The sequence below is a fragment of the Pedobacter lithocola genome (assembly GCF_042650845.1).
Lineage (GTDB): Bacteria > Bacteroidota > Bacteroidia > Sphingobacteriales > Sphingobacteriaceae > Pedobacter > Pedobacter lithocola.
On record NZ_JBHSBW010000007.1, the window covers coordinates 461,372 to 519,042 of the forward strand.

A 57,671-nucleotide genomic window follows, 5' to 3' on the forward strand; every position below is an offset into this window, starting at 1 on the left:
AATTTTGGAAAGGGATTAAAATTATTCATATTGATGATCCTGAATTTAAATTGGGTTCTTTTGGACGTTTTTTATATGATTATAGATGTTTAACTGATTTAAAAAATCATAAATGTGATATCATTTTGCAATTGGGATATCGAAGCAGTCCGGTTTGGAAATTTAAAATGCCGAAAGAAGCAATTCTCGTAACCATTATGGGAGGACTAGAGTGGAAGCGAACAAAATATAATTTGTTTTTGAGGAAATTTATCGTGTTCGCCGAAAAATTAGCGGTTTCTTATTGCGATAATCTAATAGCAGATTCTTTAGGTATTCAAAGTTACCTGTTAAAAAAATTCCATAAACACTCACAATATATTCCTTACGGTGCCGATATCTTTAATAATACGGATGAAAAAATTTTAGCAAAATTCCAGGTTTTAGAATTTAAATACGATTTATTTATTGGAAGCCTTGAACCTGAGAACAGTTTAGAAATGATATTGGATGGAGTAATTAAAGCACAATTGGATCGCGATTTTTTGGTTGTAGGTAACCACCTTACTAAAAATGGTAACCATCTTAAAAATAAGTATCAAAAGTATGCAAAAATTAAATTTTTAGGTGGAATTTATGATGATACAAGTCTAAATAACTTAAGATACTATTCTAACTTATATTATATCGTACAAACTAGTGGTGGAACGAACTCACTTCTGTTGAATGCTATGGCATGTAGATGCTTAATTTCAGCTCAAGATAATGAGTTTAATAGATTAATTTTAGGTATGGATGCATTGTATTTTAATACAGTGGACGATATAACTCTACAAATGATTGCTAGTAAGAAGGAAAGTCACATTTTTAAAGATCGTCTTGATAATAATGTTTTTAAGATTGAAAATTATCATTCCTGGAAAAATATTGGAGAACGGTATGAATACTATTTCTGTGATTTAATAAAAAATGAGTTTGTGACTAAAAATGATTACCTCTAGAAAATTGAGACAAGAAAATAACAGAGTTTATATAAAGATTTGAAACGCATTAAATTTAAATGTTTCGATTCTTCTGTGATTAACTAAGATATGGTACAAATTGCTTTTGACCATTTATATTCTAAACATTTTACTTTCTTTAAATTTCAATTACTTGAGCTCCAATTAGTTTTTAATTCGCAACTAGATGCGATGATTTCTAATCAATTTCTATATATTAAATTAGATAAAATTCAATTGTATCATTAAAGTATGTTTTAACAAATTGTTGTTTATGTTTTCATAAATCTTGATTGGCTAAAATGTTAGTTTAAAAAAAAATAGCTTCTAGAAGTCTTCCAAAAATATTGAATCAATTTTCTAAATATAATGTACCCCTATGTCTTCATCTAGTTGTAACAATTTATTAAATATTTTCATATGCCTACTACACGCTTAAATATTTAGAGATTCCCGTTATAAGATTTCTTGTAATCGTAATTTATCTAATTGAGGAATTTTTTTTAAAATTAAAATTGTTTATATTGAATTTAATCATTTGCCTATCAATTATATAGCTATTATATAATCATACATTGTTATCATAAAATAAAGAATTCGTATTATTAGTAATACATAAAATTACTATGTTGGCAAGCTTTTTGTTTAAGGGTTATTACTCCCTATTGTTTAAAAATTTTAACAAAGAAAATTATAGATTTTCAAATAGCTTATTCTAGCGGTATTTAGCTGTAAGATTTGCTGTTAATTTTAAATAATATAGTAATAATGATTTCAATTTCTATTGTAGAGAAAAATAAGTTCCATCGTGATTTCTTGGTAAGGATGATCGAAGAAAATGTCCTTTTTCAAATTCGTGGTATTTACACATCCGCAGAAGAAGCTATAAGGGAGCTTCCTTCAACCGCTTCTGATGTAGTGATAACTGATATTTATCTTAATATAAAATCTGGTATAGAATTGATTGAAACTGTTAAACCATATATGGTTAATACACAATTCTTGATATGGTCTTGTTATCTAAACGATGAAGATATTTTTAATTCACTAAAAGCGGGAGCATCCGCATACATTATGAAGGGTTCTAGTGATCAGGAAATACAGAAGGCAATTATTGAATTGCACAATGGAGGTTCTCCTATGACTCCATATATTGCCCGTAAAGTGATTAATTTCTTATATACGAAGAAAGCCGATAGTAATAGTTATGGTTTAAGTTTAAGAGAATTAGAAGTTCTTTCTTTATTGAGTAAAGGTTTACTGTACAAAGAAATATCCGATCAATTAAATATTAGTTCTAATACAGTAAAAAATCATTGTAAAAATATTTATAAACGCCTGCATGTTCAAAATAAAATAGAGGCTATAAATAAAGTTAGCAATTATAATTTACAATCCTACGCATCATAATCACCCCCTTTTTGATTACATCCTATCAAAAAATAGCCGAAATAGCTGTTATTTGAGCCTATCACACAAGAGCTGACTTACCTATTATAAATAAGCAATCTGATTTAAAAATCAGAAGGATTTTAATCTACTATCTCAATTTATGGAAAGCCGTCACATTTTTATTTTAATCATTGTATTGATCGTTTTGGATGCTTTAGCATTAAACAGTTCATTTGTATTTCTTTACAGCTCGGGGATTTTGGATGGTCACTATTCAAAGGGAGAAACTACACTAGTATTTATATTTTTTAATCTAACTTGGTTACTTGCATCTTTGATTATCCGAACTTACAAACAAGCTAATGTCCAGTCAATTGACAGCCTCTTTATAAAAATGCTCTATACATTTGTAACTCAGGTTTTACTTCTGCTAATAGCATTATTTTTTATCAAACGTATTCAGCTTTTAAATAGTCAAACCTTCTACATTATAGTTGCAGGGTTCATTGCTACCTCTACAGTGAGGGTAATGATTTATTTCTCTGAACGGTTATATCCTAAAATTAACCTTCATAAAAAGAGAATAGTAATAATTGGTAACCATGACCTAGCAAGTCGATTAGAGCAATATTTTTTGAAAAATAAATTATCTTTTAATTTAGCGGGCTCTTTTAAAGATATTAATACAGAGGTAATAGATGAAAGAAATAGTAAAAAAATTAATAAACTGAAAGACACAGTTAAGTTTGCAATAGAAAATAATCTTGATGAGGTTTACACTACTCAGTTTCCAGAGCAATGCCAAGATCTTATGGGTGTATTAAATCTTGCTGAAAAAAATTGTGTGAGGGTTAAATATGTAACTTCATTTATACAATTTAAAAGAGAGGAAGAGGCTTTTGCAGATTCCAGTTATATTTTTAATAACTATTATGATGGGATTCCGATTTTAGTAAACAGGCGAGAACCATTAAGCTCTATAGGAAACCGTGTTGCGAAACGTTTATTTGATATCGTATTTAGTCTTTTTGTAATTATCTTCCTGCTTTCGTGGTTTTTACCTTTAATGTCACTGCTTATCAATCTTGAATCGAAAGGCGATGCTTTATTTTTACAGCTTAGATCTGGAAAGAAAAACAAGCCATTTTACTGTTATAAGTTTAGAAGCATGAAGATGAATAAGGATAGTAATAGCCTTCAGGCTTCTAGAAATGATGCTAGGGTTACAAAGATCGGAGCCTTTATGCGAAAAACCAGTATAGATGAGTTACCCCAATTTTTTAATGTGCTATATGGAGATATGAGTGTAGTAGGACCACGTCCTCACATGCTTAAGCATACAGAAGAGTACAGCCAGTTAATAGATCAATACATGGTACGTCATTTTCTAAAACCGGGCATTACTGGATGGGCACAAATTAACGGATTTCGTGGTGAAACTAAAAAACATGAGCAAATGCTTGGACGTGTAAAATATGATATTTGGTATATGGAAAACTGGTCGCTGTTTTTAGACATTAAAATCATATATAAAACCGTTTTTAACGCGATTAAGGGTGAGGAAAATGCGTTTTAATAGAAATTTAAAGTATTAAGAAAAAAAGAAAGATGTAATAAATTAAGGTATTGGTGTAAAAAAGGTGTTAAATCACTTTTAAGATTATAATTTCAAAGTGATTTGATTTTTAACCTGCCTTAAGCTATTTTATGTTGCGAATTAAGATGCCGATTCAATTAAGTTTAGTTTATCTTTTTTTTATTATACTATTTTCTATTACGGGCTGTGAAAAATCTGTAAATGAAACCTATTTAGAGTCTGCTAAAATTGATGGTATTTCATTTCAACCTCAAGATGCTTTTTTTAGTGATTGGTCAGTAAAGAAATTATCCTTGCCAATCTATCAAGATGAAAACCCTATATCAAATTTAGCTACTACAATAATAAGCGTAAATACAAGTAAAGTTTTAAATAAAGTTACCCCTTATATTAATGGGAATAATGCAAATCCCTTTTCGGGTCAAATGGTTACTGAGGGTAAATTAATTTCTCATATCAAAAACCTTGAACCTGGACTAATTCGTTTTCCCGGAGGTGATATCAGTAGTTTATATTTTTGGGATAGAAATAAAAAAGAAAAACCTTCTGACATTCCTTCGGCTATATTTACTTCGAATGGAGATAGTACTACGACTGATATTTGGTATGGTAAAAACGATGAGCCATGGACTTTATCATTAGAGAATTATTATAAATTATTAGAACTTACCTCTTCTAAGGGAATAATTACAGTTAATTATGGATATGCAAGATATGGGTTAAGCGAAAACCCAGTTCAGCAAGCAGCTCATTTAGCAGCCGATTGGGTTCGTTATGATAATGGAAGAACTAAGTTTTGGGAAGTGGGAAATGAAAGTTATGGATATTGGGAGCCAGGTTGGAAAATTGATATTGCCTTAAACAAAGACAAACAACCTCAATTAATGAATGGGAAACTTTATGGTAAACACTTTAAAGTTTTTGCAGATTCAATGAGAAGGGCTGCTTCAGAGAAAGGCTTCAAAATAAGCATAGGTGCACAATTGATTAGCCGGCCTACGGATAAAAACATTAATCCGGCTGAGCCTTCATGGAATAAAGATTATTTTGAACAAGCAGAAGATTATGCTGATTATTATATCATTCACGATTATTATACTAATCATGGCGAAAACAGTTCTGTAAAAACTATATTAAATTCTGCTACAACGCAAACAGAAATTATAAAGAATTATTTAAGAAGCTCTTTTTTAGAAAGTGGCAGACAAGAAAAACCAATTGCCATGACGGAGTGGAATATTTTTGCAACCGGTAACAAACAAAAAATTTCTTCGATTGCTGGTGTACATGCAACTATTTGTATGGGTGAGATGCTCAAAGCAAACTTCGCTATGGCAGCTAGGTGGGATTTGCTAGGTAAATATGATAATGGTAATGATTTTGGAACAATAAGTATAGGCGACGAGCCAGATAATTCAGACAAATGGAACCCAAGACCAGTTTTCTTCTACATGTACTACTTTAAAAAATTATTTGGCGATCATATGGTAGAATCATTAGTTGATGGAAATGCTGATATTTTAGCCTATGCCTCAAAATTTTCATCAGGCGAAACGAGTATTGTTGTAGTAAATAAAGCAAAATCTGATGAAGTTGTATCTTTAAATATTAATAATACTACCGCATTCAAATATTGTTATACTTATACATTAGAGGGTAGTGAAAACAATGATTTTTCTCGAAAAATACTTGTTAATTCGATAGGCCCTACTGGAGTTTCAGGTGGGCCATCGAATTATACAAATTTACCAGCAAAAAGATTTATTATTTCCAATGGAAAAATTAATGTAAAAATTCCGAAATACGGAGTTGTTTTTATCATTGCTGCAGATAAATGATTTAAATCATTTATCTTTTAGGAAGTTCATAATATCATTTAAAGATTGAAGACGAACAATATTTTCTTCAGTAATTTCTATATTGTATTTTTGTTCCAAGGCAACCATAATACTCAAATGTCCAAAACTATCCCAATTATAATGTTGTCCAAGTGCTGAGGTTAGATTTAATGATTCTGGTTCGCATTCCAATGCAATAGCTACGGTTTGCAATACTTCTGATTGATTAATGTTCATTTTATTATTTTATGCTAATTCTGATAATAATTTTTTGATATCAATTTTTCCACTGGTGTTAAATGGAAAGCTTTTTTTATTAATAATTTTATTAGGTATATAGTATGGGGGAAGTTTTTTCTTTAAATAATCCTGAAGTTTAGCTTCGCTATAATCCTCCAAAACAATAAATGCTATAACTTTATCTTCAATACAGGTTGTTATGTTGGTAATGCATCCAAATTCGCGTAGTGCATAGTCAATTTCACTAAGATCAATACGATTGCCCCTAATTTTTATTTGAGAATCTTTTCTGCACACATAGTAAAGATTGTGATTTACAAATTCAACATAATCTCCGGTAGCATAAGACCAATGTTTAACGTCATCAACAGTAATCTCTTTAAAAGCTGTATTTGATGAATCGCTTTTTAAACCTAAATAGCCACTGCCAATAAAATCACCCGTAATAACCAATTCAGCGAGGTTTTCCTCTTTATTCTGTAAAACTAATCCGTAGTTTGGCAGTGGTTTCCCCATAGAAACGGTATGGGTACAGTAATCCAAATAATTATGTACAGCTAATTTTTGATAGGTTGCATATATGGTTGTTTCTGTTGGCCCATAACAGTTATAAATAATTAATTCAGGATTTGCATCAAAAAGTAATTGTACCTGAGAAGGAAATAACCGCTCTCCTCCAAAAATCATTGTTTTAACATGACCAAAAATATCCTTATTGATATGATTGGTTTTGAGCATTAAATCAATGGCACTTGGAACAGAATGCCAAATCGTGATTTTTTTTTCCTTAATAATTTTTGCAGGAAGTAGTTTTTCTGCGGTACCAGGAAAAGGTACTAGAATGGCGCCACTTATTATTGCTGTAAAAATATCTAAAATGCTTATGTCAAACCCTAGATTAGAATACTGCCCCCAAACATCATTTGGTGAGGAGCTAAACTCTTCAACGCTAAATGATATGAAATTATTTAAGGATTTTCTTGAAATCATTACCCCTTTAGGTAAACCTGTTGACCCGGATGTAAAAATAATATAGGCAGTGGAGTCGATTTGGGGAATCTCGAATTCAAACCCGGTTAATGCCTGATCTATATTTTTATAAAAAGAGTCTGGTGTTGTTAATCGGTTACTTATAGCATTATTTTGTATTTCGGTATCAATCATTAAATCAGGTTCAAACTCCTTAATAAAGTAATCTTTTCTGTCTTTAGGCAGACCTACATTTACAGGGCAAAAAGTTGTGCCTGCTAAATATGCACCCCAAATTAGGGTGTAGGCGTAAAATCCTTGTGGTGCAGTAATTAAAACTTTCTTAATGTTGTGTTCTACATAATACGCTCTAGCATATAAGCAATATCTACAAAAATCGTAATATGAATAATCTTTAGATTTTTCTGAAACAGCGGTCGTGTTGTTTTCAAAATGTAATTTTAAGATTTTGACTAAGTCCATAATAGTTTAGTTTAAGTATTAAGTTATTTTAGAGTTTACTTATCTTTTTTTAATTAGTTTAGCTGGAACACCGCCCATAATACTATATGGCTCAACACTTTTAGTTACCACACTCCCCGCCGCTATTATAGACCCTTTGCCAACAGTTACTCCAGATAAAATCACGCTATTTGTTCCAATCCAGCAATCATCCTCTATCTTAATGAATTCTCTCTCAACTCCTTGTTCATGCATTGGAATATCAGTTCTTTCAAACTTATGATTTTCAGCAAAAAGACCAACTCGGGGCCTATCATTACGTTATTACCTATGTCAATAAATCCTGAACAACCGATGTAATTATATGTGCCAATGCTCGAATTATTCCCTATCCTTAAGCCTTCACCTACTTCACCTCCATAAGCATTTGATGGTCTGATAACAGCGAACCGACCAATAGTTACCCGGTTGCCTATTGTGATACTTTTTGATGCCATGCAGTTAACTTCTGCATAATCTTCAATAATTAAATCATGACCAGCAAATAGATGGTTAGAGTACCGAATTGTTGTTCCCTTACCAATCATCACCAAACCCTTGGTTTTACCCATAAATAATCTAACATAACAGCCTCTTAAAATATATGTTATGATGGTTAATACGGTGGTAAATACATCTTGATTGGACCAACCCGAAAATCTTTTCTTTAGTTGAGCGAAATATTTATTCAACGACATATGATATTTGTTTAGATACTTCTGCAACCTCATGTCTTTTAACAACACGTGCAGGATTGCCTAATGCCGTAGTATTTGCAGGGATATCTCTAACAACAAGCGATGCGGCTCCTATTAAAACATTGTCTCCAATATTAACACCTCCAATGATTGTTACACTTGCACCCACATCTACATTGTTGCCCAACTGCGGTGTATGGCTGTAACTTCCATCATCATGTTTTATTATTCCTATAGTTGTTAAATGTCTAATTGTGCAATAATTTCCTAATGTAGCATCGCCATGGATAACAGTACCGTGTCCATGTTCTAATCTTAAACCTTTGCCTATTTTCGAATTCCAATGGATCTCAATATTTAAGAACCACTCCACAAAAATCCGGTAAAAGAGGAGGTACCAAAAAAAGAATATAACCAGTATTTTTTTGCTTCTAATAAGCGATGCCAATCGATACAAAACCAATACTATCCTTCCTTTAATATTCCCTTCATTTATCTTCCAGTCTTGAAAGATATTGTATGTTTTTTTTTGTAAGCTATTGTATGATTTATTGTTAAAATCTTCCATGCAGATATTGAATTTGTTATGTTGTTTATATTATTATTGAGAAAGTTTTTTTTTCCTGTTGATGTGTTCAGAATTTGTTAAAGTGCTGTAAATTTTCAAAATGCTGGCGTAAAGCAAAGGTGAAAATCTAAAGAGCGTATATCCATATTTGTATCTTTTGCTTACATATTGGTTTTCTTTATAAAAATTATGATAACTCAATAGGTTTTCTTTAATTATACTATATTCATGATAGTGTGTTTTAGTAGATTCTACCAAAATCATATTTAGATATATCATGTTTATATTAAAATCAAAAGCCTTTGCTTCATCTATATGATTTTGAAGTTCATTCTGACAGGTGTTAACGATTTCTTTAGTGATATATAGCGCTTTCATATATTTTTGACTAAATGCAGCTTGACTTAGAGAATTATCTCTAATCATATAATCATATAATATTCTGTCGTCATAAACCGTTTTGTTTGCAGTTTTTAGTGCTTGAAAATTATAGTAAGCATCTTCAAATATTGATGCTGTAGGTTTAAAAAAGATTTCCTCAACGGTTTCCTTTTTATAAATTTTATCGTAGTTGCTTAACAAAATTTCTCCACTAAATAATCCCGTTATACCTTCATCACGATTGTAAATTCTTATAGTATTATTACCACCGAAAAGTTGAATTTTACCAGGAGAAACTCTTCTTACTCCACATATCGAAATATCAGCATTGTATTTTTTGATATTACTAATTAAGACTTCATACATTTTGATGTACAAAATATCGTCTGCATCAACAAAACCAATATATTTACCTTTTGCTACTTTTGAGCCAGCATTTCGTGCCGATGATACGCCCTCATTAACTTGGTGTATAACAGTTATTCTATTATCCCTTTTTGCAAATTCATCACACCTTGCACCACTACTATCGGTAGAACCATCATTTACTAAAATCAATTCAAAATCAGAAATGGATTGCTTTAATATTGACTCAATACAAACATCAATATATTGAGCTTTATTATATACTGGAACAATAATGGATAGTTCTATCATTTACTTTACTTTTAATCAGTTGAATTTTAGAGCATCCAAAATTGATATTTCATAGCGCTCCTTGGAAAAAAGTTCGTGCACTCTTTTGCTTGCATTATTTCCCATTTTTATTCGAGTAGGCGCATCCGTTATTAAGTAAGAAAAGCATTTAGCTGCATCTTCAGCATTATTCCATGGAATTAGAAAGCCGGTATTCATATTATCAACCATTTCTAGTGCGCCACCATGTGCTGTTGCAATTACAGGTTTATGGCTAGCCATTGCTTCTAATACTACCGTTGGTAAAGGATCTGGTAAGATTGAGGGTAATACAAAAATATCCAGACCGTTCAATATATTCGGTATATCGTTTCTAAAGCCTAGGTTTAGAACCTTATGCTTGAGACCACTATTAGCTATTATATTGTTCAGTTCTGCTTGAAGAAATTCATATCCCGGGTATGCATCACCAGCCATTAAAAATTTGACATTATTGAATTGTTTGGTAAGTATAGTAGCAAGTTCTACAAAGTATTTTTGTCCTTTCCATGCATTTACTCTTCCAACCATACCAATTAAAATTTCATGAGGTTGAATATTTAATTCTTTCCTTATAGAAGACTGAACTATTGAATATTCTGAATAATCCAAGCCGTTGTGAATCGTCAAAATTTTATTTGCATCAATGTGTTTCGACCAATGCTTTTTTACTTCTTCTGATACGACAAGTACTTTATCGCTGTAATTATTGATTACCTTACCAATTATTAAGCTAAATAAGGCGGGTTTTTCAATAATTTCATGAATGTGCCATATGTGTTTTATGTTACATTTTTTAGCTGCAAAGGCACCAACCAGAACTCCAGCAGTATTAGAATATACTGTACCAATTTTTTTTTGATTTATAATATCTACCAACTTTTGCTTGGCTGCAGTAAATGCTGAATAGCGGTTGATTAAACCGCTTAAATTAAAGTATTTGCGTCTTAAAATGCCTAATTTTAATACAATTACTTCAATCTGCTGATCTCTTAATTCGGATATCAATGGCCCTTCATCAGAAATTACCGCTGTTACGTTATAATTATTTTTTTTAAGCAGAGCTGCTGTAATTAGGAAAATTTTACTAGCTCCATAAACATCTGAAGAACTGTGAAGCATTAATATATTTAAATTCTGATTTTTCATTAAAATAAGTCTCAAATAGGTGTTTTATTTGTTTAAAAATTGCGTTTAAAAATTCCTTTTGCTGATAAACTAAAAATTATAATCACCAACCAAAATACTGAGAACAGTAAATAAGGGTTTATCGTATTTGATAGAAATATGTATAATAATACAATGCTGCTTATAGAGGAATAAACAATTAAGGAGTATTTTAAATCAATAATGCGGCTTTTGAGCAGTATGATGTCTTGAATAATGTGTAAAACAACGAAAGAAATAAAGATGGAATAGTTTATTACACTCAATGATTTTGTATAAGAAAAGCCTATAAATGTTAGTATTAAATACATAAAAATCCCTATGATGTTTAAAATCATATCTAATTTTTCCAGTTTCATAGCTATTAGTACATTAGCTTGTAGCAAAAAGGTAGGAAAGACAATCATGGTCAAAAACATTTCAACGGTATACTTCGATGTTTCTGTGTAAGTAGAACCAAATGCGAAAGGTATTAGTAAACCCGAAAAAGAGAAAATGAAAGTGAACGATGCTAATCCAAATATTAAATAGATCATGTAAAATTTCTTGTAATGCGCTTGGAAATCAGCTTTATCTGGCATTTCGAAAAGTTTAACAAGTGATGGAAATACGGAGGATGACAATATGAGTGGAACTAATTGAGCTAGTAAAAATATTTTGAATGATATCTCATAGTTGGCAACATCTGTATTCGTTAATAATTTAGAAATAATGATGCTTGCTATTCTCCAGTATATGATAGAGATACTTCCTATTACAATGAAAGACCAATTATTAGTAATGAGAATTTTTAAGTCTAAATAGCTTACTTTGGTTTTGAGTATAGTTTTAAAGTTTACCAGGTGTTTTACTCCAATATTTATAAATAGATAGAGTGTTGCAAAACGTACAATAACAATCATTAAGCATAAAACCATCATTGGCATTGGATAGAATATTAATACAACCCCAATCAGAAATCTCAAAATAGCATCTATTAATAAAATTCTAAATGTTTTTTGTTGTTCAAAATCAGCAATGTTTAAACTTTTTATAGCAAAAATTATATTATCAAAAACAACATTTATCCCCAATACAATAGAAAGTTCTCTAACCAAATTGCCATCATAGATAGAATAAGCTAATGCCAAATTGACTAGATAAAAAAAATTGCCGGAGTAGAACTGAATCTTTAAAAATTTGCTGATTAAAGTTTTTTTATTCTCACTAATTAGGTATTCTCGAACAAACCATTGCCCTAAACCTAGTGTGGAAAAAGCAGCTTTGATTTGATATAGTGTATTAGCAATTAAAAATTGAGCAAAATCAAATGTTGAATAGTTTCTGGCAACAATTACAAAAAACAAACTAAGCAAAACGTTTTGGGTAAGGCTAGATGCCAATCCCCAAATACTATTTTTGAGAACAGGAGATTCATTTATCTTAAATATCGTAGCACTAAATTTCATCGGTAGTATAAAATGGAGCGATATACGATGGAGATATTAAGATTGAAACGAGCGTTACAATAAATATTCCTATTCTCAAATCACTAAATGAATAAACGGTTACAAATGCTACTAACCAACAAATAAGACTAGCTGAAATAAACAATAATATGTTTTTTTCAGTTACGAAGATGGGATTTATAATTGCCCTAAAGGCATTAATTACAGGTAAAAATATTAATGATAGAAGCAATATAAACCCAAAAATTCCAAATTCTACTAATAGTTTAAGGTAACCACTCTCTGGATGATCCATGTATTCGTAAGTTCCAAAGAATAGCCAGTACTGATCTTGTGAATGTAAGGAGACATAGTTTTGATAATTGCCAATGCCTATACCAAGAAAAGGGTTTTGAAGAAATATTTTAAATGCACCAGCCCAATAAGCATACCTAACACTGGCCGTATCGTTAACATCTGCACCTCTATTAAATATGGCGAAATGATTGGAGAAAAATACTGCTGTTATTACTACAACTACTACGCAGGCAATACCCAACAATTTATATTTTTTACCTCCGAAAATAAATATTATGAACATACCTACACATAGCCCCGAAAAAGCTGCTCGAACTCCAGTTAAAAAAAGGGCAATTATCACCAGAACAAATAAGGCGGGGTTGATTAAGCTATTTATTTTTTTTGCCGGGTTTTCAATTAAAAATATAAAACTGCTCATTGCTAAAAACTGTCCGTATTTTTGAGGGTCCTCAAAGTAACTAGGGTATCTTATAATAGAATCGTATGCTGATGCATTAAGATTAAGTTTATAAAGAGCCATAGATAGACCGAAAATTAATTGCATTGCTAAAAATGCTAAGGAAAATAAACACGAAAATTTAAGTCCTTTTAAAATTTCATAAATGAAGTTTGGTTCTTCTTTTAATTGCTTTATTAATATACTAGCATAGATAAATACAGTTATAAATTGAGATAGGAAAACAAAAGATTTGGTAATAAATTCTGAATGTAAACATCCAACAATTAAAACCACCATTAAAAAAAGGCTAATAGAAATGTAAAGGGTTGCTAAATTGGATGTATTTTTAGGTTTGCCAATTAATAGAATAACCGTGAAATAGCTAATAATATCAAATACTTTATATCCACCCCAATTTTGTGTGCTTATAAAAAGATCCATAAATGGAAGAAGAAATACTGTATATAATAGATAATTCTTTTTTATATCGGTTCCCATTAAAACGAAAATGAAAAAACTCAATACAGAAAGAAGGCTTATTATATTTTTAATGTCCATTGTTTTTTTATACAGCTATACTAAATTTAACTATTAAGTGTAAGACTTAATTTTGGCAAGCGGTCTTCAATAAATAGTTTATTAATAAAACTTAAATCAGATTTTTTTGTAACATTTTTTCTAATAACAAATAATGTTACTTCGGCCTTCTTAGCAAAAGCATAAACATCTGTGTATGCTTTAATAGCTGGTGTATCTATGATAATATCATCATATTTTGTTGCTAAATGGTCTAATAAGTCTATAATTAGCTTACTTTAAATAAGTTCTGAAGGTTTTTTTGATGCCTCACCAGAAGTAATTACATCTAAATTTTCGAGTTTCGAATTCTGAATAATTTCATTTATAGAATCTTTTTTATTTAAGTAATTTACAATACCTGGGTGTACGACAGATAATTTAAATAATTCTACTAGGCAAGGAGATTGCAGATTTAATTCTACTAAAATCGTTTTTCTGCCTGATGAAGCAAGGGAAGCAGATAGATTATAAGCGATAAAACTCTTACCTTCCCCAGGTTTGCTTGAAGTAATTATAGTTATGCGCCCTTTTCTTTTATTTCCATGTAGGTAATCTATTTCACTTCTAAGTACCCGAAATTGTTGTGAAAGGGTAGGGTCATTACCCAATAACGCTAATGATTTGTTGTATTTTTGAACTGAACCAATTTCACATAAAATGGGTTTTTCTATCATATCTTCAACCTCAGCCGGATAACATATTGTATTATTAAACGTTTCCCTTGCAAAAACAATTGATGCAGTAATTATCAAAGCTATAACTAATGCGATTGCATATGTAAAAGATTTTTTTGGCCATATTACAGTATTTATGTAGGCCATTTCAATAATATTTGCACTGGCTAATGTTGTAGCATAACTTAGTGCAACTTCCTCTCGCTTCTGTAAAAGATAGGTGTATAAATTTTCTTTTATGCCTTGTTGTCTTTTAATACTAATATAGCCACGTTCTTGACCAGGTAAACTTTTAATAGATGATTCTACATTTGAATTAACATTTTGCAAGCTATTTTTCATGCCAAGAAGTGATAGCTTAATATTTCTCACATTTTCTTTAATGGCAGATTTTGTAGTTTCTATTTGCTCCTTAATCGGGGCAAATAGATAATTTGTTTCGGGTGTAGTAGCCAGTAATTTATTACGCTCCAACTGTAGTTTCGATAATTGATCGATTAAATTAACTAAACCTTTATCTTCAATACCAATGGTAGCAGGTACACTATTTTTATTTATAGCATCTTCTATGCCTTCAATTACTCTTATTTGAATATTAACATCATTTAATTTACCATCATTTGACTGCATATTTTGTAAATAAATGTTCGATTCTGCAGAAATATCAGTTAACCCCCTGCTACTTTTATAGCCCTCAATATCCTTTTCAACAGTTGTTAATTCTCCACTTAATAAACCTAAACGCTCATCAATAAATGACAAAGTATTTTTTATAAGTTTGTTTTTTTCGTCAGTGCTGTTGTTCTTGTATTCTGCAATTAAATAATTTAAAAAATCCTTCCCTCTTTCAGTATTTTCATCTTTGTAACTCAATTCAATTATAGGCGCTAATTTATCAACGAGTCTTGTTTCAAGATTTGATTGATATTTTGTTACCACATCTTCTGCGTTTTCAAAATTCATCTCAATTGTAGAACCGATGTAGCTTTTAACGAATTTTGTATTTTTAATCAGTCCTAACCCTATAGCACTTTTAAATGCCTTATCGAAACGAGTTCTGATAGTGTTTTTGCCAAAAGTCAATTCAATATTGCTTGCATCTAATATTTTAACATACACCATTCCTTCGTAGCTTGGTTGATTATCAATCAGCTTGTAAACTATTGGAGACGTGTTGTATAATTCTTTTTTATTTGAATCATAGTAAGATGACCATGCATTTAAATCTGTTATTACCTTATTAATCAATGGTCTAGATTTAAGTACTTCCATCTCAATCTCAACCTTTTTGGATGTATTTGCTAGATCTATCTCATCCAGGGCGGCTTTTTGCTTTTCAACCTTATCCTTATCTTCTATAACTAGCGATGCCTTGATTTCATACACCGGACTTACCACTTTCAAGTATAAAAATGCCATTACTAGAGCAGTGAGTATGCTCAATAAGAAAAAAGGCCATTTTGGTAAATACCTTGATAGGATTATTGTCAATACACTCTGACTTTTAACCTGCGAATTCATTCCATTTGATATCTTATTGGTCATCAGTTACTTATGTAAAGTGGAGAATACAATGGCAATTACTGATAATGCAGAAACTATTAAGGTTCCTGTTTGGAAGCCACGACTAACTTGTGCATATTTAGTTTTACCAGGCTGAACATATATGACATCATTATTTTTTAAGTAATAATGTGTGGATGTAATAGCATTGTTTGAGGTTAAGTCTATTGGGAATATTGTTCGTTGTCCATCCATTTCTCTTATTAGAATAACATTAGATCGTTTTGCTGTGATATTTAAATCTCCTGCAAGTGCTAAGGCTTCTGTAACCGTAACTCGCTCATTAGTAATAGGAAAAACGCCGGGATGCTCAACATCACCTAAAACAGAAACTTTAAAATTTAATAGGCGTACCGTTACACTTGCTCCTTTTAATAGAGAGGAAACTTTAGCCATAATTTTTTGCTGTACTTCAGATGTAGTTATTCCAAGAACTTTAGTTTCGCCAAGTATAGGTAGGTTAATGTTTCCTTCCTGATCTACTAAATAGCCCATAACTGGATTAACTGGACTTACATCAAAATTGCTTCCATTTGTCCTTGTTAGATTGTTGTTAAAAATTGCAGATGCTTCAGGATTTAAACTAGTTATATTTATTCCAAGGATGTCATTTTTTTGAACAGTCAAAGGAGAATAATTTTCTATAGGAAGTGTAGAATTTGCCTTCGCATCTTGAAAATAGGGTACTTGCTTGTATGCGCTACATGAGAATAGCATACATAATAATAAAAGCAGTAAATAATAGTTATGTTTCATTACGAATGTTTAGGCTTATTTTTTAAAGTATTTATTTTGAAAAAGTGCTGTTCATACTGGTCTATTATTTTTTGCCAGCTAAACTGTTCCTTTATTTTTAAGTTGTTATTAATAACGAAGTCTAAATATTTTTTCGAAAATTTATCTGTTTCATTAATTTGCTTTGCCACTTCATCCGGAGTGGTAAAATACAAAGCATTATCACCAAGGATGTATTTGTTGAAATCATTGTAGTTTGCTGAAATTAAACTAGATGAAGCCATAGCTTCCAGTAGCGAGGGGTTGGTTCCACCTACGGTATGTCCATGAAAATATAAATTGGAAAAATATCTTAAGTTATTTAGATTTTCTATTTTATAGATTCCCCCTATAAACCTAATGTTGCTATAACCTTTATATTTATTCTTTAAATATTCTCCATATTTTGTTTCATGTCTGCCAATTACCAAAAATGATGTGTTGGTATTTGATTTGGCCACTCCATCTAAAATAATTTCTATACTATTTTCAGGTTCCAATCGTGCTAAAAGCATATTGTATTTATACTTTGATACGTTGTAATCCTTTAATATATTTTCATTTGGATTTTCAAAAAAAATTGTACCATAAGGGATGTAGGTAGAATCAATATTATATTTTTTATTAATGTACTTTTGTATTCCAATTGAATCACTTATTAAATGGTCACTTGATTTAACAGCTAATTTTTCTGCAAACAATAGAAAATGACGTACAAGTTTTCCAAACTTTGTTCTTTTCCATTCTAAACCATCCATGTTTGTTGTGAGTATAGGTTTGTTTGGAAGAAATTTGTACCATACTGAACTGCTGGTATATCCTAACTGCAAGATAATGTCGAGATTATGTTTTTTTAAATCTCTAATGCAGTTTAAATCATAAATGAACTGACCAACAGTTCCCAATTTGAATTCTGGATCATATCTATGGATAAGTTTCACTCCCCTCCAATTTGTATCTTGACAAGGATGATTGTGAGAGTTATATACAATAACGTTATGACCTCTTTCTACTAAACCTACAGCTAAATATTCCGCAAATTGTTCAAAGCCTCCGTAGTGATTTGGAATTCCTCTTGTACCTAAAATTGCTATTCGCATTAAAATTAATATGATTAAATTTCTGCATCAACTTATAATGAGAAGAACATCATAGTTTGAACATTGCGAAAGTATTTATAATTGCATGCGGGTACAATAGCCCTTTAATACTAATACTAATGCCATTTTTTAAACCAAAAGGTGAATACTGTTATGGTTATAACCTAAGCTTGACAAAGGATGTGGCTTTAAAAGAAAAGATGATATGTGAGAGAGAAAAATTTACGCTAGGATATACTGAAATTATACATATATCTGATCAAGAGGCAATTAATTGTGAATTCTGAATTGCTTTCAAAACACCAAAAAATACTTTGTGAATCTGTTTATTATAGATTTATTCAACCCTATATTTTTTATGAACCATAGGCCAAAGGCCATGGAATTTTTAATAAACCTCTTCATATTTTACAGTATTCTAATTCATTAGAAAACTAAAATTATTAAAATGTATATATAAATGTTGCTTGTTATTTTGCAGCTACTGTGCGTATTTTACCTTAATTTTAAACAAAACACTATTTATTTGCGATTTTTATACCATATGGATAGCTTATATTTTGCCGATATGAACCATATTTTATCCATTAATTTTAAAAATAACGCTAAAGTGAATGCTTTTGGGATATTTGCTTAACATCAAAAAATATGTTTGATAGAGAAATTTACATTAAAAGAAGAGCCGCTTTAAAGGTGAAATTTTCGGACGGGTTATTACTTTTTTTAGGTAATGAGGATAGTCCGATGAATTATGCTTCCAATAGTTATCATTTTAGGCAAGACAGTACTTTTTTATATTATTTTGGCATCAGCGAGCCATCATTATCTGCGATAATTGATATAGATCAGGATGAGATAATTCTCTTTGGCAATGAAATGAGCATTGATGATATTGTGTGGATGGGCAGGCAGAAAACTTTGAAAGAGAAAGCTTTTGATGCCGGTTTAAACCATATTCAAATAGCTGACAACCTGGATAGTTATCTGCTTCGATGTAAACAACAAAACAGAGAAATTCGTTTCTTACCACCGTATCGGCCCGAGAATAAAATTAAATTATCACAATGGTTTGATATATCGGTTCAGGAACTTGAAAGCTCAGCTTCAGTATTATTTATTCAATCGGTTATTGCGCAACGATCAATAAAAGCTGCAGAAGAAATTGCGGAGTTGGATAAGGCGGCAGTGTTATCAGCAGATATACATTTAATGGTGATGCAAACTGCAAAACCTGGTATGTACGAGCGTGAGCTGGCGGCTAAAATTCAAGAAGCTGCACTAGCATCAGGAGGAAATCTTGCTTATCCTGCAATTTTAACGGTTCGTGGCGAAATTCTGCACAATCATTTCCATGGCAATGTTTTAAAGGAAGGGCAAATGGTGCTGAATGACTCGGGCGTAGAAACAGCTTTGTTTTATGCAGGCGACCTTACCCGAACTTTCCCCGTGAGTAAGCAATTTAGTTCAGTACAAAAGGATGTTTATAATGTAGTGCTGGAAGCTTATACAAACGCGAAAGATGCTTTAGCTCCTGGTGTCCGTTATCTTGATGTTCATTTAACATCATGTAAAACTTTAGCACAAGGATTAAAAGACATCGGTTTAATGAAAGGCAATGTAGATGATGCGGTTGAAGCCGGTGCACACGCCATGTTTTTTCAATGCGGTACCGGCCACATGATGGGTTTGGATGTACATGATATGGAAGATTTGGGTGAGCAATATGTTGGTTACACCGAAACGCTAAAAAAGAACACTACACAGTTTGGTTTAAAATCTTTACGCTTGGGTAAAGCACTTGAAGCTGGTTATGTGCTAACGGTTGAACCCGGTGTTTATATTATACCAGAATTGATTGACAGATGGAAGGTGGAACAAAAATTTTCTGAATTTATTGACTACGAAAAACTGGAGCAGTTTAGAGATTTTACAGGAATTCGCATTGAGGATGATTTTCTTATTACAGAGGGAGGAAACAGAATGCTAGGAAAGTATCTTGCGCAAAGTGTAGAAGAAATTGAAACCATCAGAACTAATGCCTTTTAATACGCACCTAATGAAAACAATAACACGTTTATTTGTTGTACTAATCCTTTTAGCAGGTTTTAATAAGGCTTTTGCTCAAAGCCAAAAGGTTTATACAAAAGCTGATACTTTAAGAGGAACGCTAACACCAGAACGTACCTGGTGGGATGTGCAGCGTTATGAGCTTGCTATTAAACCCGATTATAATGATAAAAGCATCAGCGGTTCTAATCAAATTGTATATAAAGTTGTTGGTGCCAACAATGGTAAAACCCGCATGCAAATAGACTTGCAAGAGCCATTAATAATTGATAGCATTTTGTACAATGGTAAACAGAAATTAAAATTTGAACATACAGGGAGCGTTTGGTATGCGCATGTGCCTGCTCAAAAAATATCGGCAACAAACAACGTAAATATATTCTATCATGGTAAGGTTCATCAGGCAAAGCGAGCACCATGGGATGGCGGATTTATTTTTACTGCCGATTCGCTAGGGCGCCCATGGATGACTGTTGCATGCCAGGGTTTGGGTGCTTCTATTTGGTATCCGAATAAAGATCATCAAAGTGATGAGCCAAATTTGGGCGCATCTTTAACCATGACAATTCCTGACACTTTGGTAGCTGTTGGAAATGGTAGGTTGGTTTTTAAAAAAAATAATAACAATGGTACTGCAACATATAAATACAATGTTGTTATCCCAATTAGCAATTACTGCATTATACCATACATTGGTAAGTACGTAAATTTTAAAGAAAAATATGCTGGAGAAAAGGGAGCTTTAGATTTGAATTATTGGGTGCTTGATTATAATTATCCGAAGGCGAAAACCTATATGCCTGATCAGGTTCATAAAATGCTTAAAAGCTTTGAATACTGGTTTGGCCCTTATCCTTTTTATGAAGATGGTTACCAGCTTATTGATGCCTCGCATACCGGAATGGAACATCAATCGGCCGTTTCTTATGGCAACTGGTACAAATTTGGTTATCGTGGTAGGGATATGTCTGGCGATGGCTGGGGTTTGAAATGGGATTTTATCATCATCCATGAAAGCGGACACGAATGGTTTGGCAACAACATTACAACCAATGATTTAGCTGATATGTGGGTACATGAAGGTTTTACCAATTACAGCGAAACGCTTTTTGTTGATTACATTTTTGGCAACCAAGCCGGTAATGAATACAATTTCGGTATAAGGAAAGGTATCAAAAACGATAGTCCAATCATTCCGCCTTATGGTGTAAACGCTCAGGGCAGTGGAGATATGTATCCAAAAGGTGGAAACATGTTGCATTCTATTCGTCACGGATTAGACAATGATGAACTTTTCCGATCGATTTTACGAGGCTTGAATAAAACATTTTATCATCAAACGGTTAGTACTAAGCAAATAGAAAATTATGTTTCTAAACAGGCAGGGTTTAATTACGATAAAGTATTTGACCAATATTTAAGAACTATACAAATACCAACGTTAGAATATTATTTAAAAAACGGGAAGGCTTTTTATCGTTATACGAATTGTGTAAAAGGATTTAATTTGCCACTCACTTTAACTAAAAAAGGAACTAAATCGATAAAAGTTATTCCTACAGAAAACTGGCAAGAAATCGCTTTGGGAAATGGTCAGGATGCATTATTTACAAAACAAGCTATAGAATTTATGTATTATCTAAGCGTCATACAAGTAAATTAATTAGGATAATATTTTGTATAAAAAATTGGTGTATTTATAACTCATATCGGTTAATATTAAACAATAGTTGGATGGGTGTATTCGCTAACTTTGAAAAGATAAATCAAAATAATAATCATTTAAAGATAAAATAATGAGTATAAAATGGACTGGCGTATTTCCCGCTGTTACCACAAAATTTACCGCAAACGATGAGTTGGATTTCGAATCATTCGACATAAATATTGAGGCACAATTAGAAGCTGGCGCCGAAGGCATCATTTTAGGTGGTTCGCTTGGAGAGGCAAGTGTGCTTACTGATGAGGAGAAATTCAGCTTATTATCGCATACGCTAACTGTAGTAAATGGAAGGGTGCCAGTTTTATTAAACATTGCAGAATCTACAACCAAAAAAGCAATTGAAGTTGCCGCAAAAGCCAAATCACTTGGTGCAAATGGTTTAATGTTATTGCCACCAATGCGTTACAATGCAGCAGCTGATGAAACATTAGCATTTTTTGGCGCAATTGCAGAAAGCACGGATTTGCCGATAATGATTTACAACAACCCGGTTGATTATAAAATCGAGGTAACGCTCGATATGTTTGAGGTGCTTACCAAATATGATAACATACAGGCCATTAAAGAATCTACCAGAGATGTATCTAACGTAACCAGATTGATTAATCGTTTTGGCGAGCGATTTAAAATATTTACTGGTGTAGATCCTTTAGCAATGGAAAGCATTGTGATGGGCGCACACGGTTGGGTTGCGGGTTTGGTGGATGCTTTTCCGAAAGAAACCGTAGCGATTTTTAGGCTGATAAAAGAAAATAGAATTAGTGAGGCATTAACCATTTATCGTTGGTTTTTACCTGTGCTGGAATTGGATATTCATCCAAAACTGGTACAATACATCAAGCTTGCCGAAGTGGCAACTGGTTTAGGTACCGAAGCAGTTCGTGCGCCTCGTTTAACGCTTCATGGTGAAGAACGTGAGCGTGTTTTAAAAATTATTAATGATGCGTTGGCTACTCGCCCCGAATTGCCTGCCGGCAGTTGGGGAAAATAGTTTGAAAACAATATGAACGGAAAAAATATCGTAGCAGCAACCTTTGTAGATACAAACGAGCTGAAATTAAATGCTGTAAATCCTTCGTCGGGACAGGTAATAGATGGTGATTTTGACAAGGCTAATGAGCAACTGGTTGATGAAGCTTTAGTAGCTGCTACAGACGCTTTTGCGATTTATAGATCCATTAATAAAGATGTTAAGGTTAAATTTTTAAATACAATTGCTGATGAAATTTCGGCAATAACTGAGGATTTGGTAAAAAGAGCATCTGCAGAAAGTGGTTTGCCTACAGCACGTATACAAGGAGAAGTTGGGCGTACAACCGGGCAATTGCGTTTATTTGCAAATTTAGTGGCTGAAGGTTCGTGGGTTAATGCAATAATTGATACTGCACAGCCAGATAGACAACCACTACCTAAACCGGATATAAGAAGAATGCTTATCCCGCTAGGGCCTGTTGTCGTTTTCGGTGCGAGTAATTTTCCTTTGGCATTTTCTGTTGCAGGTGGCGATACAGCTTCTGCATTGGCTTCGGGTTGCCCGGTAATTGTAAAGGCACACCCTGCACATTATGGTACAAGCGCATTGGTTGCAGAAGCAATTATGGCTGCCGTAGAAAAAACAGGTATGCCGAAAGGTGTGTTTTCTTTACTTTATGATAATGGATTTGAAATTGGTTCGGCTCTGGTTAAGCATCCGCTTACAAAGGCTGTAACTTTTACAGGTTCTTTTAAAGGTGGCATGGCATTGGTTAAACTTGCAGAACAAAGATCAATTCCTATTCCGGTGTTTGCAGAAATGGGTAGTATTAATCCTGTGATTTTCCTTCCCAAAGCTTTAGAAACGCAAGCTGAAACTTTAGCAAAAAAATATGCTGCATCCATTACACAAGGTGCAGGTCAGTTTTGTACAAACCCAGGCTTAATGCTGGCGATAGCATCTCCTGCACTTGAAACATTTAAAAAAGCATTATCTGAAGCCATTTCGTTAATTCCATCTGCAACAATGCTTACAGAAGGCATTGCGCATAATTATAACGAACTTGCTGCTGAAATTATCATTGATGATACCACTTCGATTTTAGGTATCTCTAACTTAAAAGATAAAGATTTGCAAAACCAATCTCAGGCTTTGGTTGCACAAATTAAGGCAGAAGATTTTATCGCTAATCCAAAATATAGAGAGGAAATTTTCGGACCCTATTCATTGTTGGTTATTGCAAAAAACTTAGGTGAGTTAGAAGCCGCAATAGCTGTGTTGGATGGTCAGCTTACGGCAACACTTATGGCTGAAAGTGAAGAATTAAAAAGCTATTCATCGCTTATAAATACACTCACAGATAAAACCGGACGAATAATTTTGAATGGTGTGCCAACAGGCGTAGAGGTTTGTGCTGCAATGCAACATGGTGGTCCTTTTCCGGCAACAAATGATAGCCGTTTTACCTCTGTAGGTTCCACAGCTGTTTATCGTTTTGTTCGTCCGCTTGCTTATCAAGATTGGCATCAGGATTTATTACCCGATGAATTAAAAAATGGTAATCCATTACATATTTTTAGAACAGTTGACCAAAAATTAACTAAAGATGAGTAAGACTTTTTTCTGCGTTGATGCGCATACTTGTGGCAATCCGGTTAGGTTGGTAGCTGGGGGCGGACCGCAATTAATCGGCGCCAACATGAGTGAAAAGCGTCAACACTTTTTAAAGGAGTTTGATTGGATAAGAACAGGCTTAATGTTCGAACCTCGTGGGCATGATATGATGTCGGGAAGTATTCTTTACCCGCCGCACGACCCAGCCAACGATGTTGCAGTTTTATTTATCGAAACTAGTGGTTGCTTGCCTATGTGTGGCCATGGTACAATTGGAACCATAACCATAGCGATAGAAGAAGGATTGATTCAGCCAAAAGTACCATGCATAATTAGAATGGAAGCACCTGCAGGCTTGGTTTTAATTGAATACAAGCAGGAAGGAAAAAAGGTTAAATCAGTAAAATTGCGGAATGTAGCTTCTTATCTGGCTGCAGAAAATCTTCAGGTAGAATGCCCTGATTTGGGTTTGCTAACCTTTGATGTTGCTTATGGCGGAAATTTCTATGCCATTGTCGATCCTCAGGAGAATTTCCCAGGATTGGAAAATTATACGGCATCTCAACTTATTACCTGGAGTCAGACCATCAGGAAACGGATTAATGACCTATATAATTTTGTGCACCCGCTCGATGAAACGATTAACGGCTGCAGCCATGTATTGTGGACAGGCAAAACAATCGACCCAACCTCAACTGCTCGTAATGCCGTTTTTTATGGTGATAAAGCAATTGATAGGTCGCCTTGCGGAACAGGAACTTCTGCACGGATGGCGCAATGGCATGCTAAAGGCAAACTAAAAAAGGGCGAAGATTTTATCCACGAAAGTTTTATCGGAAGCAAATTTACAGGTCGGGTAGAAGATGAAGTTGATTTAAATGGAATCAAAGCCATTATACCAAGTGTAGAAGGATGGGCAAAGGTTTTTGGTTACAATACGATAAAAATAGATGCCGAAGATGACCCTTATGCTTACGGTTTTCAGGTTATTTAGCAATACTATTCGATTGTAATTCAAATCGTAAAAAATAAAAAATACATGGCAAAGGTTTTAATTATTGGTGGTGGGATTGTTGGTTTAAGTTCAGCTTATTATCTCCATAAAAAGGGATTTCAGGTTACTATACTGGATAAAAGCAATGTTGTAGACAATTGTTCTTTAGGAAACGCCGGAATGATTGTACCCAGTCATTTCGTTCCTTTGGCTGCTCCAGGAATGATTAGTCAGGGCATCCGTTGGATGTTTGATAGCAAAAGCCCATTTTATGTTCGCCCCAGTTTAAACTTAAACCTGGTAAACTGGGGATTAAAATTTATGAAGCATGCAACTGTAAAGCATGTTGCGGCATCAGCAGAACCACTTAGAGATTTATCGTTATTGAGCAAAAAGCTTTATCAGGATTTATCAGGTGAACCCGATTTTGATTTTGAACTTACAAATAATGGTATTCTTGCCTTTTACAAAACAGAAAAGGCGGGAGAGGAGGAAGCGCATTTAGCCAAAAGAGCCATAGAATTAGGTTTAGATATGGCAGTTTTAAATGCTGCGGAATGTAAAGCTTTGCAACCAGAACTAGAATTGGACGTACTCGGTGCGGTACATTATCGTTGCGATGCTCATCTTTACCCAGGCAAACTGATTAAAAATTTAATTCAATATCTGGAGCAAAATGGTGTTAAAATCATGAGCGACAGAACTGTTGATAAAATAGAATCAGAATCAGATCGCATTACCAAAGTTTTTACAGGCGATGAGGTTTGGGAAGCTGATGAGTATGTTCTTGCAAGTGGCTCTTGGTCGCCGGCAATTGCAAAAATGATAAACTTAAACATATCGTTAATGCCAGGCAAAGGCTATTCGTTTATGGAGCCTGAGCCAAAAAATCGCATTACAATACCAGCATTATTGTGTGAAGCAAGGGTTGCTATTACGCCAATGAATGGTAACATCAGGTATGGCGGCACAATGGAATTGGATAAAATTAATACTCGTGTAAATATGCAAAGGGTAAAAGGGATTGTAGAATCTGTTCCGAAGTACTTCCCTGATTTAAAACCCGAATTGCCGCCGCAGGATAAAATTTGGTATGGCTTCCGACCATCATCTCCAGATGGCTTACCATACATTGCCCGAAGTAAAGAAAAAAAAAACCTAATTGTTGCAACAGGGCATGGGATGATGGGTTTAAGTTTAGGACCAGCTACTGGTTTGCTGGTTAGCCAGATTATAGCAGAAGAAAAATCAGAAATTGGGCTGGAAGCTTATAAACTACGTTAATAGTTATTTGTAAGAATTTTGATATTTTGTAACAATTTCATAAGCAATCTTGCAAGATTTTATCAATTTCTAACCATTTTTTAACTTGATTTTTTAAATGCAGCATACTACGGGTTAATTTTTATATATTCCTTTCAGAATTCCTATAAATCATCCCGTCCAATGAAAGTATTACCTTTTACGATGCTTGTCCCTGATGACAAGAGCGTTATATCTGAACATGTAGAACTTCCTTTCTTTTATCAATACCTGCACAGGCACGATGAATGGCAAATTACCTATATCGAAAAAGGCGAAGGAACACTTATAGCAGGTAATGATATGCATCCTTTTATGGCTGGAGATGTTTTCCTGATAGGTGCCAAGTTGCCTCATTTATTCAAAAGTAATCCCGAATATTTTTCTAATGATAAGCAGATAACGGTAAAGGCTTGTTCGGTTTATTTTAATTCGGGTGGAATTTTAAGTGCTTTATTTGGATTACCAGAAATGAAAGCAGCTAGTTTATTCTTGTCAAAAAATAAACATGGTTTCAAAATTCCTGAACAGTTTACTAAAACGATTGTACAAAAAATGTTTGATGTGCATCATGCATCAGGCTCTGATGTGCTTTTCACTTTTTTAAAATTGGTTAACAGTCTTCATAGCCTAAATGAAAACGTTTTGCCATTGTGTTCTGATTTGTATTCATCTAATGTTTCCGAAAATGATGGCATGCGTTTAAGTAAAATCATCAATTTTATAACCGAAAATTACAATAGTCAAATTTCTTTAGAGGATGTGGCAAATGCTGCGTTTATGACGCCACAGGCATTTTGCCGTTATTTTAAAAAGCACACCGGGCATACATTTGTATCCTTTTTAAATGAAGTTAGAATTAACGATGCTTGTAAAAGTTTAATCTCTGGTGCAAAAGCCGATTGCATTTCTGGTGTAGCTTATAAATCAGGTTTTAACAGCATCACAAATTTTAACAGGGTTTTTAAGAGTATTATTGGTCAGTCGCCAAGAGCATATATAGATACTTATAAAAATGTAAGTAAGGTAAATTACAATGTTGCTGTAGGTGTTTAATAAATAATCAATTGAAATTCATGCCATTATCTTGATTTCGGTCTGTGTCCTCACAGACCAAACTTTTAAATTACAAAGATTGTCGGCTTCGTTCGAAATGACGGTTATAGATATTTCCTACTTGCCTAACAAACCGCTGTTTTTGAACCTGACAATAGCGGCAGCTCCGAGTTTTTCTACGAGGGCTACAGCACTTGGCAGGGCTGCAAACCCCGATGAAATGCTGACGATAATTTCCAAAATAAAAACTCCTGTAAAATCATCACAGAGATGATAAATATTTTTTGGAAAGCAGTGGCAGTGGTGCTTTTGAAAAAGCAGTCCCGCCCTCGTTTCTGCCGATGAAAAATCGGCATCTCACTAAGTCGGGTTTAGGGATGTTATAATTGTGCTGCTATTAAAGACCATTTAGCCCTTCCCTCATCTTTGTCTAAACAAGTTCCTCGGTTTGTGTCCCCAAAGAACGAAATATTAAGATTCAAAGATTTTTCGGCTACGCTAGAAATGACGATTATTAATATTTCCCACTTGCCTAACCAACCGATGTTTATAAACCTGACAATAGCAGCAGCCCCGAGTTTTTCTACGAGGGCTATAGCGGTTGGCAGGGCTGCAAACCCCGATGAAATGCTGACGATAATTTCCAAAATAAAAACTCCTGTAAAATCATCACAGAGTTGATAAATATTTTTTGGAAAGCAGTGGCAGTGATGCTTTTGAAAAAGCAGTCCCGCCCTCGTTTCTGCCGATGAAAAATCGGCATCTCACTAAGTCGGGTTTAGGGATGTTATAATTGTGCTGCTATTAAAGACCATTTAGCCCTTCCCTCATCTTTGTCTAAACAAGTTCCTCGGTCTGTGTCCCCAAAGAACGAAATATTAAGATTCAAAGATTTTTCGGCTACGCTAGAAATGACGATTATTAATATTTCCCACTTGCCTAACCAACCGATGTTTATAAACCTGACAATAGCAGCAGCCCCGAGTTTTTCTACGAGGGCTATAGCGGTTGGCAGGGCTGAAACCTCCAATGAAATACTGAACGTTGATTTCCAAAACAAAAAACCAGTAATAAATTATCGATGTACATTTATGGAAAGCAATTACTGCAGCGCTTTTGTAACGGTAATTCAGCGTTATTTCCTGCCGATGAAAACCAGAATCTCAATATGTAAAAAAATAAATATTGTAAAACGATTCTTATTTAGACTAATTCTTATTAATTTTGAAATTGTAAATAAACATCAGTTAAAGCAATTTCATCATTACATAAAATGAAAAAATTATTATTCGCAATTGGTCTGCTTTTTAGTATTTCTGTTCAAGCTCAAAAGAATAGTCTTTTAGAAGCTTCTTTCTGGCAAACCAAACCAGATGTGAATGCCGTTAAAGCTGAAATAGAGAAGGGTGCGAATCCTGCTCAATTTAACCCGTCTAGTTTCGATCCGGTAGTTATGGCTATTAATGCCGAAGCTCCAAATGAAACCATAAAATTTTTGTTATCGCAACCAGGCAATGATGTAAATAAACTAACCCACGATGGGCGTATTTATGTTCATTGGGCTGCTAGCAGAGGGAATAGCGAAATTGTGGATTACTTAATATCAAAAGGTTCTGATGTAAAGATGAAAGATAGTCATGGTACAAGCCCATTATTGTTTGCCGCATCTGCAGCACAGCAAAATACCAAAATCTACGATTCATTTATTGCTCGCGGGGTTAATTTAAAAACTGATTTAAGTGGTTCGGGTGCAAATGCATTATTGGTTGCCATTGGAAATGATAAGGATTTTAAGCTTACGGATTATTTTGTGTCAAAAGGATTAAGTTTAAAAAGTGTTGATGCAGAAGGACATAATGCTTTCGGTTATGCGGCAAAATCTGGAAATGTAGAAGTACTTAAAGCATTAATAGCTAAAGGTGTTCCGGTTGATAATGGTGCAATTTTAATGGCTGCAGAAGGTTCACGTAGAGGTCCGGCGCCAATTGAAGTGTTTCAATATTTAGAAAGTTTAAATGTAAAACCTACAACGCTTACTAAAGATGGAAGAAATGTTTTGCATGCTATAGTTCGTCGGCCTGGTCAGTTAGAATTAATTAAGCATTTTATTGCAGAAGGTGTCGATGTGAACCAGGCAGATGCAGATGGCAATACCGTATTGATGAACGCTGCAATTTCTAATCGCGATACATCAGTTTTTGCAATTTTGTTGCCGAAAGTTAAAAACATTAACCAAGCCAATTCGAAAGGATTAACAGCACCAGCAATGGCTGTAAACGGCAATTCGCCAGCAATTGTTAATTTACTTATTGCAAAAGGTGCAAACATAAATTCAGTTGATAAGGATGGAAATAACCTTGCTTATTATTTAATCCAATCTTATGCTCCGGAAGGAAGTCGCCAGGCACCCGGTTCGCCAAGTAAAGCACAAGAATTTGAACAGAAAATGAAAGTTTTGCAAGATAAGGGCTTTAATATTTCAACGCCACAGCAAAATGGAAATACGCTGTATCACCTAGCCGTTGCCAAAGGCGATATTGCTTTGGTTAAACGGTTTCAAGATTTATCGATAGATATTAATGCTAAAAATAAAGATGGAATTACAGCGTTACATAAAGCTGCAATGATTTCTAAAGATGATGCGATGCTAAAATATTTGCTATCAATTGGTGCTAAAAAAGAACCTAAAACTAATTTCGATGAAAGTGCTTTTGATTTAGCTAGTGAAAATGAATCACTTTCGAAAGGCAACATTTCATTAAGCTTCTTAAAATAATAAAATGAATAATATTTTTAAAATTTCTTTACTGGTTTTAACCTTAGCATTCTTAAAACCAAATCAGGCATCGGCGCAAACGGCTAAATACAAATGCATGATACAAATGACTAATTATATGGGCGAAGGCGCATATATGGTTATTTCATTAATTAATCCAAAAGGACAGTATGAGAAAACACTTTATGTTTTGGGTTCGGATAAAAAATGGTACAATAGTTTAAAAGAATGGCATAAGTTTAATGCTAAAAAACCTGCAAATATTAGTGCAATTACTGGTGCTTCTTTAACAGGTGGCGACCGTGGCGTTTCTGTAATAGAAATTGATAAGACCAAAATTAATACTGGCTATAAATTGCGTTTCGAAAGTGCTGTTGAAGACCAAAAATATAATGTTAAAGATCTTGAAATAGCATTAACCACTGAGTCATTATCGGCAAAAAGTGATGGGACAGGTTTTATTAGATACGTACGTTTTAGTCCTAATTAATTTTTTAGGCTAATGATGAATAATTTTTGGAGATACTGCCACCTTACTTTAGCAGTATCTTCTTTTCTTTTCCTATTGCTTGCCTCCATTACTGGGGCTATTCTATCGCTCGAGCCAGTTTTAGAAAGGTCGAAGCCTTTTGCTGCAGGAAATCTTGATAGAATAACGCTTGCTCAATCTATTCCTACGCTCCGAGATAAATATCCAGACCTTACCAAAATCTCTGTTGAAAACAATCAATTTGTTTTAATTGAAGGCACCGATAAAAATGGTGATGATCTTAAAGCATATGTCAACCCGCAAACCGGAAAAATACTTGGTAAACCTGACAAGAAAAACGAGTTTTTTCAATGGGTAACTACGCTTCACCGCTCTTTATTTTTACACGAAACCGGTCGGATATTTATTGGCATAACTGCATTTTTGCTTATTCTGATTGCAATTTCAGGAATTTTCCTTGTTATAAAACGGCAGCGAGGAATTAAACGGTTTTTCGCTACAATACCAAACGACAAATCGAAGCAATATTATCATACTGTAATTGGTCGGCTATCTTTGGTTTTTATTCTACTCATCGCAATCAGCGGAACATATTTATCGTTAAATACACTTGGAATTATCAAGCCATTTAAGGCAGGAGTAGAGGTTAATTTTGATAAAATTCAAACGGGTGCTCAAATCAACTTAAAAGATTTTGAAGTTTTTAAAAGTATTAAATATGCTGGTGTTCATTCCATAGAGTTTCCCTTTTCAGAAGATGTTGAAGATTATTTTATTTTAACCTTAAAAGACCGAGAAATCGCGGTAAATCAAGTAACTGGTGTAATTTTAGCTGAAACAAAATATCCTTTTTCGGTTTTGATTTCAGATTTCAGTATGAAAATTCATACTGGCAGAGCCAGCATTATTTGGTCGATTATTTTAGGTATTGCATCTCTAAGTATTCTCTTTTTTATTTATTCGGGCTTCGCAATAACATTGAAAAGAATTTCGAAAGGGTCGAAAAATAAATATGCTAAAGATGAATGCGCTTATATTTTACTTACTGGTTCTGAAAATGGTTCTACACATCGTTATGCCTCTTCAATTCATAAATTATTATTAAAACAAGGCAAGAAGGCATATTTAAGTTCCTTAAATAATTATGCTCTTTATCCGAAGGCAGAACAAATAATTGTATTTACATCAACTTATGGAGATGGTGAAGCGCCAACAAATGCAAGTAAGTTTATAGCATTGGTTAAGGCAAAACCTCAAATACAACAGGTAAATTTCTCGGTTTTGGGTTTTGGCTCTAAAGCATATCCCGATTTTTGCAAGTTTGCTTTCGATGTGCATAATTTCTTATCCGCACAAAACTGGGCTACACCATTAATTGATATTCATACTGTTGATGACAGGTCGCCATCAGATTTACTTTTATGGCAAGAATCTTGGTCGCAAAAGGCAAATATTTCCTTCGCTGAGTTTTCAAATGCTGAAGCAGATAATTTAAAATCCTTAACTGCTTTTACCGTTAAATCACACACTAATATAGGAGATACAATTTTAATTAATCTTAAACCAGGAATTAGAACAAGAGCTAAATCTGGGGATTTGCTGGCTATTTATCCCGCTAACGACCATCGGGAACGTTTATATTCTATCGGGATTGTAGATAAATCAATTCAATTGAGTGTTAAACTCCATGAAAATGGAATAGGTTCTGGCTTTTTAAATCGATTAAAGCCTGGCGAAAGATTGAAAGCCAGAATAATAAAAAATACACATTTCAATTTGCCTGCAAAAGCGCCTAACCTTATTTTAATTTCTAATGGTACTGGAATTGCACCATTTTTAGGGATGATAGATGAGAACAAAAATAAAATTAGTTGCCATCTTTACTGTGGCTTTCAAACAACTTCTTCGTTCGAGCCATTTAAAGAATTTTTAAATGTTAAGCTACGCGAATCTAAATTGAATAAACTAAATGTTGCATATTCAAGAGCAGAAGCTAAACAATATGTTAGCCACCTTATTGCCACAAATGCAGATTTAGTTGTCCAAAATTTACTTAGTGGAGGTGTTATTATGATTTGTGGTTCATTATCAATGCAAAAGGATATTCTTGTGATTTTGGATGAAATCTGTGCATCACAAACTGAACATCCTCTATCATTTTATCAGTCTAGAAATCAAATTTTAATGGATTGCTACTAAAGTTAATAAGCTTACCGATGAAAAATTTATTGTTTCTGGTTATTCTCTTTTCTGCTTTACAGTCAAATTCGCAGGTTTTACGTAAACGCACAACACTATTAATGGGTGGGCGGTTCGATATTACTCTTGTAGCAGAAAGCAAGGAGCTAGCAGAGCAAAATATAGATTCGGTAATTGCAGAAATATCGAGAATTGAAAATTTAATATCCGATTGGAAATCTGATTCTCAAATTTCAAAAGTTAATCAGAATGCTGGAATCGTGCCTGTTAAAGTTGATAAAGAAGTTTTCGAATTAACCAAGCGAGCAATAGAATTATCAAAGGTAACAGATGGCGCTTTTGATATCAGCTTTGCTGCAATGGATAAAATTTGGAAGTTTGACGGCTCTATGACTCAAATGCCATCAGCGGAAATCATAAAAAAATCTGTAGCATTGGTTGGTTTTCAAAATGTTGTTTTAAATCAGGATAGCTCTACTATTTTCCTTAAATACAAAGGAATGAAAATTGGTTTTGGGGCATTGGGCGAGGGATATGCTACCGATAGATGCCGAAAAATGATGTTAACCAAAGGAATTAAGTCTGGTATTGTAAATGCATCAGGTGATATGAGTACATGGGGCAAACAACCAAATGGAAAAAAATGGCTTGTTGGCATCACGAATCCGATTAATGAAGATAAAATCTTAGCCACTATATCATTAGAGAACGCAGCCATAGTTACTTCTGGAAATTATAGAAAGTTTGTAGAGTTTAATGGTAAAAGATATGCTCACATTATCAATCCTAAAACAGGCTACCCAGCAAGCGGATTAATTAGCGTTACTGTGGTAGGGCCAAGTGCAGAAATTGCAAATGGTTTAAGCACATCAACCATGGTTTTAGGAAAAGACGAAGGGATGAAATTTCTAGAAAAATATCCTAATTATAGTTATGTTTTGGTAACTGATGGAAATGAAGTTATTCATTCTGATGATTGGTTAGTGAATAAAATGAAATTACCTTCAAAAATCGATTAATTATAAAACTATACTCTTCTTTTATTGCTAACTTTTGACTTAGGTTTTTGTTATAATTAAATCATTATGACATGATGTATAGCATCCTCGTTGTATCTTTATAATTTAATCAACAAAATATGAATACTGAAAAAGCCATTCTTGCTGGGGGTTGTTTCTGGGGAGTTGAAGAACTTATCCGTCAATTGCCGGGTGTAATTTCTACGGTTGTAGGATATACCGGAGGCGATGTTCCAAATGCAACTTATAGAAACCATGGTACACATGCAGAAGGAATTGAAATCGTTTTCAATCCGGAAATAATCACTTATCGTTCTTTGTTAGAATATTTCTTCCAAATTCACGATCCTACTACTCGAAACAGACAAGGAAACGATGTTGGAACTTCTTACCGTTCTGCAATTTTTTATGTGGATGATAAGCAACGTAATACAGCTGAAGAACTTATTGCAGAAATGGAAGCTTCAGGTAAGTGGCCAGGTAAAATAGTAACGGAAATTGTACCTGAAACAGACTTCTGGACTGCAGAGGAAGACCATCAAGATTATCTCCAAAAAAATCCTTATGGATATACTTGCCATTTCGAAAGGCCAGATTGGAAATTGAATTAAACAAATTTAATCGTGAAAGAGGTTATTGGAAATAATTTTCAATAACCTGTTATAATCATAATTTTATGAAAATAGCTACTTACAATGTAAACGGCGTAAATGGTAGATTGCCAGTATTACTTCGTTGGTTGGAAGAAACTAAACCAGATGTAGCTTGCCTACAAGAGCTAAAAGCACCAGATGAAAAGTTTCCCTTAGCCGCAATTCAGGCCTTAGGATATAATGCGATTTGGCATGGACAAAAAAGCTGGAACGGTGTTGCCATTTTAGCAAAAGATAGAGAAATTAAAGAGCTGCGAAGAGGTTTGCCTGGCGATGAGGAAGATTTACACAGCAGGTATCTCGAAGCTATGGTTGATGATGTGGTTATTGGTTGTTTGTATTTACCAAACGGTAATCCTGCACCAGGTCCAAAACTTGATTATAAACTGAGTTGGTTCGAAAGATTAACAACCCATGCCGCAAAACTCTTAGAATATAATTTACCTGTTGTACTTTGTGGAGATTATAACGTAATGCCAACAGAACTAGATGTTTATAAACCAGAAAGATGGGTTGATGATGCGTTATTTCGCCCGGAAGTAAGAGCCGCTTTTCATAATCTAGTAGAACAGGGTTGGACTGATGCTATCCGTAAACTCTACCCAAAAGATTTAATTTATACCTTTTGGGATTATTTTAGAAATGCCTATGGAAGAGATGCCGGTTTGAGGATAGACCATTTTCTATTAAGCCCTTTATTGGAAGGAAGACTCAAAGCTGCTGGTGTTGATAAACATGTAAGAGGTTGGGAAAAAACAAGCGACCACGGTCCGGTTTGGATTGAGATTACTTAACAACTTTCATCTGTAAAATTCTTGTATTCTATCTGTTACAGGAAATTTAAAAGATAAAAAATGGTTAATTTTAATTATCAAACCTAAAGCAATGGATACCATAAAAGACGAAAAGAAAATTACGGCTTTCCTAAAGAAAATAAAAAAAGAGTGGCCTGGTAAAATAGAGCGATTTGAATTTAAAACCGCCACAGTTATCTATGTACACCTAAAGGAAGGTATTTCTAGTATAGATTTTTTAGGTTCTTTATCTCGAACGGTTGAGCGTTTTGTTGACTTTACCATACCAATAATTTTATATCACGTAGAAAGCGATGGGACTAATTTACGGTCACATCCTATTAATTGGTATTCTTCTTTAAGTAGATAGTTTTTCATTAAAGTTTCATCGGGCTTTTTATTTAACCGAGAAACTTGCAGTGCCTGAGAAAACATCTTCGCTCGATATACCCTGAACTACAATTTTGAATGTATCGGCAATACATAAAAAATGCAGGATAAACTAATATCCTGCATTAACAAACAATCAATCTAGGTATATCTACAAAAATTAACTATTGTAAGGATAAGTAAATTTATCTACACGTTAAAAGTAATCTTAATTCTATTTAAGAGTAAACAAAGAGCAATTATCTTATTGACCTTTTACTGGCAAATTTATTAAACTTTGGCGCCTTAGGAGCCTCATCTTCAGATACTTTAATCGTTAATACATTGCCTTTAAAGGATTCTCCATTTAATGCTGATATAACTCTTTGAGCATCCTCTAATTTGGAAGTTTCTACGAAAGCGTAACCTTTACATTTATGAGTAGCTCTATCTCTAACAACTTTTATTGTTTCAATATTGCAGTACAGACCAATTAGCATGGCAATGTCCATTTCACTAACGTCGGGTCGTAGCCCGCCTACAAAAAGCTTAATCATTAATAGGGTTGTGTTTCAGGTATAAAAGCCGCAAGATAATTCATTTGCGTTGATAAATCAAGATGCTATTGCCAATTCAAAATAATTTTAATAAAAAATGGTGAAAGTATGTTTTTAAAGATTATAAATTATTGCATCTATAGCAATATTAGTAAATAACAAAGGTTTAATGTGCTGATTTAAAGTTAATAAAGCTTAAAAAATCCATGATATTTTCAAAAGGGATCGGTTGTTGTAATTAATTGTGCAAAATTTATAATCTTAAAAATTAAAATTTATGAAACTTTACAAATCACTCCCTTTACTATTACTTTCTACCATTCTGATTTCGAGTTGTGTAAGTAATAAGAAATACACAGAATTACAAACAACCTTTGCTAAGTTGCGTGAAAGAAATCAAGAGCTGAGCAATAAATATCAAGACAGCCAACGAGAATTAACTGGCGCAACCAGTAGAGTTAAAAGTTTGGAAGAACAAATCGCATCTGAAAAAGCAAATACCGCGGCATTACAAGATGCACTAAACAAGTGTCTAAGTTCTAGCAGTCAAGGAAACGTTAATATTTCTAAATTGGTTGATGAAATAAATAGTTCTAATAAGTATATCAAGCAATTAATAAACGCAAAAAACAAAAGCGATTCGCTTAATATGGTGTTAACAAATAATTTAACGCGTTCGTTAAGTAAAGAAGAGCTTGGTGATGTAGATGTACAAGTGCTTAAAGGTGTAGTATATATCTCATTGGCTGATAATATGCTATATAAATCTGGAAGTTATGAAGTATCAGATAAGGCAGGAGAAACCTTGAGTAAAATTGCCAAAATAATTAAAGATTACGATACGTATGATGTTTTAATTGAAGGTAATACAGATAACGTTCCGATTGCTCAAACCAACATTCGTAACAATTGGGATTTAAGTGCGCTTAGGGCATCATCAGTTGTACAGGTTTTGCAAACAAAATATGCTGTTGATCCTAAAAGATTAACAGCAGGAGGTAGAGGAGAATTTAATCCGATAGCCGATAATAGCACTCCATCTGGCAAAACTCAAAACAGACGTACCCAGATTATAATTACACCGAAGTTAGATCAATTTATGGAACTTATTGGTAAAGCACCAGCACCAACTGCCGCTCCAAAACAATAAGTGAAAAACTACATTTCTTAACTGTTTTATAACATCAGGCAGTTTTTATAAATTCTACATCATAGAAAAAGCTGAATCTCTAAATGTGATTCAGCTTTTTCTATTAAAAGTAATATTCTAAATATAAAAAATTAGAATCTTAGTTGCGATATCATCAGAATAAGTCTATAATTGTTATTCTCAGCGTCTTTCTTTCCGTATGCCTGGTGTATATTATGATAACTGTTTTGGTTCATATATTTGCATTTGCACAATATTCATAAATAATTGTTTTATAAATTTTATATTTATTATTCTGATAATCAAATGGTTGTGTAAAGCGTGTGATAATTATCAATGCTAACAGGCGATTTAACATATTACAATAACCTTTTTTTAAAAAAATATATATATTTGTTCTTACCCTTTTAGGGTATGTTTTTCATAGGTAGATGTAGGGTCGAATACTTGTATTCGGCCCTTTTTTATTGCATTATATATTTTTTAAAGCTTATTTTTGCTGATGTAATGGGTAAGAAAAAAATTGTTATTGCCGTAACAGGTGCAAGTGGTTCAGTTTATTCAAAGGTTTTGTTTGATCAACTGATTAAACTCGAAAATCAGATAGAAGCTGTTGGTGTTGTAATGAGTGATAATGCTAAAGAAGTTTGGCAATTCGAATTAGGAAATCAGGACTATAAAAATTACAATTTTACTTTTTATAGTAAAAATGACTTTAATGCACCATTTGCATCGGGTTCTGCTAAATATGATACTATGATAATCGTTCCTTGTTCAATGGGTACTTTAGGTAGAATTGCTCATGGTATTTCTAACGACTTAATTTCCAGGGCGGCTGATGTAATTTTAAAGGAACGTAGAAAACTTATTGCTGTTGTAAGAGATACGCCATTTAGCCTAATACACATTAACAACATGAAAACTGTTACTGAGGCCGGAGGCATTATTTGTCCAGCGAATCCATCCTTTTATAGTTTGCCAAAATCAATCGAAGAAGTTGCTGGAACTGTTATCAGCAGGGTTTTAGATCTTGCCGATCTCGAACAACAAAGCTATCGCTGGCAAGAAGATTAGTAGATACATTAACTCAGTTCTTCTTCTTATTTAAAATTTACAAATTCCAAACGGACCAATTGGTGAAATTTATCAACTGAAAGCTTATTTTGCTATCTTTGCAGGCTAAATGAAAAAGGTCGCATTTTATACATTAGGTTGTAAATTAAATTTTTCCGAAACATCAACCATTGGTCGCTTATTTACCGACGCAGGTTATGCTGTGGTAGAATTTCAGGATACTGCTGATGTGTACGTAATAAATACTTGTTCGGTAACAGACCATGCCGATAAAAAGTGCCGTAAAGTTGTTAAAGAAGCTTTAAAGCACTCTCCCAATGCATACATTACCATTGTTGGTTGCTATGCACAACTAAAACCTCAGGAAATAGCTGAAATTGAAGGTGTTGACATGGTTTTGGGCGCTGCAGAGAAATTTAGAATAGTTGAGTTTATTTCTGACTTGACAAAAAATCCTAAAGCTATTGTTCATCAGCAAAATATAGAGAAAGTAAACCATAATTTTATAGCATCATACTCTATTGGGGATAGAACCCGTACTTTTTTGAAGGTTCAGGATGGTTGCGATTATCCTTGTACCTATTGTACAATTCCCTTAGCCCGAGGAGCAAGCCGTAGCGATACTATTGAAAATGTAGTCTACAGGGCCAAAATGATTGCCGAAAGTGGTGTTAAAGAAATCGTTCTAACAGGAGTAAATCTTGGTGATTTTGGCATACGCAATGGCGAACGTGAAGATAAATTTTTCGATTTGGTTAAAGCATTAGATGAAGTTGAAGGCATTGAAAGAATCCGAATTTCATCTATAGAGCCAAATTTACTAAGCAACGAAATTATAGCATTTGTATCCACATCAAAACGTTTTGTTCCACATTTTCATATTCCTTTACAATCTGGTTCTGATAAAATATTAGGTTTAATGCGTCGTCGCTATCGTAGAGATTTATACGTGGAAAGGGTTGCGAAGATAAAAGAAGTTATGCCAAACTGTTGTATTGGTGTAGATGTTATTGTTGGCTTCCCGGGAGAAACAAAAGAAGATTTTTTAGATACATACCAATTTTTAAACCAACTTAATATATCTTATTTGCATGTTTTTACCTATTCGGAACGCGAATTGACTGCTGCTGCTGAGATGAATGGTGTAGTAGCGGGAAGTGTAAGAAACGAGCGGAGTAAAATGCTTCATATATTATCTGATAAAAAACGAAGAGCGTTTTATCAATCTCAAATTGGTACCGATGGTGAAGTATTATTTGAGGCCGACCAAAAAATGGGTTACATGCATGGTTTTACAAAAAACTATGTGAAGGTTCGTGCTAAATACGACCCGCTTATGGTTAATGAACTTAAGAATGTAAAGCTAATAGAAATGACTGCTGAAGGAGAAGTTGAGGTTGCACAACTAGAAACATCTGTTTACGCTCATTAGTTGTAGATCATTAGTAGCAAGTATTTAGTATCAAGTATCAAGATTGGATTTATAGTCTGACTGATAGTTTTTAGTATCAAGTAAGTATCGAGTATCAAGATTGGATTTCAAGTATCAGATTTATAGTCTGACTGATAGTTTTTAGTATCAAGTAAGTATCGAGTATCAAGATTGGATTTCAAGTATCAGATTTATAGTCTGACTGATAATTTTAGTATCAAGTATCAAGATTGGATTCATAGCACAGCAATTATTCTAATTTGAAGTCATCCAAGTTTCTTTTATTTACCTGTAGTCATCTCCGCCAAAAACCTCAAACATACGAGATTTCCCTTTCTCCCTCGAAAAGTTTTCTTCCATAAACAACCTTTTAGTCTTTCAGCTTTCTTTACTATCTTCGCCTTAAAATATTTGTATGTTTCCTACCGTTTCGCACTTTTTAGAATATCTTTTTGGTATTAATTTACCCCTTCCTTTTAATACTTTCGGCGTTTTTGTAGCAATTGCTTTTGTGGCAGGCTATTGGGCTTTTTCTGAAGAGTTAAAACGAAAAGAAGCTTTAGGAATTCTGCATCCTTTTAAAAAAAAGGTAACAATAGGTAAACCTGCAACAACTTCCGAATTATTATTAAACGGACTTTTTGGATTCATTATCGGCTATAAATTAGTTTATGCACTATTAAATTACAAGCTTTTTGTAAATGATGCACAAAGCGTATTAATGTCTTCTAAAGGAAACATTATTGGTGGTATCTTATTAGCAGTATTGTTTGCTTACTGGGATTATAAAGAGAAAGACAAATACAAATTAGATAAACCAAAAGAAACCATTGTTACCGTTCACCCATATCAATTAATGAGTAATTTAATTGTTTGGGCCGCTATTTGGGGCTTTTTAGGTGCTAAATTTTTCGATAATCTAGAATATTGGGATGATTTTGTTCAACATCCGATTGAACGACTACTATCGTTTAGTGGCTTGACCTTTTATGGCGGATTAATTTGCGGAGGTGCAGCAGTACTTATCATCGCTAAAAGAAACGGAATTAAACCACTTCACATGCTTGATGTTGGCGGTCCTGGGATGATGCTTGCTTATGCGGTTGGTCGTATTGGTTGTCATTTATCTGGAGATGGCGATTGGGGCATTGTCAATCCAAATCCGAAGCCGTTTTCTTGGCTGCCTGATTGGTTATGGTCTTATAAATACCCAAATAACGTGGTTGGAGAAGGAATTCCTATTCCGGGTTGTACATCCGGCAAATTTTGTAATGAATTGACTCAAGGTGTTTATCCAACTCCAATATATGAAGTAATTGTTTGCTTAATCCTTTTTGCGTTTTTATGGAGTATTAGAGATAAAATAAAAGCACGAGGGTTAATGTTCGGTATCTATATGATTTTAAATGGGATAGAACGTTTCTGCATCGAATTAATTCGGGTAAATTCTAAATATCACGTTTTTGGTTTGTCATTTACTCAAGCTGAAATGATTTCTACCTTTTTAGTTATTGGTGGTATTGCTTTATGTATTTATGCTTTAAGAAATAAGAATAAGTTAGCTTAAATATCGCTCCGAATAAGTCAACAACCCTTTGCATTAATTGTTAAACCCTATGAATTACGAATTACTTTGCAATAAAGTTATATCCATTGTTAAGCTTACCGGTAACTTTATCCGCAAAGAAGCTTTAGAATTTGATGCAAACAAGATAGAATACAAAGGCTTGAATGATATGGTTTCTTATGTAGATAAAACTGCAGAACAGATGCTCGTTCAAAACTTAGAAAATTTAATACCCGATGCTGGATTTATTACCGAAGAAAAGACAATTAACAGGGTCGGTAAAACTTACACCTGGATAATTGATCCATTGGATGGTACAACAAATTTTATCCACGGCATACCAGCTTATGGCATAAGTGTTGCGCTTTATGAAGATGCTGTACCTGCTTTAGGTGTTGTGTATGAACTTAACAGAGGTGAAGTTTTTTATTCTTATAAAGGTGGTAAGGCATTTTTAAACAAACAAGAAATTCAGGTTTCTAAAAATCCAGATTTAAAGTCCAGCTTATTGGCTACAGGTTTTCCTTACTATCAATTTGAAAAGCAAGCCCAATATTTGAAATTGTTAGCCGAAATGATGCAGAAAAGCCATGGTGTGCGTAGGATAGGAGCAGCGGCAATTGATTTAGTTTATACTGCCTGTGGGCGATTTGATGCCTTCTTCGAGTATAATTTACAACAATGGGATTTCGCAGCAGGTTGTTACATCGTTCAGCAAGCAGGTGGAGAAGTTTTCGATTTCTCTGGCGGTAATGATTATTTTAACAAGAGAGAAATATTAGCTACCAATGGAAAGATAACAGCCGAATTGTTGGATGCCATTAAACGTAATTTTTAATGATTATGATGTATAAAAATAAAGCTCCCAGACTTTTAAATCTGGGAGATTTATTTTTGTAATAAGAATATTTTTATAATGCTTCCGAAACTACGTCAGTAACCTCTGGAACCATTCTTTGTAATAAATTTTGAATGCCTGATTTTAGCGTGATGGTAGAAGAAGGGCAACCGCTGCATGAGCCACGAAGCTCTACGGTTACAACACCTTCATCAAAAGATTTGTACGTAATGGCACCACCATCTTGTTCTACAGCCGGGCGAACATAATCTTGCAAAATTTGTTGAATCTTAATCTCCGTTTCCGAACCTTCAAAAGCTGGGGCTTCCTCGGCAGTTGCTTCTTTAATTTTCAATTCAGATTCTACAGCACCTTTAACAAATTCCTTTAAAATTGCTTCGATATCAGCCCATTCAGCATCATCTGTTTTGGTTACCGTTACAAAATTACTTGCAAAAAATACACCCGAAACAAAATTGAACTTAAATAACTCCTTAGCAAAAGGTGAAACTTCTGCACTTTCTTTCGTTGCAAAATCCTCACTTCCATTAATTAATAATTTGTTCACCATAAACTTCATGGTGGCAGGATTAGGAGTTTGTTCTGTATATACGTTAATAGTCATGTCTTAATCAATTAGAATGTGTAAAATTAACAAATACTGTTTAATAAAGCTTTCAAGTGCTGTCTGTTTAGCGTCAATTTAATTTGCTAAAAAACGCCTGTATAATTAAAAGGAGTAACGGTTCGCAATTGGGTTTTAACAGCTTCAGATACATCTAAACCATCAATAAATTCAGCGATGCTTGTAGCGTTTATTTTAGAGTTTGTGCGTGTCAATTCTTTTAAAGCCTCATAAGGATTCGGGTAGTTTTCTCGTCTCAATACCGTTTGAATTGCTTCGGCTACAACTGCCCAGTTATCATCTAAATCGGCATGTAAAGCTTGCTCATTTAATATAATTTTATTTAAACCACGTAGTGTAGAATTTATAGCAATTAACGTATGAGCCAAAGGAACACCAACATTTCTTAAAACGGTAGAATCTGTTAAATCTCTTTGTAAACGCGAAATAGGTAATTTAGCAGCAAAAAATTCGAACAAGGCATTAGCTATGCCGGCATTACCTTCAGCATTTTCAAAATCAATTGGGTTAACTTTGTGTGGCATAGCCGATGAACCAATTTCGCCAGCCTTAATTTTTTGTTTAAAATAATTTTTAGAGATGTATGTCCAGATATCTCTGTCCAAATCGATAATGATGTTATTAATTCTTTTTAATGCATCACATTGAGCAGCGAATTGATCGTAATGCTCAATTTGTGTTGTGTATTGCGCTCTGGTTAACCCTAAAGTTTCGTTTACAAACTGGTTAGAAAATTGCACCCAGTTTACTTGAGGATATGCAATATGATGAGCATTAAAATTCCCTGTTGCACCACCAAATTTTGCACTATTAGGTATTTCCTTCAAGGTATTTAATTGGATGCTCAACCTTTCGGCAAAAACTAAAAACTCTTTGCCCAATTTAGTTGGCGATGCAGGTTGACCGTGTGTAAAGGCCAACATTGGTATATCTGCCCATTCGCTAGCTAGTGCATTAATTTTATCAATAAGCACTTCTAAAGCTGGGTAATAACTTTCGTTAAGGGCTAATTTAATAGAATACGGAATGGCCGTATTATTTATATCCTGAGATGTTAAACCAAAATGAATAAACTCTTTAAAATTTTGTAGGGATAAAGAATCAAATTTGCTTTTGATAAAATATTCTACGGCTTTAACATCATGATTGGTTACCTTTTCTGTTTCCTTTATTTCGAGTGCATCAGCTTCTGAAAAGTTTTGATGGATGCTCCTTAATTCCGTATAAAGCGTTTTATCGAAGTTTTCTAAACCAGGTAAGTTGATTTCGCATAGGGCAATAAAATATTCAACTTCTACAAAAACACGATATTTTATTAAAGCTTCTTCAGAAAAATAGGCAGCTAAATTTTCGGTAGTTTTTCTATAGCGTCCATCAACAGGAGAAATGGCTTGGAGTGAGGTTAAATTCATTATGCTGATTATTTTTTTTGCCGCAAATTTACTACAATTGATGGATTATTGTTGAAATGAAAATTTCTTTTAAATAAAAAAGGCTTCGAAATTTTACGAAGCCTTTTTTTTAAACGAAAATTGAAACTACATTTTAACAGTAGTGTCTTTCGCCATTGTGTCGGTAGCCATAGAATCTTTCATCATAGTATCAGTCATTGATGTGTCCATTACCGAAGAATCTGTTGTTGTAGAATCAGCACCATCGGCCTTTTTTTCTGAACAAGCAACTACTGATAGCGATAAAGCTAACGCTAAAAAGCCTAATTTGAATGCATTTTTCATTTTGGATGATTTTTTTTATTTGTTTGTGGTTAAATTGTTGATTATTAATGCAATTATACTGAAAATCAATCTAATAATCATAAAAAAAAGACCTTAGATTTATTTCTAAGGTCTTTCTTTTTATAAATTAAAGCAAAAATTAGTTTTTTACTTCAGTTTTTTCAGTTGTAGCTTTAACTGTTGTGTCTTTAACTGTAGAATCTTTAACAACTGTATCAACAGAAGTTGTATCAGTAACGATTGTAGAAGAATCAGTTAAAGTTGTGTCAGCGCCATCAGCTTTTTTTTCTGAGTTACAAGCAGCTACTGATAAAGATAAAGCTAAAGCTAAAAAGCCTAATTTGAATGCATTTTTCATATTCGAGATTTTTTTTGTTTTAAGTTATTAATTACACCTTAATACCACAATTATAAAAAGGTAACCCAAAAAAATAAAAATAAAAAAAAATAGGCTTTGAAATAATTCAAAGCCTATTTTTTATGAGTAAAATTAAACTAGTGTTTAACTTCAGTTTTTTCAGTAGTAACTTTTACTGAAGTATCTTTTACAGTAGAATCTGTAACTGTAGTATCAGTAGCAGTAGTATCAGTAACGATAGCAGAAGAATCAGTTAAAGTAGTATCAGCACCGTCAGCTTTTTTCTCTGAATTACAAGCAACAACTGATAAAGATAAAGCTAAAGCTAAAAAGCCTAATTTGAATGCATTTTTCATGTTTGATTTTTTTTAAGTATTAATTAATTTACTGTTAATGCCGCAAAGGTAAAAAGGTAACCCGATAATTTTAAAAAAAGTGAAAATATATTTTTTGTCGTTTTGGGTTATTGTTTAATGTGGATAGTATTAAGTTATAGTTAGTAGCTATAAATATTTTTTTTATCTAATATTGGGTTACTATTTACAGAAAAAAGTATTAATTGGTGAATAACGGTTTAAAGAGTTCAGTTCCAACAGATAGAGAGGTTATTTTAGGTATTCTAAATAACTCTGGTGATACACTTAATAAGTTATATAAGGCTCATTTTGCAATGATATTGCAATTTATCCTGAATAATAATGGCAATGAAGATGACGCAAAAGATGTTTATCAAGAAGCAATTATTATTCTATATAATAAAGTTAAAGAAGGTAATTTCGAACTCAGCAGTAAACTCAAAACATATATTTACTCGGTTTGCCGTCGTATTTGGTTAAAAAAATTAACTCAAAATAGTAAGAAGACAGGCAACATTACCGATTATGAAGATGTATTTGTAGTTGAGGAGGATGTAGAACATCATGAGGAGAAAGATGCAGCCTTTATTAAAATGCAATCGGCACTTGATCATCTGGGCGAACCTTGTAAAACCATTATTCAAGATTTTTATATTAATAATTTATCCATGCAGGATATTTGCGAAAAGTTTGGTTATACCAATACTGATAATGCAAAAACACAAAAGTATAAGTGCATGCAAAGGTTAAAAAAAATATTTTTTCAACATTAATAATTGAGATGAGAAACGATTTAGAGTTAGATGCAATTATTGAAGATTATCTTTTAGGTAAGCTTAATGCTAAAGAAACTGAAGCCTTTGAACAATTGCGTCGTAATGATGCAACAGTAGATCATAAGGTGGTTTCGCACAAGGTGTTTTTGCATACCATGGAAGAATATGCACAACAATTACGCTTAAAGGAACAATTAGACAGTATTCATAGTGAAATTGATGTGGATGCAATTGCTGCTCAAGTGGGTCCTCATCCTTCAAAGGTTGTTCAATTGTGGCGCAAACATAAATCTGCAATTGCAGTTGCTGCTTCGTTTATTATTTTATCATTTGTTTCTATTTATTCTATACAGCATAATAGTCAACAAACTGATAAATATGTTCAATTGAGCAAGCAGGTTACTAATGCTGTAAAAACTCAAAACAATTTAATTAGAAAGATTAGTAGTGATAACACTCCCGTAAATAAATTAATTAACCCTGGTAATTTTGGCGGTACAGGTTTTGCAGTATCAACCAATGGTTACATTGCTACAAACCTTCACGTTATTAAAGATGCTGATTCGGTTTATATTCAAAATAGTGAAGGTGAATCATTCAAAGTAAAAGTTGTACACAGAGATTCTGAATATGATATTGCAATTTTAAAGATAGACGATAAAAACTTCAGAAATTTATCAGCACTTCCATATACTATTAAGAAAAATAGTACAGGCGTAGGTGAGAACGTTTATACATGGGGCTACCCGAAAGACGATGCCGTTTTAGGTGAAGGTTACGTAAGTTCTAAAAGCGGTTTTATAGGTGATACAACACAATATCAAGTTGCAATTCCTTTAAATCCAGGTAACAGTGGTGGTCCGTTGTTAGATAATAATGGTAACCTTGTTGGTATTATCAGTGGAAAAGAAACCGCCGCAGAAGGTGCTTCTTTTGCTGTAAAATCAAAATATATATTAGAAGCCATGCGAGCAATTCCTCAAGATTCTTTAGGTAAAAAACTTACTGTTAATAAGAAAAGTATTTTATCAGGAATGAGACGCGACAAGCAGATTGAAAAACTGCAAGATTATGTATTTATGATAAAAGTTTATAACTAATAACCCAAACAAATTAATATTGTCTAAACCTTCTAACATAAGCTTAGAGGGTTTTTTTATAATATTTCTGCAAAACAATATAATGTCTATGTATTTAGTATAGTATTTGGTAGATTTGAATAAATCAACTTAAAAAATAAATACTATGAGCATAAGATTAGGCGATACAGCACCAAATTTTAAGAGTAATACATCGATTGGTGAAATTGATTTTTATGAATATTTAGGTGATAGTTGGGGAGTTTTGTTTTCTCATCCAGCAGATTATACACCTGTTTGTACCACAGAATTGGGTAGAACAGCGGCACTCAAAGACGAATTTGAACAACGTAATGTTAAAGTTTTAGCCATAAGTGTAGATACGGCCGATTCTCATAAAGGCTGGATTAATGATATCAATGAAACGCAAAATACTTCTGTAGAGTTTCCAATTATTGCAGACCCTGAAAAGGTTGTCGCAAATCTATATGATATGATTCATCCTAATGCATCTGAAACATTAACTGTAAGATCATTATTTGTTATCAGTCCTGATAAAAAAATCAAATTAATTATAACCTATCCAGCATCTACAGGAAGAAATTTTAACGAGGTACTACGTGTAATAGATTCGCTGCAATTAACAGCAAAATATAGCGTTGCAACCCCGGCAGATTGGCAAGATGGAGAAGATGTTATTGTAATGAACAGCATCAAAACGGAAGATATTCCAGATAAATTTCCTAAAGGACATAAGGTTATTAAACCTTATTTACGTACTACGCCTCAGCCAAACAAATAATTAACCACATGCATAGTCAAACGATAGTGTGTTTAGGTAGTTCAACCGCTGAGCAGCGAAATTATTATAACATAAAATTATTATTACGCAACATGAAATCGATTTTTTTAAATGTGTAAATCATTATATTTGATGGTTTTGTTTCCCTATTTAGTGCATATTCTGGCTGTTTAAACAATTTAAATTCCAATTAATTGTAAAAAATAAGAAACAAGGCGATAAGGGTTTTATTTTTTATACAATTTTTTATTATTTTATGGCTAACGGAAAAGTTAAATGGTTTAACACTGAAAAAGGCTTTGGATTTATTGTTCAAGAAGACAATAAAGATTTATTTGTGCATTTTAAAGATGTTTTGGGCGGAATTGAAAGTTTAAAAGAAAATGACGAGGTAGAATTTGAAGTTGCTGAAGGCAGAAAAGGTTTACAGGCAGTAAACGTTAAAAAGGTTTAGGCAGCATTTATATAATTGTACATCCCTAAAGCAAAAAGGCTTTCCATTATCTGGAAAGCCTTTTTAATAATACTGAATTATTGAAGCCTTAATTATGATATTCTGATTTTGGTAGTTTTTAGTGAATATTAAAAACTTATCATTACCGCTCTTAATCTTGTATTTTTTGATTAAATCTTCTGCTTTAGCAGGGTAATTTCTTACAATAACGTTTCCGATTAATATTTTTTCAGTTTTTAAATCACTGCCTGAAATAATATTTTCAATTTTCAATATCCTTCCAGGAAATGAATTATTAATCGTTTCTGAAATGTACAATTGAGTTTGATGCTGTAACTTTATTAAATTATAGTGCATAGCAATTAAATTAAAAGCACCAGATTTTAATAGAGCTGCATCCGGCTCGTATAGGTAATTCCCTAAACTTATATTCTCAGCAAAGTTAGCAGGTACAGCTGCTTGTGTTTTGAAAAAACCGAATTCCTTTTCCTGATCGTTTATTGTTACGGCAACAATTTTAATGTCTTCATTGTAATCTTTATCTATAATCCAAAGTAATTCTTTGCATTCATTTTTTACACTAATAATATGAATTTCGCTGACGTTAGCTAATTCTAATAACCCTGCTGAAATATCTAATAATGGAGCTGTTTTAACAATTATTCTTTGCGCTTTAGATAGTAATTTATTAAGATTGGAAACTACATTAGGCGTACAATCCTTTAGCATAAAAACTTTTCCTTTTTCAGCTCTTCGGGCAGGGTCAACATATATCGTATCAAATGTTTGGTTTGAAGTATTTATAAAGTCTAAACCATCAGCAGCAATGAAATCAATATTATTTGCACCGAAAATTGAAGCGTTGTGCTTAGAAATTGCAGATAGTTCTGGATTAATTTCACAATGAGTAACATGGTTAATATACTTTGCAAAATAGAACGAATCTACCCCAAAACCTCCAGTAATATCAACTAAAGATTTCCCTTTAACTAACCTCGATTTATATTTTGCAGTAATTTCTGATGAAGTTTGTTCTATCGAAAGCGCCAGAGGATAGTAAATACCTGTTGTGCCAAACCAAGATGGTAACTTTTTTTCAGACTTCTTTTTAGCAGTAATTTGGTTTGCTAACTCAGCTGGGCTTATATTTTCAAACGGACTCTTAGCTAAAGCAATTTGATTTATATCTGCATTTAAATTTGCATTGACATAATCTTGAACGGCTTTATCTAAAATACATTTATTCATTTTTTACTTAAGCATTTTTATAAAGCTTTATTTTTCATAACGATTTGGCATGTATGCCTGCTTTTAACTTCCAGCAAAATATCTTTATTTACAATTACTCGGTCGATTGTTTGCTGATTATAATATCTGATCGTAACCAATTCGAGGCCTTTATTGTATTTGACGGTAAATTGAGTAGAGAGGGCGGCAATCAGTTTGCTAATTTTTTCCTCATTATCGTCTACGCTAACAGAAAAACTGATGGCAGAATTAAGCATTGTGTTAATTTTCATTTTGTGCTGATGAAAAAGTTCAAAAATTTTACTCAGGTTTTCTTCAATAATAAAAGAATAATCTTTAGGGAAAATGGAAATTAAAGCCTGGTTTATTTTGAATATAAATGATGGAATAGGGAGAGGGTTGCTTTCCTTTGTAATTGCAGTTCCACTTCCTTCAGGTTGTAAAAACGAACGTACAAAAAGTGGTATTCCTTTATTTTGTAATGGTTTAATGGTTTTTGGATGAATTACTGTTGCGCCATAATAGGTTAGTTCAATCGCATCATGATAGGATAATTGAGGGATTTTCTCTGTTTCATCAAACCATTTTGGGTCGGCATTTAACACACCAGGAACATCTTTCCAAATGGTTAAAGCAGTAGCATTTAAGCATGAAGCAAAAATCGCAGCCGAATAATCAGAACCTTCTCTACCCAAAGTAGTTGTGTAGTTTTCACTAGTGCCACCAATAAAGCCTTGTGTAACGATAATATTTTGATGCAAAAGACCAACCAAATCCCTTTGGATCAACTGATTGGTTTTGTCCCAATCAACTTTACCTTCACGGTAAGTATTGTCTGTTTGTATATAATTTCTTGCATCAACCCAAAGTGCTTTAATATTGGTTTCATTTAACCATGCAGCTACAATTTTAGTAGAAACCACTTCTCCAATTGATACAATTTGGTCGTAAATATAATCGGGATCATTATCAGGCTCATCCTCCAATAGCCAGTCAATTTCTACAAATGTATTGGCTACATCATCGTAAACCGAATTATTGGTTCCTTTAAAAAGTTCGTCAATCAGATTAAAGTGAAAATGTTTTACCTCATCAAAAATCGAATGTGCAGTATCGCTTTTTAGTAAGTAAGCTTGTGTGAGTTCTTCGAGTTTGTTGGTCATTTTGCCCATTGCAGATACTACAATTAGCAATTCACCTTTCTTGTAATCGCTAACAATATTGGCCAGGTTTTTTACACCTTCAACATCTTTAACAGAAGCACCTCCGAATTTAAAAATATCCATAAATTAAAATTCTTTAATCTGTTCTTTTGAAAAAGAAGCATTTAGCCAGCCCTCTTCAAGCTGAGCTTTATATTTATTATAAAAATTTATTGCCGGTTCGTTCCAATCTAAAACTTGCCAAACCATACCGCTATAATTACCGTTTTTAGTAGTTTCGATTACCTTTTCAAAAAGAATTTTGCCAATGCCTTTGCCTCTATATTCTTCTGTTACAATAAAATCTTCCAAGTATAATCTACAACCTTTCCAGGTAGAATAACGGGTGTAATATAGCGCAAAACCAACTATAATATTATCAACTTCTGCAACATATGCCTTCCAAACTGGACTTTCACCAAAACCTGCCTCAATGAAATGTTCCAAGGTAACGGTTACTTCTTCGGGAGCTCGTTCGTAAATAGCCAGTTCATTAATTAACTCTAAAATTCTTGTACAATCGGCTGCAACTGCTTTCCTTATTTTCGTATCTATCATTTTAATTAATTTGCCGAAACGTCAGCTTTAAAATGTTTAATTATTCTTTTACCAAAAATTCCACTACCAATTCTTACCATGGTACTACCTTCTTCTATAGCAATTTTGTAATCGGCACTCATGCCCGTCGATAGTTCTTTAAAACTGTCATCATTACCAAAAAAACTGATTTTCAAACCATCAAAGAAAACTTTCAATTCGTTAAATTCTACTTTGATTTGCTTTTCATTCTTTGTATTTGTAGCAATGGCCATCAAGCCAACAATACGAATGTTTTTAAGTGTTTGGTATTCATCAGAACGTAAGAGTTCAATGGTTTCATCGTAACCTAAACCAAATTTGGTTTCTTCATCAGCAATGTAGATTTGTAAAAGACAATCGATAACTCTTTTATTTTTTAGGGCTTGCTTATTAATTTCCTGAAGTAATTTTAAGCTGTCAACACCGTGAATTAACTTAACAAATGGAGCGATGTATTTAACTTTATTTGACTGTAAATGCCCTATCATGTGCCATTCGATATCTTGTGGCAAATGCAATTGCTTATCAACCATCTCCTGAACTTGGTTTTCGCCAAAGATTCGTTGTCCTGCGTTGTAGGCCTCCAAAAGAACTTCGTTTGTTTGTGTTTTAGAAACAGCGATAAGTTTAACGCCATCCTTTTCTACTTCACTTTTATATTGTTTAAGATTATCAGCTATGCTCATTTATAACTATTTTTGCGTAAAATTAATAACCTTGTTGCAATTTGGGCAATAAATAATACTTTAATTCTAAATGAGAAATTTGATATGCGTTTTAGCGGCAACAATTATATTGTTTGCTTGTAAAGCTAAAAGGCCAAACGATATTATTGAGCCAGATAAAATGCAAAAGATTTTGTATGATATACATGTTGTAGATGGCTATATTTCTACCTTACCCACGCCAGATACAACTAAAAAAGTTGCAGCAGGTTATTATAAGGGTATATATAAAAAGTTTGGTATAGATTCTTCAAAATTTGCAAATAGTATGAAATATTACTACACCCATCCGGCAGATTTGGATAAAATTTATAAAAATATTTCGAGAACCTTGGAGAAAAGGAAGCGAGCCATGGAGAAGGCAGATTCGATATCAAAATCAAAAGTAAAAGTTCTTCCTGCAGTTAAATAATATGTTATATCCCGAAAATTGTTTAGAGCGTTTAGGTTTTGTAGAAATCAGGCAGCTTATCAGTAAGCATTGTTTAAGTCCGATGGGACAAACGATGGTTCAAAAGATGCAGGTTATGAATCGTTATGACCAGATTGATAAGTTTTTGCGACAAACCAACGAGTTTAAAAGCATCATCCAAAACCAAGAGCCTTTACAAATTAATTCGTTTTTTGATATAAAATCTTTAATAGAAAAGATACGCGTTGAAGGTACTTATTTGCTCGAAGATGAATGGTTCAAAATATATACATCGCTACAAACAGTTTTCTCGGTACTTAGATTTTTTGAAGAAAGGGCAGAGGTTTACCCAACTTTAGAAGCCCTGTTTGAACATTTACCAATTGAAAAAAATATTCTGCGTAAAGTAGAAAATGTTATAGATATCAAGGGTAAAATCAAACCAAACGCATCAAAAGAATTGCAGGAAATTTCTTCATCAATTGCTAAAGCAGAACAGGATGTAAGAAAAAGAATGGATTCTATTTATAAGCAGGCTGTTGCAAACAATTGGGTTGCTGATGGAAGTTTAACCATTCGGGATGGTAGAATGTGTATTCCAGTTCTAGCTGAAAACAAGCGTAAACTCAAAGGTTTTGTTCATGATGAATCTGCATCAGGGCAAACAGTTTACATAGAACCTGAAGAAGTTTTTACACTGAATAATAAGCTTCGCGATTTAGAATTTGATAAACGGAGAGAAATTATAAAAATTTTAATTGCCTTAACGGATGAGCTTCGGCCTTATTCTCCGCTGCTTTTATCTTACCACGGTTTTTTAACTAAACTGGATTTTGTTAGAGCAAAGGCATTATTTGCCATCGAAATAGAAGGGGAGATGCCCGGTTTATTGAAGGAGCCTAAAACAAAATTGATTAACGCAAGGCATCCTTTATTAACTTTATCGTTTGCTGCTGAAAAGAAGACAGTAACACCATTAAACATACATATAGACGAATTTACCAGGGTTGTTTTAGTTTCAGGACCAAATGCTGGCGGTAAATCTGTTTGTATGAAAACTGTTGGTTTATTGCAGATAATGCTTCAAACGGGTTTACTAATTCCGGTTGATGCCAATAGCGAAATCGGAATTTTTGAAAATATTTATGCTGATATTGGTGATGATCAATCCATAGAGAGCGATTTAAGTACCTACAGTGCTCATTTAAAAAAGATGCGCTATTTCGTAGAACACGCTTCACCTAAAACCATGGTGCTAATTGATGAGTTTGGTACAGGAACCGACCCTCAGTTTGGCGGACCAATGGCTGAAGCTGTTTTAGAAGTGCTAAATAATAAAAAAGTACGAGGCGTAATTACAACGCATTATTCTAATTTAAAACTATTTGCGGGCAACACTGAAGGTTTAGAGAATGCTTCGATGCTTTTTGATAATGCTAAAATGAAGCCCCTTTATATTTTAGAGATGGGTAAACCAGGTAGTTCGTATGCTTTTGAAATTGCACAAAATATAGGTTTGCCGAAAGAAGTTATTCAACTCGCCCGACAAAAAACCGGTTCAAATCAAAACCGCGTTGATACCATGCTTGTTGACTTAGAACGTGAGAAGAAAACGATTTACGACACCAAGGTTAGTTTAGCAAATCAACAAAATAAAGCAAAAAACCTCGTTGCAGAAAATGAAAAGCTACGAGCTTTCTTAGATGAAAACAGAAGAGTTTTAATTAAAGAAGCAAAAATGGAGGCGCAAAATATTATTAAAAATGCGAATAAGCTAGTTGAAAATACAATCGCCGAAATTAAAGAGAAGCAAGCGGATAAAGTTGTTACCAAAGAATTAAGGCAGAATTTACAACAGGAATTGGTGAAAAATACCATCCCTAAAGAGAAGCCAAAGCCGCAGGTTATTATAGTTGAAGGTGAAATTGCCGTTGGCGATTGGGTTAAATTTACCGATAGTGAAACAACTGCCCAGGTATTAGAAATCAATAGAAATGAGTTGGTTTTGGCTATGGGCGATTTGCGGTCTAATGTAAAGAAGAATCGTGTTCAGAAAATTAGTAATAAAGAGGCGAAAAAAGTTATTCAAAGTAGTGCTGGTTCTTTTGCCGGTAGGATGAATGAAGCTGTTTCTGGTTTTAGAGCCGGACTTGATCTACGTGGTAAACGAACTGAAGATGCACTTTATGAAGTTGAAAAATATTTAGATAAAGCAATTATGCTTGGCTTCCCATCAATAAAGCTAATTCACGGCAAAGGCGATGGTATTTTAAGAAAAATGATTCGAGAGTATCTTAAAAAATATAGTCAGGTAAATAGGATGGAAGATGAACATGCAGATAGAGGAGGTGATGGTATAACTTATGTGTATTTAAATTGATAAATCATTGATTATTAAAACTATAAGGTGTTATCTTTGTTATTAATCAAACCCTAAAATTATGAAACCAATTCTTGCCTTTTTGGTTGTGCTCTTAATGTGTACAAGCTGTAAAAAAAATAAAAGTGATAGTGGTGATACAGGAACTTTACCTGATGTTGAGTTAAAAAATAGGGTTGCTGTTTCAGGATTAAGGTTTCCATGGGGAATGGTTTATGGCCAAGATAATTTCATTTGGTTTACTGAGAGAGGTGGTAAAATTAGTCGTCTAAATCCTACCACCGGACAAATTGTACCATTACTTACCATTTCTGAAGTAAGAGAAAATGGTGAAGGTGGCTTGCTTGGAATTGCGTTGAATCCTGATTTTTCTACTAATCCATGGGTTTTTGTAGCTTATAATTATGGAAGTAGTTACAAGGAAAAAATTGTTCGCTATACTTATACTGGCGGAACACTAAATAATCCACTAACCATTATTGATAACATTGGTGCGTCTTCTACACATAACGGTTCGCGGTTGCTAATTAGTGGCGGTAAGCTTTTTATTTCAACGGGTGATGCAGCAGATACCAACACGCCACAAAACATAAATTCTACCTCGGGTAAAATTTTAAGGTTGAATTTAGACGGTTCCATACCATCAGATAATCCGTATCCTAATAATCCGCTTTGGTCTTACGGGCATCGTAATCCACAAGGTTTGGTACAAGTTGGTAATAAAATCTTTTCTTCGGAGCATGGACCTGATTCAGATGATGAAATCAATGTTATTGAAAAAAACAGAAACTATGGCTGGCCTAACATAAAAGGTTTATGTAATGAAAATAGCGAGCAGGGTTTTTGTTCGGCAAATAATGTTGCGGTTCCTTTAATATCCTGGACACCAACGATTGCACCAAGCGGGGTGGCTTATTACAATTCTGACTACATTCCTCAATTTAAAAATTCGTTATTATTAGCGGTGCTAAAAAATACCAAGCTTATGCAGCTAAAACTAGATGATGCTCAAACCAAAATTGATGGAACAAAAGATTTCTTTGTAAATACTTACGGCAGAATGAGAGATGTTTGTATATCGCCTGAAGGAAAAATTTATGTATGTACGAGTAACGGAAGCGATGATAAAATAATCGAAATTTATAAATAATTATTTTTTATCCTTACCAGGACATTTTTTACAGCGTTTTCCCTTTTTATATTTTTCGCAGCATTTTTTATGTTCGGCAGTGCAGCTAAATATAAAACCCATACCTTTTTGAAATTCTGGGTCGGTTGGGATTCTTAAATCGTCGTTATCGTTAAATATCACAATGCAAATGTAATTGTTATTTAGATTAATTCCAATTCAATATTCTTTAAAGGGGTGTTGAATTTTTGAATAATTGCTGCATCAAATATTTTAAAAAGCTATCTGCTTTCTGTACTTTAGCAGCCTAACCATAATATTCATAAAATGATAAATAAAGTTGTATCAGGAGCTGAAGAAGCCATCCAGGATATATCTGATGGCGTTACCATTATGCTAGGCGGATTCGGATTGTGCGGTATTCCTGAAAACTGCATAAATGCATTAGTCGCTAAAAAAATTAAAAACCTTACGTGTATTTCTAATAACGCTGGTTTAGATGATTTTGGAATAGGATTGATGTTAAAGCAACGTCAGGTTAAAAAAATGATATCATCTTATGTTGGTGAAAACGCTGAATTTGAAAGACAGCTATTAAGCGGAGAACTTGAAGTTGATTTATTACCTCAAGGAACACTTGCAACCAGATGTTTAGCTGCTGGTTACGGTATGCCTGCAATATTTACACCTGCTGGTGTGGGTACTGAAGTTGCAGAAGGAAAGGAGATCAGAAATTTTGATGGGAAGGATTACTTAATGGAATATGCTTTTGACGCTGATTTTGCATTGGTAAAAGCGTGGAAAGGGGATACTGCCGGTAACTTAATTTTCCGTTCTACGAGCCGAAATTTTAATCCGATTATGGCAATGGCAGGTAAAACTACCATTGCTGAGGTGGAAGAATTGGTTGAAGCGGGCGAATTGGATCCTGACCATATACACACTCCCGGAATTTATGTCCATCGCATTTTTCAGGGCAAGGATTATGAAAAAAGAATTGAACAACGAACGGTTAGGAAGAAATAGGTTCATTTGTTTAGGTCATTGGTTCATTAGTCATTGGTGATTAGTTTATTGGTTAATTGGTCATTAGTCATTGGTTCATTATTCATTCAATATTTAATGTTAATTATTCACTAATTCTATCATTCAAAATTCACTCATTCATACTTTCTCATTCAAAATTCACTCATTCAATATTCTCTCACTCAAAATTCACTCATTTTAAAAACATGGCATTTTCAAAAGAAGAAATCGCA

General features: G+C 33.5%; 55 protein-coding genes (2 of these 55 running past the window's edge). 32 read left to right on the top strand and 23 right to left on the bottom strand.

Annotated elements, in window-relative coordinates:
* The 4 genes from ACFOWA_RS04305 to ACFOWA_RS04320 form a co-directional block, all read left to right on the top strand.
* Nucleotides 1–980: the 3' portion of a DUF1972 domain-containing protein gene (locus ACFOWA_RS04305; protein WP_378982129.1), read on the top strand. It extends 145 nt beyond the left edge of the window; only the last 980 of its 1,125 coding nucleotides appear in the window; its start codon lies off the left edge, out of view; it ends in the stop codon at nt 978–980.
* A gap of 768 nt (nt 981–1,748) precedes the next feature.
* The gene (locus ACFOWA_RS04310) at nt 1,749–2,390 is read left to right on the top strand and encodes a LuxR C-terminal-related transcriptional regulator (protein ID WP_378982131.1); all 642 of its coding nucleotides are present in this window, start codon (nt 1,749–1,751) and stop codon (nt 2,388–2,390) included.
* Nucleotides 2,391–2,532: 142 nt separating this feature from the next.
* A complete protein-coding gene (locus tag ACFOWA_RS04315; protein WP_378982133.1) occupies nt 2,533–3,948 on the top strand; it encodes an exopolysaccharide biosynthesis polyprenyl glycosylphosphotransferase in 1,416 nt (471 codons plus the stop codon).
* A gap of 146 nt (nt 3,949–4,094) precedes the next feature.
* Nucleotides 4,095–5,807 (top strand): alpha-L-arabinofuranosidase, encoded by a 1,713-nt coding sequence (locus tag ACFOWA_RS04320; RefSeq protein ID WP_378982135.1) that lies wholly within the window; start codon nt 4,095–4,097, stop codon nt 5,805–5,807.
* 6 nt (nt 5,808–5,813) lie between these two features.
* On the opposite strand, the gene ACFOWA_RS04325 is transcribed toward ACFOWA_RS04320, so the two are convergent.
* The 12 genes from ACFOWA_RS04325 to ACFOWA_RS04380 form a co-directional block, all read right to left on the bottom strand.
* Nucleotides 5,814–6,044: an acyl carrier protein gene (locus ACFOWA_RS04325; protein WP_378982137.1), complete on the bottom strand. Its 231-nt coding sequence runs from the start codon at nt 6,042–6,044 to the stop codon at nt 5,814–5,816.
* Between the two features lie 9 nt (nt 6,045–6,053).
* Entirely contained in the window at nt 6,054–7,499 is a 1,446-nt protein-coding gene (locus tag ACFOWA_RS04330) for an AMP-binding protein (protein ID WP_378982139.1), read from the bottom strand.
* Between the two features lie 39 nt (nt 7,500–7,538).
* Nucleotides 7,539–7,733, bottom strand: coding sequence for a DapH/DapD/GlmU-related protein (locus ACFOWA_RS04335; protein ID WP_378982141.1), 195 nt, complete (start codon nt 7,731–7,733; stop codon nt 7,539–7,541).
* On the bottom strand, nt 7,694–8,215 hold the full coding sequence (locus ACFOWA_RS04340; RefSeq protein ID WP_378982143.1) for an acyltransferase: 522 nt from the start codon (nt 8,213–8,215) through the stop codon (nt 7,694–7,696). The genes ACFOWA_RS04335 and ACFOWA_RS04340 overlap by 40 nt, the downstream gene beginning before the upstream one ends.
* Nucleotides 8,202–8,783, bottom strand: a complete 582-nt coding sequence (locus tag ACFOWA_RS04345; RefSeq protein ID WP_378982145.1) for a serine acetyltransferase — start codon at nt 8,781–8,783, stop codon at nt 8,202–8,204. The genes ACFOWA_RS04340 and ACFOWA_RS04345 overlap by 14 nt, the downstream gene beginning before the upstream one ends.
* Before the next feature lie 33 nt (nt 8,784–8,816).
* On the bottom strand, nt 8,817–9,821 hold the full coding sequence (locus ACFOWA_RS04350; RefSeq protein WP_378982147.1) for a glycosyltransferase: 1,005 nt from the start codon (nt 9,819–9,821) through the stop codon (nt 8,817–8,819).
* A gap of 15 nt (nt 9,822–9,836) precedes the next feature.
* Nucleotides 9,837–10,988, bottom strand: a complete 1,152-nt coding sequence (locus ACFOWA_RS04355; RefSeq protein WP_378982149.1) for a glycosyltransferase family 4 protein — start codon at nt 10,986–10,988, stop codon at nt 9,837–9,839.
* A 32-nt stretch (nt 10,989–11,020) separates the two neighbouring features.
* Nucleotides 11,021–12,454: an oligosaccharide flippase family protein gene (locus ACFOWA_RS04360; protein ID WP_378982151.1), complete on the bottom strand. Its 1,434-nt coding sequence runs from the start codon at nt 12,452–12,454 to the stop codon at nt 11,021–11,023.
* The gene (locus tag ACFOWA_RS04365) at nt 12,444–13,691 is read right to left on the bottom strand and encodes an O-antigen ligase family protein (RefSeq protein WP_378982153.1); all 1,248 of its coding nucleotides are present in this window, start codon (nt 13,689–13,691) and stop codon (nt 12,444–12,446) included. The genes ACFOWA_RS04360 and ACFOWA_RS04365 overlap by 11 nt, the downstream gene beginning before the upstream one ends.
* A gap of 317 nt (nt 13,692–14,008) precedes the next feature.
* Entirely contained in the window at nt 14,009–15,991 is a 1,983-nt protein-coding gene (locus ACFOWA_RS04370) for a GumC family protein (RefSeq protein ID WP_378982155.1), read from the bottom strand.
* A 3-nt stretch (nt 15,992–15,994) separates the two neighbouring features.
* Nucleotides 15,995–16,726, bottom strand: coding sequence for a polysaccharide biosynthesis/export family protein (locus ACFOWA_RS04375; protein ID WP_378982157.1), 732 nt, complete (start codon nt 16,724–16,726; stop codon nt 15,995–15,997).
* A 38-nt stretch (nt 16,727–16,764) separates the two neighbouring features.
* The gene (locus ACFOWA_RS04380) at nt 16,765–17,883 is read right to left on the bottom strand and encodes a DUF1972 domain-containing protein (RefSeq protein ID WP_378982159.1); all 1,119 of its coding nucleotides are present in this window, start codon (nt 17,881–17,883) and stop codon (nt 16,765–16,767) included.
* 648 nt (nt 17,884–18,531) lie between these two features.
* Between ACFOWA_RS04380 and ACFOWA_RS04385 the strand changes: the two genes are divergently transcribed.
* The 7 genes from ACFOWA_RS04385 to ACFOWA_RS04415 all read left to right on the top strand — a co-directional run bounded on the left by ACFOWA_RS04385 (nt 18,532) and on the right by ACFOWA_RS04415 (nt 27,612).
* A complete protein-coding gene (locus tag ACFOWA_RS04385; protein WP_378982161.1) occupies nt 18,532–19,929 on the top strand; it encodes an aminopeptidase P N-terminal domain-containing protein in 1,398 nt (465 codons plus the stop codon).
* A gap of 10 nt (nt 19,930–19,939) precedes the next feature.
* A complete protein-coding gene (locus ACFOWA_RS04390; protein ID WP_378982163.1) occupies nt 19,940–21,613 on the top strand; it encodes a M1 family metallopeptidase in 1,674 nt (557 codons plus the stop codon).
* Between the two features lie 133 nt (nt 21,614–21,746).
* The gene (locus tag ACFOWA_RS04395; RefSeq protein ID WP_378982165.1) at nt 21,747–22,664 is read left to right on the top strand and encodes a dihydrodipicolinate synthase family protein; all 918 of its coding nucleotides are present in this window, start codon (nt 21,747–21,749) and stop codon (nt 22,662–22,664) included.
* 12 nt (nt 22,665–22,676) lie between these two features.
* Complete coding sequence (locus ACFOWA_RS04400; RefSeq protein ID WP_378982167.1) at nt 22,677–24,260, top strand: aldehyde dehydrogenase (NADP(+)); 1,584 nt, start codon at nt 22,677–22,679, stop codon at nt 24,258–24,260.
* Nucleotides 24,253–25,254: a 4-hydroxyproline epimerase gene (locus ACFOWA_RS04405; RefSeq protein WP_378982169.1), complete on the top strand. Its 1,002-nt coding sequence runs from the start codon at nt 24,253–24,255 to the stop codon at nt 25,252–25,254. The genes ACFOWA_RS04400 and ACFOWA_RS04405 overlap by 8 nt, the downstream gene beginning before the upstream one ends.
* A gap of 45 nt (nt 25,255–25,299) precedes the next feature.
* Nucleotides 25,300–26,538 carry an NAD(P)/FAD-dependent oxidoreductase gene (locus tag ACFOWA_RS04410; protein ID WP_378982171.1) on the top strand — a complete coding sequence of 413 codons (1,239 nt, stop codon included), beginning with the start codon at nt 25,300–25,302 and terminating at the stop codon, nt 26,536–26,538.
* 162 nt (nt 26,539–26,700) lie between these two features.
* Nucleotides 26,701–27,612, top strand: a complete 912-nt coding sequence (locus ACFOWA_RS04415; RefSeq protein WP_378982173.1) for an AraC family transcriptional regulator — start codon at nt 26,701–26,703, stop codon at nt 27,610–27,612.
* 380 nt (nt 27,613–27,992) lie between these two features.
* On the opposite strand, the gene ACFOWA_RS04420 is transcribed toward ACFOWA_RS04415, so the two are convergent.
* Nucleotides 27,993–28,259 carry a hypothetical protein gene (locus ACFOWA_RS04420; protein ID WP_378982175.1) on the bottom strand — a complete coding sequence of 89 codons (267 nt, stop codon included), beginning with the start codon at nt 28,257–28,259 and terminating at the stop codon, nt 27,993–27,995.
* Nucleotides 28,260–28,885: 626 nt separating this feature from the next.
* Here ACFOWA_RS04420 and ACFOWA_RS04425 point away from each other — a divergent pair.
* The 7 genes from ACFOWA_RS04425 to ACFOWA_RS04455 all read left to right on the top strand — a co-directional run bounded on the left by ACFOWA_RS04425 (nt 28,886) and on the right by ACFOWA_RS04455 (nt 35,913).
* On the top strand, nt 28,886–30,388 hold the full coding sequence (locus ACFOWA_RS04425; RefSeq protein WP_378982177.1) for an ankyrin repeat domain-containing protein: 1,503 nt from the start codon (nt 28,886–28,888) through the stop codon (nt 30,386–30,388).
* A gap of 4 nt (nt 30,389–30,392) precedes the next feature.
* On the top strand, nt 30,393–30,878 hold the full coding sequence (locus tag ACFOWA_RS04430; protein WP_378982179.1) for a DUF2271 domain-containing protein: 486 nt from the start codon (nt 30,393–30,395) through the stop codon (nt 30,876–30,878).
* 12 nt (nt 30,879–30,890) lie between these two features.
* Nucleotides 30,891–33,077 (top strand): PepSY domain-containing protein, encoded by a 2,187-nt coding sequence (locus tag ACFOWA_RS04435; RefSeq protein WP_378982181.1) that lies wholly within the window; start codon nt 30,891–30,893, stop codon nt 33,075–33,077.
* Between the two features lie 17 nt (nt 33,078–33,094).
* Nucleotides 33,095–34,096, top strand: a complete 1,002-nt coding sequence (locus tag ACFOWA_RS04440; protein WP_378982183.1) for an FAD:protein FMN transferase — start codon at nt 33,095–33,097, stop codon at nt 34,094–34,096.
* A 119-nt stretch (nt 34,097–34,215) separates the two neighbouring features.
* Nucleotides 34,216–34,707 (top strand): peptide-methionine (S)-S-oxide reductase MsrA, encoded by a 492-nt coding sequence (msrA, locus tag ACFOWA_RS04445; protein WP_378982185.1) that lies wholly within the window; start codon nt 34,216–34,218, stop codon nt 34,705–34,707.
* 65 nt (nt 34,708–34,772) lie between these two features.
* On the top strand, nt 34,773–35,543 hold the full coding sequence (gene xth, locus ACFOWA_RS04450) for an exodeoxyribonuclease III (RefSeq protein ID WP_378982187.1): 771 nt from the start codon (nt 34,773–34,775) through the stop codon (nt 35,541–35,543).
* Between the two features lie 91 nt (nt 35,544–35,634).
* Entirely contained in the window at nt 35,635–35,913 is a 279-nt protein-coding gene (locus ACFOWA_RS04455) for a hypothetical protein (protein ID WP_378982189.1), read from the top strand.
* 259 nt (nt 35,914–36,172) lie between these two features.
* Here the strand turns inward: ACFOWA_RS04455 and ACFOWA_RS04460 are convergent, their stop codons facing one another.
* On the bottom strand, nt 36,173–36,469 hold the full coding sequence (locus ACFOWA_RS04460; protein WP_378982191.1) for an RNA recognition motif domain-containing protein: 297 nt from the start codon (nt 36,467–36,469) through the stop codon (nt 36,173–36,175).
* A 277-nt stretch (nt 36,470–36,746) separates the two neighbouring features.
* Between ACFOWA_RS04460 and ACFOWA_RS04465 the strand changes: the two genes are divergently transcribed.
* The 5 genes from ACFOWA_RS04465 (at nt 36,747) to ACFOWA_RS04485 (ending at nt 42,530) form a co-directional block, all read left to right on the top strand.
* Nucleotides 36,747–37,619: an OmpA/MotB family protein gene (locus ACFOWA_RS04465; RefSeq protein WP_378982193.1), complete on the top strand. Its 873-nt coding sequence runs from the start codon at nt 36,747–36,749 to the stop codon at nt 37,617–37,619.
* Between the two features lie 507 nt (nt 37,620–38,126).
* Entirely contained in the window at nt 38,127–38,693 is a 567-nt protein-coding gene (locus tag ACFOWA_RS04470) for a UbiX family flavin prenyltransferase (RefSeq protein WP_378982195.1), read from the top strand.
* A gap of 109 nt (nt 38,694–38,802) precedes the next feature.
* Nucleotides 38,803–40,125 (top strand): tRNA (N(6)-L-threonylcarbamoyladenosine(37)-C(2))-methylthiotransferase MtaB, encoded by a 1,323-nt coding sequence (gene mtaB, locus ACFOWA_RS04475; RefSeq protein WP_378982197.1) that lies wholly within the window; start codon nt 38,803–38,805, stop codon nt 40,123–40,125.
* A 415-nt stretch (nt 40,126–40,540) separates the two neighbouring features.
* A complete protein-coding gene (locus ACFOWA_RS04480) occupies nt 40,541–41,692 on the top strand; it encodes a prolipoprotein diacylglyceryl transferase (RefSeq protein WP_378982199.1) in 1,152 nt (383 codons plus the stop codon).
* A 49-nt stretch (nt 41,693–41,741) separates the two neighbouring features.
* Nucleotides 41,742–42,530: an inositol monophosphatase family protein gene (locus ACFOWA_RS04485; protein ID WP_378982201.1), complete on the top strand. Its 789-nt coding sequence runs from the start codon at nt 41,742–41,744 to the stop codon at nt 42,528–42,530.
* 73 nt (nt 42,531–42,603) lie between these two features.
* Here ACFOWA_RS04485 and ACFOWA_RS04490 read toward each other — a convergent pair whose 3' ends face one another.
* The 5 genes from ACFOWA_RS04490 to ACFOWA_RS04510 all read right to left on the bottom strand — a co-directional run bounded on the left by ACFOWA_RS04490 (nt 42,604) and on the right by ACFOWA_RS04510 (nt 45,626).
* Nucleotides 42,604–43,155, bottom strand: a complete 552-nt coding sequence (locus tag ACFOWA_RS04490) for a NifU family protein (protein ID WP_378982203.1) — start codon at nt 43,153–43,155, stop codon at nt 42,604–42,606.
* An 86-nt stretch (nt 43,156–43,241) separates the two neighbouring features.
* Complete coding sequence (gene purB, locus ACFOWA_RS04495; RefSeq protein WP_378982205.1) at nt 43,242–44,588, bottom strand: adenylosuccinate lyase; 1,347 nt, start codon at nt 44,586–44,588, stop codon at nt 43,242–43,244.
* A gap of 126 nt (nt 44,589–44,714) precedes the next feature.
* The gene (locus tag ACFOWA_RS04500) at nt 44,715–44,912 is read right to left on the bottom strand and encodes a hypothetical protein (RefSeq protein ID WP_378982207.1); all 198 of its coding nucleotides are present in this window, start codon (nt 44,910–44,912) and stop codon (nt 44,715–44,717) included.
* 139 nt (nt 44,913–45,051) lie between these two features.
* Nucleotides 45,052–45,270, bottom strand: a complete 219-nt coding sequence (locus tag ACFOWA_RS04505; RefSeq protein ID WP_123204291.1) for a hypothetical protein — start codon at nt 45,268–45,270, stop codon at nt 45,052–45,054.
* A gap of 137 nt (nt 45,271–45,407) precedes the next feature.
* Nucleotides 45,408–45,626 carry a hypothetical protein gene (locus ACFOWA_RS04510; RefSeq protein WP_378982210.1) on the bottom strand — a complete coding sequence of 73 codons (219 nt, stop codon included), beginning with the start codon at nt 45,624–45,626 and terminating at the stop codon, nt 45,408–45,410.
* A gap of 206 nt (nt 45,627–45,832) precedes the next feature.
* Here ACFOWA_RS04510 and ACFOWA_RS04515 point away from each other — a divergent pair, with 206 nt between their 5' ends.
* The 4 genes from ACFOWA_RS04515 to ACFOWA_RS04530 all read left to right on the top strand — a co-directional run bounded on the left by ACFOWA_RS04515 (nt 45,833) and on the right by ACFOWA_RS04530 (nt 48,737).
* Nucleotides 45,833–46,399 carry an RNA polymerase sigma factor gene (locus ACFOWA_RS04515; RefSeq protein ID WP_378982212.1) on the top strand — a complete coding sequence of 189 codons (567 nt, stop codon included), beginning with the start codon at nt 45,833–45,835 and terminating at the stop codon, nt 46,397–46,399.
* Nucleotides 46,400–46,407: 8 nt separating this feature from the next.
* Complete coding sequence (locus tag ACFOWA_RS04520) at nt 46,408–47,502, top strand: S1C family serine protease (protein ID WP_378982214.1); 1,095 nt, start codon at nt 46,408–46,410, stop codon at nt 47,500–47,502.
* A gap of 145 nt (nt 47,503–47,647) precedes the next feature.
* Nucleotides 47,648–48,283, top strand: coding sequence for a peroxiredoxin (locus ACFOWA_RS04525; RefSeq protein ID WP_378982216.1), 636 nt, complete (start codon nt 47,648–47,650; stop codon nt 48,281–48,283).
* A gap of 256 nt (nt 48,284–48,539) precedes the next feature.
* Nucleotides 48,540–48,737, top strand: coding sequence for a cold-shock protein (locus tag ACFOWA_RS04530; RefSeq protein WP_378982218.1), 198 nt, complete (start codon nt 48,540–48,542; stop codon nt 48,735–48,737).
* Between the two features lie 63 nt (nt 48,738–48,800).
* Here ACFOWA_RS04530 and ACFOWA_RS04535 read toward each other — a convergent pair whose 3' ends face one another.
* The 4 genes from ACFOWA_RS04535 to ACFOWA_RS04550 are packed head-to-tail and all read right to left on the bottom strand — an operon-like array spanning nt 48,801 to nt 52,452.
* Entirely contained in the window at nt 48,801–49,985 is a 1,185-nt protein-coding gene (locus tag ACFOWA_RS04535; protein WP_378982220.1) for a class I SAM-dependent methyltransferase, read from the bottom strand.
* Between the two features lie 17 nt (nt 49,986–50,002).
* On the bottom strand, nt 50,003–51,271 hold the full coding sequence (locus ACFOWA_RS04540) for an aspartate kinase (RefSeq protein ID WP_378982222.1): 1,269 nt from the start codon (nt 51,269–51,271) through the stop codon (nt 50,003–50,005).
* A 3-nt stretch (nt 51,272–51,274) separates the two neighbouring features.
* Nucleotides 51,275–51,745, bottom strand: a complete 471-nt coding sequence (locus ACFOWA_RS04545) for a GNAT family N-acetyltransferase (protein WP_378982224.1) — start codon at nt 51,743–51,745, stop codon at nt 51,275–51,277.
* Between the two features lie 5 nt (nt 51,746–51,750).
* On the bottom strand, nt 51,751–52,452 hold the full coding sequence (locus ACFOWA_RS04550) for a YggS family pyridoxal phosphate-dependent enzyme (RefSeq protein WP_378982226.1): 702 nt from the start codon (nt 52,450–52,452) through the stop codon (nt 51,751–51,753).
* 70 nt (nt 52,453–52,522) lie between these two features.
* Between ACFOWA_RS04550 and ACFOWA_RS04555 the strand changes: the two genes are divergently transcribed.
* The 5 genes from ACFOWA_RS04555 to ACFOWA_RS04575 form a co-directional block, all read left to right on the top strand.
* A complete protein-coding gene (locus tag ACFOWA_RS04555) occupies nt 52,523–52,903 on the top strand; it encodes a DUF4296 domain-containing protein (RefSeq protein ID WP_378982228.1) in 381 nt (126 codons plus the stop codon).
* A gap of 1 nt (nt 52,904) precedes the next feature.
* Nucleotides 52,905–55,283: an endonuclease MutS2 gene (locus tag ACFOWA_RS04560; RefSeq protein ID WP_378982230.1), complete on the top strand. Its 2,379-nt coding sequence runs from the start codon at nt 52,905–52,907 to the stop codon at nt 55,281–55,283.
* Between the two features lie 61 nt (nt 55,284–55,344).
* Complete coding sequence (locus ACFOWA_RS04565) at nt 55,345–56,433, top strand: PQQ-dependent sugar dehydrogenase (protein WP_378982232.1); 1,089 nt, start codon at nt 55,345–55,347, stop codon at nt 56,431–56,433.
* A 306-nt stretch (nt 56,434–56,739) separates the two neighbouring features.
* Nucleotides 56,740–57,438, top strand: coding sequence for a CoA transferase subunit A (locus ACFOWA_RS04570; RefSeq protein ID WP_378982234.1), 699 nt, complete (start codon nt 56,740–56,742; stop codon nt 57,436–57,438).
* Nucleotides 57,439–57,644: 206 nt separating this feature from the next.
* On the top strand, nt 57,645–57,671 hold the beginning of the coding sequence (locus tag ACFOWA_RS04575) for a CoA transferase subunit B (protein WP_378982236.1). Its footprint extends 636 nt past the window's final position; 27 of the gene's 663 nt are visible here — the first part of the coding sequence; its start codon is at nt 57,645–57,647; its stop codon lies off the right edge, out of view.

What these genes read in the sequence shown, in the direction of transcription:
- ACFOWA_RS04350 (WP_378982147.1), bottom strand. Translation starts at nt 9,821, where the DNA reads ATGATAGAACTATCCATTATTGTTCCAGTATATAATAAAGCTCAATAT.
- ACFOWA_RS04530 (WP_378982218.1), top strand. Translation starts at nt 48,540, where the DNA reads ATGGCTAACGGAAAAGTTAAATGGTTTAACACTGAAAAAGGCTTTGGA.
- ACFOWA_RS04370 (WP_378982155.1), bottom strand. Translation starts at nt 15,991, where the DNA reads ATGACCAATAAGATATCAAATGGAATGAATTCGCAGGTTAAAAGTCAG.
- ACFOWA_RS04410 (WP_378982171.1), top strand. Translation starts at nt 25,300, where the DNA reads ATGGCAAAGGTTTTAATTATTGGTGGTGGGATTGTTGGTTTAAGTTCA.
- ACFOWA_RS04375 (WP_378982157.1), bottom strand. Translation starts at nt 16,726, where the DNA reads ATGCTATTCTCATGTAGCGCATACAAGCAAGTACCCTATTTTCAAGAT.
- ACFOWA_RS04310 (WP_378982131.1), top strand. Translation starts at nt 1,749, where the DNA reads ATGATTTCAATTTCTATTGTAGAGAAAAATAAGTTCCATCGTGATTTC.
- ACFOWA_RS04390 (WP_378982163.1), top strand. Translation starts at nt 19,940, where the DNA reads ATGAAAACAATAACACGTTTATTTGTTGTACTAATCCTTTTAGCAGGT.
- ACFOWA_RS04535 (WP_378982220.1), bottom strand. Translation starts at nt 49,985, where the DNA reads ATGAATAAATGTATTTTAGATAAAGCCGTTCAAGATTATGTCAATGCA.
- ACFOWA_RS04570 (WP_378982234.1), top strand. Translation starts at nt 56,740, where the DNA reads ATGATAAATAAAGTTGTATCAGGAGCTGAAGAAGCCATCCAGGATATA.
- ACFOWA_RS04355 (WP_378982149.1), bottom strand. Translation starts at nt 10,988, where the DNA reads ATGAAAAATCAGAATTTAAATATATTAATGCTTCACAGTTCTTCAGAT.
- ACFOWA_RS04325 (WP_378982137.1), bottom strand. Translation starts at nt 6,044, where the DNA reads ATGAACATTAATCAATCAGAAGTATTGCAAACCGTAGCTATTGCATTG.
- ACFOWA_RS04480 (WP_378982199.1), top strand. Translation starts at nt 40,541, where the DNA reads ATGTTTCCTACCGTTTCGCACTTTTTAGAATATCTTTTTGGTATTAAT.
- ACFOWA_RS04365 (WP_378982153.1), bottom strand. Translation starts at nt 13,691, where the DNA reads ATGGGAACCGATATAAAAAAGAATTATCTATTATATACAGTATTTCTT.
- ACFOWA_RS04460 (WP_378982191.1), bottom strand. Translation starts at nt 36,469, where the DNA reads ATGATTAAGCTTTTTGTAGGCGGGCTACGACCCGACGTTAGTGAAATG.
- ACFOWA_RS04505 (WP_123204291.1), bottom strand. Translation starts at nt 45,270, where the DNA reads ATGAAAAATGCATTCAAATTAGGCTTTTTAGCTTTAGCTTTATCTTTA.
- ACFOWA_RS04425 (WP_378982177.1), top strand. Translation starts at nt 28,886, where the DNA reads ATGAAAAAATTATTATTCGCAATTGGTCTGCTTTTTAGTATTTCTGTT.
- ACFOWA_RS04385 (WP_378982161.1), top strand. Translation starts at nt 18,532, where the DNA reads ATGTTTGATAGAGAAATTTACATTAAAAGAAGAGCCGCTTTAAAGGTG.
- ACFOWA_RS04405 (WP_378982169.1), top strand. Translation starts at nt 24,253, where the DNA reads ATGAGTAAGACTTTTTTCTGCGTTGATGCGCATACTTGTGGCAATCCG.
- xth (WP_378982187.1), top strand. Translation starts at nt 34,773, where the DNA reads ATGAAAATAGCTACTTACAATGTAAACGGCGTAAATGGTAGATTGCCA.
- ACFOWA_RS04565 (WP_378982232.1), top strand. Translation starts at nt 55,345, where the DNA reads ATGAAACCAATTCTTGCCTTTTTGGTTGTGCTCTTAATGTGTACAAGC.
- ACFOWA_RS04315 (WP_378982133.1), top strand. Translation starts at nt 2,533, where the DNA reads ATGGAAAGCCGTCACATTTTTATTTTAATCATTGTATTGATCGTTTTG.
- ACFOWA_RS04330 (WP_378982139.1), bottom strand. Translation starts at nt 7,499, where the DNA reads ATGGACTTAGTCAAAATCTTAAAATTACATTTTGAAAACAACACGACC.
- ACFOWA_RS04455 (WP_378982189.1), top strand. Translation starts at nt 35,635, where the DNA reads ATGGATACCATAAAAGACGAAAAGAAAATTACGGCTTTCCTAAAGAAA.
- ACFOWA_RS04345 (WP_378982145.1), bottom strand. Translation starts at nt 8,783, where the DNA reads ATGGAAGATTTTAACAATAAATCATACAATAGCTTACAAAAAAAAACA.
- ACFOWA_RS04560 (WP_378982230.1), top strand. Translation starts at nt 52,905, where the DNA reads ATGTTATATCCCGAAAATTGTTTAGAGCGTTTAGGTTTTGTAGAAATC.
- ACFOWA_RS04520 (WP_378982214.1), top strand. Translation starts at nt 46,408, where the DNA reads ATGAGAAACGATTTAGAGTTAGATGCAATTATTGAAGATTATCTTTTA.
- purB (WP_378982205.1), bottom strand. Translation starts at nt 44,588, where the DNA reads ATGAATTTAACCTCACTCCAAGCCATTTCTCCTGTTGATGGACGCTAT.
- ACFOWA_RS04380 (WP_378982159.1), bottom strand. Translation starts at nt 17,883, where the DNA reads ATGCGAATAGCAATTTTAGGTACAAGAGGAATTCCAAATCACTACGGA.
- ACFOWA_RS04340 (WP_378982143.1), bottom strand. Translation starts at nt 8,215, where the DNA reads ATGTCGTTGAATAAATATTTCGCTCAACTAAAGAAAAGATTTTCGGGT.
- ACFOWA_RS04490 (WP_378982203.1), bottom strand. Translation starts at nt 43,155, where the DNA reads ATGACTATTAACGTATATACAGAACAAACTCCTAATCCTGCCACCATG.
- ACFOWA_RS04465 (WP_378982193.1), top strand. Translation starts at nt 36,747, where the DNA reads ATGAAACTTTACAAATCACTCCCTTTACTATTACTTTCTACCATTCTG.
- ACFOWA_RS04400 (WP_378982167.1), top strand. Translation starts at nt 22,677, where the DNA reads ATGAACGGAAAAAATATCGTAGCAGCAACCTTTGTAGATACAAACGAG.
- ACFOWA_RS04415 (WP_378982173.1), top strand. Translation starts at nt 26,701, where the DNA reads ATGAAAGTATTACCTTTTACGATGCTTGTCCCTGATGACAAGAGCGTT.
- ACFOWA_RS04500 (WP_378982207.1), bottom strand. Translation starts at nt 44,912, where the DNA reads ATGAAAAATGCATTCAAATTAGGCTTTTTAGCGTTAGCTTTATCGCTA.
- mtaB (WP_378982197.1), top strand. Translation starts at nt 38,803, where the DNA reads ATGAAAAAGGTCGCATTTTATACATTAGGTTGTAAATTAAATTTTTCC.
- ACFOWA_RS04395 (WP_378982165.1), top strand. Translation starts at nt 21,747, where the DNA reads ATGAGTATAAAATGGACTGGCGTATTTCCCGCTGTTACCACAAAATTT.
- ACFOWA_RS04440 (WP_378982183.1), top strand. Translation starts at nt 33,095, where the DNA reads ATGAAAAATTTATTGTTTCTGGTTATTCTCTTTTCTGCTTTACAGTCA.
- ACFOWA_RS04335 (WP_378982141.1), bottom strand. Translation starts at nt 7,733, where the DNA reads ATGCATGAACAAGGAGTTGAGAGAGAATTCATTAAGATAGAGGATGAT.
- ACFOWA_RS04360 (WP_378982151.1), bottom strand. Translation starts at nt 12,454, where the DNA reads ATGAAATTTAGTGCTACGATATTTAAGATAAATGAATCTCCTGTTCTC.
- ACFOWA_RS04435 (WP_378982181.1), top strand. Translation starts at nt 30,891, where the DNA reads ATGATGAATAATTTTTGGAGATACTGCCACCTTACTTTAGCAGTATCT.
- ACFOWA_RS04430 (WP_378982179.1), top strand. Translation starts at nt 30,393, where the DNA reads ATGAATAATATTTTTAAAATTTCTTTACTGGTTTTAACCTTAGCATTC.
- ACFOWA_RS04545 (WP_378982224.1), bottom strand. Translation starts at nt 51,745, where the DNA reads ATGATAGATACGAAAATAAGGAAAGCAGTTGCAGCCGATTGTACAAGA.
- msrA (WP_378982185.1), top strand. Translation starts at nt 34,216, where the DNA reads ATGAATACTGAAAAAGCCATTCTTGCTGGGGGTTGTTTCTGGGGAGTT.
- ACFOWA_RS04510 (WP_378982210.1), bottom strand. Translation starts at nt 45,626, where the DNA reads ATGAAAAATGCATTCAAATTAGGCTTTTTAGCTTTAGCTTTATCTTTA.
- ACFOWA_RS04485 (WP_378982201.1), top strand. Translation starts at nt 41,742, where the DNA reads ATGAATTACGAATTACTTTGCAATAAAGTTATATCCATTGTTAAGCTT.
- ACFOWA_RS04470 (WP_378982195.1), top strand. Translation starts at nt 38,127, where the DNA reads ATGGGTAAGAAAAAAATTGTTATTGCCGTAACAGGTGCAAGTGGTTCA.
- ACFOWA_RS04540 (WP_378982222.1), bottom strand. Translation starts at nt 51,271, where the DNA reads ATGGATATTTTTAAATTCGGAGGTGCTTCTGTTAAAGATGTTGAAGGT.
- ACFOWA_RS04555 (WP_378982228.1), top strand. Translation starts at nt 52,523, where the DNA reads ATGAGAAATTTGATATGCGTTTTAGCGGCAACAATTATATTGTTTGCT.
- ACFOWA_RS04525 (WP_378982216.1), top strand. Translation starts at nt 47,648, where the DNA reads ATGAGCATAAGATTAGGCGATACAGCACCAAATTTTAAGAGTAATACA.
- ACFOWA_RS04320 (WP_378982135.1), top strand. Translation starts at nt 4,095, where the DNA reads ATGCCGATTCAATTAAGTTTAGTTTATCTTTTTTTTATTATACTATTT.
- ACFOWA_RS04550 (WP_378982226.1), bottom strand. Translation starts at nt 52,452, where the DNA reads ATGAGCATAGCTGATAATCTTAAACAATATAAAAGTGAAGTAGAAAAG.